This window comes from Rhizobium laguerreae, assembly GCF_019778565.1.
GTDB lineage: Bacteria > Pseudomonadota > Alphaproteobacteria > Rhizobiales > Rhizobiaceae > Rhizobium > Rhizobium laguerreae.
The window spans coordinates 479,835-535,300 of sequence record NZ_JAAXQT010000002.1; the positions used below are offsets into that span (position 1 = coordinate 479,835).

The 55,466-nt window shown below is 61.9% G+C and carries 56 protein-coding genes (2 of these 56 cut by a window edge); 33 read left to right on the forward strand and 23 right to left on the reverse strand.

Annotated elements, in window-relative coordinates; all coding sequences use genetic code 11:
* Window positions 1-277, forward strand: the end of a protein-coding gene (locus tag HFO71_RS09195) for a TIGR01459 family HAD-type hydrolase (RefSeq protein ID WP_077976626.1). The gene continues 572 nt to the left of window position 1, outside the view; the window shows 277 of its 849 coding nt (coding positions 573-849); its start codon lies beyond the left edge, outside the window; it ends in the stop codon at window positions 275-277.
* Between the two features lie 31 nt (window positions 278-308).
* A complete protein-coding gene (locus HFO71_RS09200; RefSeq protein ID WP_132613409.1) occupies window positions 309-1,301 on the forward strand; it encodes a bifunctional riboflavin kinase/FAD synthetase in 993 nt (330 codons plus the stop codon).
* Here the strand turns inward: HFO71_RS09200 and HFO71_RS09205 are convergent.
* The 4 genes from HFO71_RS09205 to HFO71_RS09220 all read right to left on the reverse strand — a co-directional run bounded on the left by HFO71_RS09205 (window position 1,290) and on the right by HFO71_RS09220 (window position 3,185).
* Window positions 1,290-1,724, reverse strand: a complete 435-nt coding sequence (locus HFO71_RS09205; protein ID WP_168286915.1) for an RES family NAD+ phosphorylase — start codon at window positions 1,722-1,724, stop codon at window positions 1,290-1,292. The two genes, HFO71_RS09200 and HFO71_RS09205, sit on opposite strands and share 12 nt — an antisense overlap.
* A gap of 126 nt (window positions 1,725-1,850) precedes the next feature.
* The gene (locus HFO71_RS09210; RefSeq protein ID WP_168286914.1) at window positions 1,851-2,261 is read right to left on the reverse strand and encodes an antitoxin Xre/MbcA/ParS toxin-binding domain-containing protein; all 411 of its coding nucleotides are present in this window, start codon (window positions 2,259-2,261) and stop codon (window positions 1,851-1,853) included.
* A gap of 211 nt (window positions 2,262-2,472) precedes the next feature.
* Complete coding sequence (locus HFO71_RS09215; protein WP_221987914.1) at window positions 2,473-2,931, reverse strand: type II toxin-antitoxin system VapC family toxin; 459 nt, start codon at window positions 2,929-2,931, stop codon at window positions 2,473-2,475.
* Entirely contained in the window at window positions 2,928-3,185 is a 258-nt protein-coding gene (locus HFO71_RS09220; protein WP_168286912.1) for a type II toxin-antitoxin system Phd/YefM family antitoxin, read from the reverse strand. The genes HFO71_RS09215 and HFO71_RS09220 overlap by 4 nt, the downstream gene beginning before the upstream one ends.
* A 352-nt stretch (window positions 3,186-3,537) precedes the next feature.
* Between HFO71_RS09220 and ileS the strand changes: the two genes are divergently transcribed.
* Complete coding sequence (gene ileS / locus HFO71_RS09225; RefSeq protein ID WP_221950697.1) at window positions 3,538-6,429, forward strand: isoleucine--tRNA ligase; 2,892 nt, start codon at window positions 3,538-3,540, stop codon at window positions 6,427-6,429.
* Between the two features lie 133 nt (window positions 6,430-6,562).
* Window positions 6,563-7,192 (forward strand): hypothetical protein, encoded by a 630-nt coding sequence (locus HFO71_RS09230; RefSeq protein ID WP_131642854.1) that lies wholly within the window; start codon window positions 6,563-6,565, stop codon window positions 7,190-7,192.
* A gap of 52 nt (window positions 7,193-7,244) precedes the next feature.
* Here the strand turns inward: HFO71_RS09230 and HFO71_RS09235 are convergent, their stop codons facing one another.
* Entirely contained in the window at window positions 7,245-7,682 is a 438-nt protein-coding gene (locus HFO71_RS09235; protein WP_032995618.1) for a nucleoside deaminase, read from the reverse strand.
* Window positions 7,683-7,772: 90 nt separating this feature from the next.
* On the opposite strand from HFO71_RS09235, the gene HFO71_RS09240 reads away from it, so the two are divergent.
* Genes HFO71_RS09240 through HFO71_RS09250 form a run of 3 tightly spaced genes read left to right on the forward strand, consistent with a single transcriptional unit; the run spans window position 7,773 to window position 11,313 of the window.
* Entirely contained in the window at window positions 7,773-9,878 is a 2,106-nt protein-coding gene (locus tag HFO71_RS09240; RefSeq protein ID WP_221987915.1) for a pseudouridine synthase, read from the forward strand.
* Complete coding sequence (rsmD, locus tag HFO71_RS09245; protein WP_011650636.1) at window positions 9,859-10,419, forward strand: 16S rRNA (guanine(966)-N(2))-methyltransferase RsmD; 561 nt, start codon at window positions 9,859-9,861, stop codon at window positions 10,417-10,419. The genes HFO71_RS09240 and rsmD overlap by 20 nt, the downstream gene beginning before the upstream one ends.
* 12 nt (window positions 10,420-10,431) lie before the next feature.
* Window positions 10,432-11,313, forward strand: coding sequence for a patatin-like phospholipase family protein (locus HFO71_RS09250; RefSeq protein WP_003556842.1), 882 nt, complete (start codon window positions 10,432-10,434; stop codon window positions 11,311-11,313).
* A 13-nt stretch (window positions 11,314-11,326) separates the two neighbouring features.
* Here HFO71_RS09250 and HFO71_RS09255 read toward each other — a convergent pair whose 3' ends face one another.
* The 4 genes from HFO71_RS09255 to HFO71_RS09270 all read right to left on the reverse strand — a co-directional run bounded on the left by HFO71_RS09255 (window position 11,327) and on the right by HFO71_RS09270 (window position 15,583).
* Entirely contained in the window at window positions 11,327-11,779 is a 453-nt protein-coding gene (locus HFO71_RS09255; RefSeq protein WP_131642856.1) for a copper uptake system-associated protein, read from the reverse strand.
* Window positions 11,780-11,809: 30 nt separating this feature from the next.
* Window positions 11,810-13,183, reverse strand: a complete 1,374-nt coding sequence (locus tag HFO71_RS09260) for a PepSY-associated TM helix domain-containing protein (RefSeq protein ID WP_206990117.1) — start codon at window positions 13,181-13,183, stop codon at window positions 11,810-11,812.
* A gap of 89 nt (window positions 13,184-13,272) precedes the next feature.
* Window positions 13,273-13,677, reverse strand: a complete 405-nt coding sequence (locus HFO71_RS09265) for a hypothetical protein (protein WP_077976701.1) — start codon at window positions 13,675-13,677, stop codon at window positions 13,273-13,275.
* Between the two features lie 91 nt (window positions 13,678-13,768).
* Window positions 13,769-15,583: a monovalent cation:proton antiporter-2 (CPA2) family protein gene (locus HFO71_RS09270; RefSeq protein WP_077976619.1), complete on the reverse strand. Its 1,815-nt coding sequence runs from the start codon at window positions 15,581-15,583 to the stop codon at window positions 13,769-13,771.
* Between the two features lie 119 nt (window positions 15,584-15,702).
* Between HFO71_RS09270 and HFO71_RS09275 the strand changes: the two genes are divergently transcribed.
* The 6 genes from HFO71_RS09275 to lpxK all read left to right on the forward strand — a co-directional run bounded on the left by HFO71_RS09275 (window position 15,703) and on the right by lpxK (window position 21,631).
* Window positions 15,703-17,049, forward strand: coding sequence for a TldD/PmbA family protein (locus HFO71_RS09275; protein ID WP_221987916.1), 1,347 nt, complete (start codon window positions 15,703-15,705; stop codon window positions 17,047-17,049).
* Between the two features lie 77 nt (window positions 17,050-17,126).
* On the forward strand, window positions 17,127-17,936 hold the full coding sequence (locus HFO71_RS09280; protein ID WP_077976617.1) for a 3'(2'),5'-bisphosphate nucleotidase CysQ: 810 nt from the start codon (window positions 17,127-17,129) through the stop codon (window positions 17,934-17,936).
* A 61-nt stretch (window positions 17,937-17,997) separates the two neighbouring features.
* Window positions 17,998-18,243, forward strand: a complete 246-nt coding sequence (locus HFO71_RS09285; RefSeq protein ID WP_017993077.1) for a DUF4170 domain-containing protein — start codon at window positions 17,998-18,000, stop codon at window positions 18,241-18,243.
* A gap of 172 nt (window positions 18,244-18,415) precedes the next feature.
* Window positions 18,416-19,735: a lipid IV(A) 3-deoxy-D-manno-octulosonic acid transferase gene (gene waaA / locus HFO71_RS09290; RefSeq protein ID WP_020048653.1), complete on the forward strand. Its 1,320-nt coding sequence runs from the start codon at window positions 18,416-18,418 to the stop codon at window positions 19,733-19,735.
* A gap of 9 nt (window positions 19,736-19,744) precedes the next feature.
* Window positions 19,745-20,467: an HAD family hydrolase gene (locus HFO71_RS09295; protein ID WP_170268250.1), complete on the forward strand. Its 723-nt coding sequence runs from the start codon at window positions 19,745-19,747 to the stop codon at window positions 20,465-20,467.
* Between the two features lie 90 nt (window positions 20,468-20,557).
* Entirely contained in the window at window positions 20,558-21,631 is a 1,074-nt protein-coding gene (gene lpxK, locus HFO71_RS09300) for a tetraacyldisaccharide 4'-kinase (protein ID WP_168286911.1), read from the forward strand.
* Window positions 21,632-21,686: 55 nt separating this feature from the next.
* Here lpxK and HFO71_RS09305 read toward each other — a convergent pair whose 3' ends face one another.
* On the reverse strand, window positions 21,687-22,571 hold the full coding sequence (locus HFO71_RS09305) for a GntR family transcriptional regulator (RefSeq protein ID WP_168340091.1): 885 nt from the start codon (window positions 22,569-22,571) through the stop codon (window positions 21,687-21,689).
* Between the two features lie 99 nt (window positions 22,572-22,670).
* Here HFO71_RS09305 and HFO71_RS09310 point away from each other — a divergent pair, with 99 nt between their 5' ends.
* From HFO71_RS09310 to HFO71_RS09320, 3 genes are all read left to right on the forward strand, one after another.
* The gene (locus HFO71_RS09310; protein ID WP_170268251.1) at window positions 22,671-23,729 is read left to right on the forward strand and encodes an ABC transporter permease; all 1,059 of its coding nucleotides are present in this window, start codon (window positions 22,671-22,673) and stop codon (window positions 23,727-23,729) included.
* Window positions 23,726-24,490, forward strand: coding sequence for an ATP-binding cassette domain-containing protein (locus tag HFO71_RS09315; RefSeq protein WP_221970044.1), 765 nt, complete (start codon window positions 23,726-23,728; stop codon window positions 24,488-24,490). Before HFO71_RS09310 ends, HFO71_RS09315 begins: the two co-directional genes overlap by 4 nt.
* 79 nt (window positions 24,491-24,569) lie before the next feature.
* A complete protein-coding gene (locus tag HFO71_RS09320; RefSeq protein ID WP_077976611.1) occupies window positions 24,570-25,487 on the forward strand; it encodes a sugar ABC transporter substrate-binding protein in 918 nt (305 codons plus the stop codon).
* Between the two features lie 134 nt (window positions 25,488-25,621).
* Here HFO71_RS09320 and HFO71_RS09325 read toward each other — a convergent pair whose 3' ends face one another.
* Together HFO71_RS09325 and mutL are read right to left on the reverse strand one after the other, a co-directional pair.
* Complete coding sequence (locus tag HFO71_RS09325) at window positions 25,622-25,852, reverse strand: DUF2093 domain-containing protein (protein WP_003545832.1); 231 nt, start codon at window positions 25,850-25,852, stop codon at window positions 25,622-25,624.
* A 172-nt stretch (window positions 25,853-26,024) separates the two neighbouring features.
* On the reverse strand, window positions 26,025-27,827 hold the full coding sequence (gene mutL, locus HFO71_RS09330) for a DNA mismatch repair endonuclease MutL (protein ID WP_168340090.1): 1,803 nt from the start codon (window positions 27,825-27,827) through the stop codon (window positions 26,025-26,027).
* Between the two features lie 183 nt (window positions 27,828-28,010).
* On the opposite strand from mutL, the gene HFO71_RS09335 reads away from it, so the two are divergent.
* Both HFO71_RS09335 and HFO71_RS09340 read left to right on the forward strand, forming a co-directional pair.
* Complete coding sequence (locus tag HFO71_RS09335) at window positions 28,011-29,729, forward strand: response regulator (RefSeq protein WP_221970041.1); 1,719 nt, start codon at window positions 28,011-28,013, stop codon at window positions 29,727-29,729.
* A gap of 155 nt (window positions 29,730-29,884) precedes the next feature.
* Window positions 29,885-31,249, forward strand: a complete 1,365-nt coding sequence (locus tag HFO71_RS09340) for a putative bifunctional diguanylate cyclase/phosphodiesterase (protein WP_072639516.1) — start codon at window positions 29,885-29,887, stop codon at window positions 31,247-31,249.
* Window positions 31,250-31,302: 53 nt separating this feature from the next.
* Here the strand turns inward: HFO71_RS09340 and HFO71_RS09345 are convergent, their stop codons facing one another.
* The 5 genes from HFO71_RS09345 to HFO71_RS09365 all read right to left on the reverse strand — a co-directional run bounded on the left by HFO71_RS09345 (window position 31,303) and on the right by HFO71_RS09365 (window position 35,355).
* A complete protein-coding gene (locus HFO71_RS09345) occupies window positions 31,303-31,914 on the reverse strand; it encodes a PRC-barrel domain-containing protein (protein ID WP_077976608.1) in 612 nt (203 codons plus the stop codon).
* Window positions 31,915-32,134: 220 nt separating this feature from the next.
* Window positions 32,135-33,022, reverse strand: coding sequence for an SMP-30/gluconolactonase/LRE family protein (locus HFO71_RS09350; protein WP_077976607.1), 888 nt, complete (start codon window positions 33,020-33,022; stop codon window positions 32,135-32,137).
* Window positions 33,019-33,660, reverse strand: a complete 642-nt coding sequence (locus HFO71_RS09355; RefSeq protein WP_221970039.1) for a 2-dehydro-3-deoxy-6-phosphogalactonate aldolase — start codon at window positions 33,658-33,660, stop codon at window positions 33,019-33,021. Before HFO71_RS09355 ends, HFO71_RS09350 begins: the two co-directional genes overlap by 4 nt.
* Window positions 33,661-33,673: 13 nt before the next feature.
* Complete coding sequence (locus HFO71_RS09360) at window positions 33,674-34,591, reverse strand: 2-dehydro-3-deoxygalactonokinase (RefSeq protein ID WP_221970037.1); 918 nt, start codon at window positions 34,589-34,591, stop codon at window positions 33,674-33,676.
* On the reverse strand, window positions 34,591-35,355 hold the full coding sequence (locus HFO71_RS09365) for an SDR family NAD(P)-dependent oxidoreductase (protein WP_376774265.1): 765 nt from the start codon (window positions 35,353-35,355) through the stop codon (window positions 34,591-34,593). Before HFO71_RS09365 ends, HFO71_RS09360 begins: the two co-directional genes overlap by 1 nt.
* A 106-nt stretch (window positions 35,356-35,461) precedes the next feature.
* On the opposite strand from HFO71_RS09365, the gene HFO71_RS09370 reads away from it, so the two are divergent.
* The 11 genes from HFO71_RS09370 to HFO71_RS09420 all read left to right on the forward strand — a co-directional run bounded on the left by HFO71_RS09370 (window position 35,462) and on the right by HFO71_RS09420 (window position 46,894).
* The gene (locus HFO71_RS09370; RefSeq protein ID WP_221954306.1) at window positions 35,462-36,259 is read left to right on the forward strand and encodes an IclR family transcriptional regulator; all 798 of its coding nucleotides are present in this window, start codon (window positions 35,462-35,464) and stop codon (window positions 36,257-36,259) included.
* A 254-nt stretch (window positions 36,260-36,513) separates the two neighbouring features.
* Window positions 36,514-37,248 (forward strand): helix-turn-helix transcriptional regulator, encoded by a 735-nt coding sequence (locus HFO71_RS09375; protein WP_221970035.1) that lies wholly within the window; start codon window positions 36,514-36,516, stop codon window positions 37,246-37,248.
* Between the two features lie 643 nt (window positions 37,249-37,891).
* Entirely contained in the window at window positions 37,892-39,070 is a 1,179-nt protein-coding gene (locus HFO71_RS09380; protein ID WP_077976603.1) for an Mrp/NBP35 family ATP-binding protein, read from the forward strand.
* A gap of 387 nt (window positions 39,071-39,457) precedes the next feature.
* A complete protein-coding gene (locus tag HFO71_RS09385; protein WP_077976602.1) occupies window positions 39,458-40,435 on the forward strand; it encodes a magnesium transporter CorA family protein in 978 nt (325 codons plus the stop codon).
* 18 nt (window positions 40,436-40,453) lie between these two features.
* The gene (locus HFO71_RS09390; protein WP_131642881.1) at window positions 40,454-42,352 is read left to right on the forward strand and encodes a potassium transporter Kup; all 1,899 of its coding nucleotides are present in this window, start codon (window positions 40,454-40,456) and stop codon (window positions 42,350-42,352) included.
* Window positions 42,353-42,784: 432 nt separating this feature from the next.
* On the forward strand, window positions 42,785-43,978 hold the full coding sequence (locus HFO71_RS09395; protein WP_221954307.1) for a cell wall hydrolase: 1,194 nt from the start codon (window positions 42,785-42,787) through the stop codon (window positions 43,976-43,978).
* 271 nt (window positions 43,979-44,249) lie between these two features.
* Window positions 44,250-44,588: an AtpZ/AtpI family protein gene (locus tag HFO71_RS09400; protein WP_077976599.1), complete on the forward strand. Its 339-nt coding sequence runs from the start codon at window positions 44,250-44,252 to the stop codon at window positions 44,586-44,588.
* Between the two features lie 62 nt (window positions 44,589-44,650).
* A complete protein-coding gene (locus HFO71_RS09405; protein WP_077976598.1) occupies window positions 44,651-45,403 on the forward strand; it encodes a F0F1 ATP synthase subunit A in 753 nt (250 codons plus the stop codon).
* Window positions 45,404-45,470: 67 nt separating this feature from the next.
* Entirely contained in the window at window positions 45,471-45,698 is a 228-nt protein-coding gene (locus HFO71_RS09410; protein WP_003545854.1) for a F0F1 ATP synthase subunit C, read from the forward strand.
* Window positions 45,699-45,775: 77 nt separating this feature from the next.
* Window positions 45,776-46,399, forward strand: coding sequence for a F0F1 ATP synthase subunit B (locus tag HFO71_RS09415; RefSeq protein ID WP_077976597.1), 624 nt, complete (start codon window positions 45,776-45,778; stop codon window positions 46,397-46,399).
* Window positions 46,400-46,402: 3 nt separating this feature from the next.
* Window positions 46,403-46,894: a F0F1 ATP synthase subunit B gene (locus HFO71_RS09420; protein ID WP_012756242.1), complete on the forward strand. Its 492-nt coding sequence runs from the start codon at window positions 46,403-46,405 to the stop codon at window positions 46,892-46,894.
* A gap of 85 nt (window positions 46,895-46,979) precedes the next feature.
* Here HFO71_RS09420 and HFO71_RS09425 read toward each other — a convergent pair whose 3' ends face one another.
* Window positions 46,980-47,669 (reverse strand): ribonuclease HII, encoded by a 690-nt coding sequence (locus HFO71_RS09425; protein WP_168284068.1) that lies wholly within the window; start codon window positions 47,667-47,669, stop codon window positions 46,980-46,982.
* 167 nt (window positions 47,670-47,836) lie between these two features.
* Complete coding sequence (locus HFO71_RS09430; protein ID WP_168271494.1) at window positions 47,837-48,994, reverse strand: PA0069 family radical SAM protein; 1,158 nt, start codon at window positions 48,992-48,994, stop codon at window positions 47,837-47,839.
* A 139-nt stretch (window positions 48,995-49,133) separates the two neighbouring features.
* Between HFO71_RS09430 and HFO71_RS09435 the strand changes: the two genes are divergently transcribed.
* Both HFO71_RS09435 and HFO71_RS09440 read left to right on the forward strand, forming a co-directional pair.
* The gene (locus HFO71_RS09435) at window positions 49,134-49,652 is read left to right on the forward strand and encodes a glycosyltransferase family 2 protein (protein ID WP_017959187.1); all 519 of its coding nucleotides are present in this window, start codon (window positions 49,134-49,136) and stop codon (window positions 49,650-49,652) included.
* Between the two features lie 181 nt (window positions 49,653-49,833).
* On the forward strand, window positions 49,834-50,169 hold the full coding sequence (locus HFO71_RS09440) for a hypothetical protein (RefSeq protein ID WP_077976594.1): 336 nt from the start codon (window positions 49,834-49,836) through the stop codon (window positions 50,167-50,169).
* Window positions 50,170-50,184: 15 nt separating this feature from the next.
* Here the strand turns inward: HFO71_RS09440 and moaB are convergent, their stop codons facing one another.
* The 4 genes from moaB to HFO71_RS09460 form a co-directional block, all read right to left on the reverse strand.
* The gene (gene moaB / locus HFO71_RS09445; RefSeq protein ID WP_131642884.1) at window positions 50,185-50,736 is read right to left on the reverse strand and encodes a molybdenum cofactor biosynthesis protein B; all 552 of its coding nucleotides are present in this window, start codon (window positions 50,734-50,736) and stop codon (window positions 50,185-50,187) included.
* Window positions 50,736-51,647, reverse strand: a complete 912-nt coding sequence (locus HFO71_RS09450; protein WP_168286904.1) for a 4-(cytidine 5'-diphospho)-2-C-methyl-D-erythritol kinase — start codon at window positions 51,645-51,647, stop codon at window positions 50,736-50,738. The genes moaB and HFO71_RS09450 overlap by 1 nt, the downstream gene beginning before the upstream one ends.
* 56 nt (window positions 51,648-51,703) lie before the next feature.
* Window positions 51,704-53,536 carry a tetratricopeptide repeat protein gene (locus HFO71_RS09455; protein ID WP_131642886.1) on the reverse strand — a complete coding sequence of 611 codons (1,833 nt, stop codon included), beginning with the start codon at window positions 53,534-53,536 and terminating at the stop codon, window positions 51,704-51,706.
* Window positions 53,537-53,670: 134 nt separating this feature from the next.
* Window positions 53,671-54,687: a polyprenyl synthetase family protein gene (locus tag HFO71_RS09460; RefSeq protein ID WP_221987917.1), complete on the reverse strand. Its 1,017-nt coding sequence runs from the start codon at window positions 54,685-54,687 to the stop codon at window positions 53,671-53,673.
* Window positions 54,688-54,795: 108 nt separating this feature from the next.
* Here HFO71_RS09460 and HFO71_RS09465 point away from each other — a divergent pair, with 108 nt between their 5' ends.
* Both HFO71_RS09465 and HFO71_RS09470 read left to right on the forward strand, forming a co-directional pair.
* Window positions 54,796-55,023, forward strand: coding sequence for a putative signal transducing protein (locus HFO71_RS09465; RefSeq protein ID WP_003545870.1), 228 nt, complete (start codon window positions 54,796-54,798; stop codon window positions 55,021-55,023).
* A gap of 6 nt (window positions 55,024-55,029) precedes the next feature.
* Window positions 55,030-55,466 carry the 5' portion of a tRNA1(Val) (adenine(37)-N6)-methyltransferase gene (locus tag HFO71_RS09470; RefSeq protein ID WP_168338021.1) on the forward strand. The gene runs 334 nt beyond the window's last position, so the window shows 437 of its 771 coding nt (coding positions 1-437); the start codon lies at window positions 55,030-55,032; the stop codon falls past the right edge of the window.

Sequence of the window (55,466 nt, forward strand, 5' to 3'; positions counted from 1 at the left end):
CGCCGGCAAGCCGCATCGGCCGATCTACGAGGCGACGCTAGCGGCTGCCCGCGAGCTTCGCGGTGATTTCCCGGTCGACCGCGTGCTGGCGATCGGCGACGGCATGCCGACCGATGTGCGGGGCGCCTTGAATTACGGCCTCGACCTCCTCTACATCAGCGGTGGTATCCACGCTAAGGAATATACTCTCAACGGCGAGACCGACGAGGCGATCCTCAACGCCTATCTTGAACGGGAAAACGCCGCGCCGAAGTGGTGGATGCCCCGCCTTGCATGAAGACATGTCTTGCATGAAGAGAAGCCAGCCGATGACCGTCTTCCACCGCAATGAAACCCGGGAACCCTTGCCCGCCCATCTGAAGGGCGGCGTCATTGCCATCGGCAATTTCGATGGCGTGCACCGCGGCCATCAATCGGTGCTGAGCCGGGCGCTGGAGATCTCCAAGGCGCGCGGTATCCCCGCTTTGGTGCTGACCTTCGAGCCGCATCCGCGCACGGTCTTCCGGCCGCAGGCGCCGGTCTTCCGCCTGACGCCGGCGCCGCTGAAGGCCCGCATTCTGGAAATGCTGGGTTTCAGCGCCGTCATCGAATATCCCTTCGATTACGAATTCTCGCAGCGCTCGGCCGATGATTTCATCCATTCGATCCTGAAGGGTTGGCTCGGCGCTTCCGAAGTCGTCACCGGCTTCGATTTCCATTTTGGCCGCGGCCGCGAGGGCGGTCCGGCCTTCCTGATGAATGCCGGCCAGACCTACGGCTTCGGCGTCACCCTGATCGATGCCTTTCGCGACGAAAACGCCGATGTCGTCTCTTCGAGCCATATCCGCGCGCTGCTGAAGGAGGGCAATGTCAGCGAAGTCGCCGGCATGCTCGGTTACCGCTATACGGTGGAAGCTGAGGTGATCGATGGCGAAAAACTCGGCCGGCAGCTGGGTTTCCCGACAGCCAACATGCGCCTGCCGCCGGAGGTCGATCTTGCCGCCGGCATCTACGCCGTCCGCTTCCGCCGCCAGGACGGCGCGCTCCACGATGCCGTCGCAAGCTATGGCCGCCGCCCGACGGTGACGGAAAACGGCGCACCGCTGCTCGAAACCTATCTTTTCGATTTCAGCGGCGATCTCTATGGCCAGCTCTGCTCCGTCTCCTTCTTCGGTTATCTCCGCCCTGAGCTGAAATTCGACGGCCTCGACCCGCTCGTCGCCCAGATCAAGCGCGATGAGGAAGAGGCGAGGGCGCTGCTTGCGGGTGTTAAGCCGCTCGGCGCTCTTGATCGGAGACTATGCTTTTCCTCAGCGCAATAGCCGGCTGTCGAAAGGATAGCGGATCGTTTTTTCGATTGTCAGACGCGACGCGTCTGGATGACGCGGATTGATAAGAATGTTCGCGGCCTCTGGCATGATTGCCGATGGGACGCGCAGGAGACAGAAATCATTGTCTTCCAGTAATTTGCTGCCACGGTCGCGCGTCCGGCTGGTCTGGTTGATCGCAGCAGGATCGATCCCGATATCGAAGGCTTCGATATTGTCCGGGCAATGGATTTTCAGGAGCTGAAAATCTCTCGGAATTTGATTCAGATCGACCTGTACCAGAATTTCGAGGAGCGCAGTCGACGGGTGATCACAGCAATAGACGACGGGAGTTCCCTGATGATGCCATCGTCCCGGTGCAAGCAGCCCGCCGCGTCCGGAAAGATCGGCATAATTCGAGATTCGCCATAAGATCATCGCTTAAAGCAATTCCAGGAAAAGTGCGAAGCGGTTTTCCCAGGCAAAGCGCGAAACGCTTGCCGGGAATTGCGTAAAAACAGAAGGTTAGAGCAGTTCTGCGTTTCCATGAAAAGTTGAACCGCTCTAGACGTAAATCCCGTGGTCGATCTGGTGCAGGGCTTGCTCGACAAGGCGGGCGCCGGTTTCCGATTCCAGCAGATCGATGGGCGTGATGCCGTCCATTCCGCGATTGGGCTTGCGCAGCCAATCGAACGCAACGGCTCTGTCGCCGAAAATGCGCTTAGCCATCTCCGCAATCCGCACGATACGCAATGCGCCGTCGTTTTCCTCGACCGTCAGCGGCTCGCCGTTCGCATTGCGTCTCGCCAGAGTTCGGCGCGGTGCGACGAAACGATATATTTCCTCCACGGAAAAGCCGAGCTCTGTCAATTTCAATGCCATCGCTCCGTCATAAACCTGGACGGAGCCGTGCGAAGCGATCTCGAGGCGCTCGCGTATGGTCATCGATTCGGAGGTCTGAAGAGAACTGAGCATTGAATGACCTTTCTGCCATTTGCCCCAATATATATGCGCATTTGGCGCGACCTTCAATTGCTTCGGTTGGGGTGAGCCAGTCTCGACGGGCTCGTCGCCTAGATCAAGCGCGATGAGGAGGAGGCGACGGCGCGCTGCTTGCGGGCGTTGCGGCGATCAGCGCTCTTGACGGGAGATTGTGCTTCCCTGAGTAGCTTCGAATGCGGGCGGGTCATCTCCGGCTCAGCGGAAACTGACCGGGATCGTTCGTCCATGGATCGAAGATCGCCGCGCCGGAGAAGCGTGTATCCCTGACGTTTCGCGTCACCAGATAGAGATTGTGCTCGATTGCGGCGGCAGCGAGCAACGTGTCGACAACCGACGGCGCATGCCCGGTCTTGAGTTTCACCCGCCCCGAAATGATGCCCCAGTGTCTGACGGCTGCGTCGCTCAGCGAAAGAACGCGTTGCGAAAACCTTTCCTCCAGCGCATCGCGGGAGGCGGCATAACGATAGCGGTTTTGATCGTCCTCCGGCAGGTTTTCGATGCCTTTGTCGTATTCCGCCAGTGTGAGGATGCTGATGAACATCTTCTTCTCGTCTTGAGCCGCAGCCCAGGATTTGACGAAGGGTGCGCCGTTCGGATTGATCAGCGCGGCAATGACGTTGGTATCGAGCAGCCAGCCGATCACAGCTCGGCATCCCGCCCGTAATCCGCCTCAAGATCGAGTTCCTTGAGATCGAGGCTTTCCATGAAATCGACGAAAGGCTTCTTCGGTTCGACTTTGGTCAGTTGGTCGAACTCTTCGGCGCTGATGACGACGACGCTGTCCCGGCCGCGAACGGTAACGCGCTGCGGTCCTTCGCTGTGTGCGCGGCGGACCACCTCGCTGAAGCGCGCTTTCGCGTCCTCGAGCTTCCAGCTTTGCTTGGTAATCTTTTTCATGCCTCTGGCTCTCGATCTAATCTGGTCAGATAGTCAGATATATACTGCAAGCCGCACAGAGTTTCCAGCCTTAGGCTTTCCGGAACGATGCGGCTACCGGCGATTCCAGCCGTTGAAGCCGATTGCCGACCGCGAATTCTTCTCTTCCTTTTCCCGGCAAAAACGCCTATGAACCGGCGCGATGAAGAAATATCGGCTGGCAATGATGATGCGAATTATCGGCCCGGCTTTCCGCGCGCGCTAAGCGGCCGGAAGGTCCGGGTTTTTGGCGCTTGGATACGAGCGCTTCCGTCACCAGCTATTTCACGCCCGTTGCGCCCCTTCCTGGGCCGCCAGAAAACGATTGTCAGACATGACCGACACAGCCGAAAAGATCGACTATTCGAAGACCCTCTATTTGCCCGAGACCGATTTCCCTATGCGCGCCGGCCTGCCGCAGAAGGAACCGGAACTCGTCAAGCGCTGGCAGGAGATGGGTCTCTACAAGAAACTGCGCGCTTCCGCCGCCGGCCGCGAGAAATTCGTCCTCCACGACGGTCCGCCCTATGCCAACGGCAACATCCATATCGGCCACGCGCTGAACAAGATCCTCAAGGACGTCATCAACCGTTCGTTCCAGATGCGCGGCTACGACGCCAATTACGTGCCCGGCTGGGATTGCCACGGCCTGCCGATCGAATGGAAGATCGAAGAAAAATACCGCGAGAAGGGCAAGAACAAGGATGAGGTCCCGGTCAACGAATTCCGCCGGGAATGCCGTGAATTCGCCGCCGGCTGGATCAAGGTCCAGGCGGAAGAGTTCAAGCGCCTCGGCATCGAGGGCGACTTCGACAATCCCTATACGACGATGAATTTTCACGCGGAATCGCGCATCGCCGGTGAACTCTTGAAGATCGCTGCGAGCGGCCAGCTTTATCGCGGCTCCAAGCCGATCATGTGGTCGGTCGTCGAGCGCACGGCGCTGGCCGAGGCCGAGGTCGAATACCAGGATTATGAGAGCGACACGATCTGGGTGAAATTCCCGGTCGTCGAAGGTCCGGTCGCGCTCAAGGATGCGTTCGTGGTCATCTGGACGACCACGCCCTGGACGATCCCCGGCAACCGCGCGGTCTCCTTTTCGCCGCGCATCTCCTGCGGCCTCTATGAAGTGACGGCCGCCGAGAACGATTTTGGTCCGCGTCCCGGCGAAAAGCTGATCTTTGCCGATAAGCTGGCCGAGGAATCCTTCGCCAAGGCCAAGCTTCAGTACAAGCGCTTGAGCGATGTCTCTGCGGCCGACTTCGCAGCGATGACCTGCGCGCATCCCTTCAAGGGTCTCGACGGCGGTTATGAATTCCGCGTGCCGATGCTGGATGGCGACCACGTCACCGATGATGCGGGCACCGGTTTCGTCCACACCGCGCCGAGCCACGGTCGCGAAGACTTCGACGCCTGGATGTCGGCTGCCCGCACGCTTGAGGCCCGCGGCATCGACACCAAAATCCCGTTCCCGGTCGACGACGGTGGCTTCTATACCGCCGACGCCCCCGGCTTCGAGGGCGCCCGCGTCATCGACGACAACGGCAAGAAGGGCGATGCCAACGACCGTGTCATCAGGGAACTGATCGCCCGCGGCGCGCTCTTTGCCCGCGGCCGTCTCAAGCACCAGTATCCGCATTCCTGGCGCTCGAAGAAGCCGGTCATCTTCCGCAACACGCCGCAATGGTTCGTCTATATGGACAAGACCCTTGCCGACGGCACGACGTTGCGTTCGCGCGCGCTCAGTGCGATCGATGATACCCGCTTCGTGCCCGCCGCCGGCCAGAACCGCCTGCGCGCCATGATCGAGGGTCGTCCGGACTGGGTGCTCTCGCGTCAGCGAGCCTGGGGCGTGCCGATCGCCGTCTTTGCCAACGATGAGGGCGAGGTCCTGGTCGACGAAGCCGTCAACGGCCGCATCCTCGAAGCCTTCGAACATGAGGGCGCCGACGCCTGGTTTGCCGAAGGCGCCAAGGAGCGCTTCCTCGGCAATGACCACGACCATTCCCGCTGGACCCAGGTCATGGATATCCTCGACGTCTGGTTCGACTCTGGCTCGACGCACACCTTCACGCTCGAAGACCGCCCGGACCTGAAGTGGCCGGCCGACCTTTATCTCGAAGGTTCCGACCAGCATCGCGGCTGGTTCCATTCGTCGCTGCTGGAATCGGCGGCCACCCGCGGCCGCGCGCCCTACAACGCCGTCCTCACCCATGGTTTCACCATGGACGAGAAGGGCGAGAAGATGTCGAAGTCGAAGGGCAACGTCACAGCACCTCAGGAAGTGATGAAGGATGCCGGCGCCGATATCCTGCGCCTCTGGGTGATGACCTCGGATTATGCCGACGACCTGCGCGTCGGCAAGACGATCATCCAGACCAATGTCGATGCCTATCGCAAGCTGCGCAACACCATCCGCTGGATGCTCGGCACGCTTGCCCACGACAAAGGCGAGGAGATCGCGTTTGCCGACCTGCCGGAGTTGGAGCAGTTGATGCTGCACCGGATGGCCGAACTCGACGAGCTGGTGCGCGAGAACTACGACGCCTTCGACTTCAAGAAGATCGCCCGCGCGCTGATCGATTTCGCCAATGTCGAGCTGTCGGCCTTCTATTTCGATGTCCGCAAGGATGCGCTCTATTGCGACGCGCCGTCGAGTCTGCGCCGGCGCGCCAGCCTACACGTCATCCGCCAGATCTTCGATTGCATGGTGACGTGGCTTGCCCCGATGCTGCCCTTCACCACCGAGGAGGCCTGGCTGTCGCGCAATCCGTCCGCCGTTTCCGTGCATCTGGAGCAGTTTGCCCCGGTCGCAAAAGAATGGCGCAACGATGCGCTGGCCGAGAAGTGGAAGAAGATCCGTACAGTGCGTTCGGTTGTGACCGGCGCCCTGGAAATCGAGCGCAAGGACAAGCGCATCGGCTCCTCGCTGGAGGCGGCTCCTGTCGTTCATATCGCCGATCCGGAACTGCTGAAGGCGCTGGAGGGCCAGGACTTCACCGAGGTCTGCATCACGTCGGCAATCGAGATCAAGGCCGGTGAAGGACCGATGGATGCCTTCCGCCTGGCGGAGGTCCCGGAGGTCAGCGTCGTGCCGAAGCTGGCAGAGGGCGAGAAATGCGCCCGCTCCTGGCGCATCACCAGGGATGTCGGCTCCGATCCGGAATATCCTGATGTTTCGGCCCGCGATGCCGCCGCCCTTCGCGAGCTTGCGGCGCTTAAGTGAAGAATATTGCCGGATGAATTGCGTTTTCGCGGTTCATCCGGTAAAAGCTGCCTGAAAATGGCCGGATTTTTGCGTCAGGGGGACGGTTGTCCGGTTGGGCGACGATTGCACCGGCAGGGCTGGAAGGGTTTTCATGTTAGCAACGCATTGGTTCCGTATGGGCGCCTGCCTGTCTGTTGTAGTGGCGGGATGTTCCCTGGTGTCCGGTTGCGCCAGCAGCCCGACCTACGGCACCGACAAGACCGCCATGGAACAGTTGACCGACGATCTCGGCCAGTCCGTGTCGTTGACCGGTCCGGACCCGAAGAACAAGGGCGTCAAGTACACGCCGCGCCCGACGCTGGTGCTGCCGGCCCAGGCGCAGAAGGAGACCCTGGTTGCGCCGCAGCCGACCGTCGCCAACAAGGACAATCCGCAATGGCTTGAATCGCCGGAGGAGACGCGTGCTCGTCTCGTTTCGGAAGCCGACGCGAATTCGGACAATCCGAATTACCGCTCGCCGCTCGCAAGCTCTGCGATCGAAGGCGGCCGGCGCACGACGGAAGCCCAGACCAAGGCCTACCGTGAAGCCCGTGCCCTGCAGAAGGGCTCCTATGTCGACCAGCGCCGCTATATCTCGGATCCGCCGCCCGGCTACCGCACCGTCGACGATCCGGCAAAGCTCGATGATGTCGGCGAGCCCGAACTCAAGAAGCAGAAAAAGCGCAAGAAGGAAGCAGCTGTCGCCAACACCGGCAAGCAGTGGTGGAACTTCCTGCAATAGTAGCGCTTTCCGCGCGCCGGCAAAATGATGGCGCCGCGCCCAGGCGCCGGGATTACGGCGCCTCTCTCCTTTGCGAAAAGAACCTTCGCAGCATATCGGCCGATTGGACCTCGTTGAAACCGGAATAGACCTCCGGGGCGTGGTGGCAGGTCGGTTGCGCATAGAATCTCACGCCATTGTCGACGGCGCCGCCCTTTGGGTCCTCGGCGCCATAATAGAGCCTGCGGATACGCGCAAACGAGATGGCTGCCGCGCACATGGTGCAAGGCTCGAGCGTCACGTAGAGATCGGCACCGGCAAGACGTTCCTGTCCGAGCGCTTCGCAGGCGAGCCGGATCGCGGCGATTTCGGCATGCGCGGTCACGTCTTTGAGCTCGCGCGTGCGGTTTCCCGAGCGTGAAACGGCAATATCGTCGACAACGACGACGGCGCCGATCGGCACCTCGCCGCGTTCTCCGGCGGCACGCGCTTCTTCGAGCGCCATCTCCATGAAACGATTTGTCTTCACGATCGCAAGAATTTCCACTTAACCGCAGATGCGTGACCTGATAGACAGGCCCAAAAGGCAGGCAAACAACAAATGACACCCAAAGACAAGCCAAAACGCCCGGGCGCAAAGCCCTTTTCACGGGGCACCGGGCAGAAGCCGGGCGATGCGAAGCCGGCAAAGGCTGCAGCCGCGCGTCCGATCGCCGCCGAAACCGAAGGCGAGGCCAAGGCCGAACGCATTTCCAAGGTGATGGCGCGCGCCGGCGTCGCCTCCCGCCGCGACATCGAACGCATGATCATGGAAGGCCGTGTGACGCTGAACGGCAGGGTTCTCGAAACCCCCGTCGTCAACGTCACGCTCGCCGACCGCATCGAGGTCGACGGCGTGCCGATCCGCGGCATCGAACGCACCAGGCTGTGGCTTTATCATAAGCCGACCGGTCTGGTGACCACCAATGCCGATCCGGAAGGCCGGCCGACTGTCTTCGACAACCTGCCGGAAGAACTGCCGCGCGTCATGTCGATCGGCCGCCTCGACATCAACACCGAAGGCCTGCTGCTCTTGACCAATGACGGCGGTCTCGCCCGCGCACTCGAGCTGCCGGCGACCGGCTGGCTGCGGCGCTACCGCGTCCGCGCCCATGGCGAAATCGATCAGGACGCGCTCGACAAGCTGAAGGACGGCATCGCCGTCGACGGCGTGCTCTATGGCTCGATCGAGGCGACGCTCGACCGCACGCAAGGCTCGAACGTCTGGATCACCATGGGTCTTCGCGAAGGCAAGAACCGCGAAATCAAGAACGTGCTCGGCGCGCTCGGCCTCGACGTCAATCGCCTGATCCGCATTTCCTATGGCCCGTTCCAGCTCGGCGACCTGCCGGAAGGCCATGTCGTCGAAGTGCGCGGCCGCACGCTGCGCGACCAGCTCGGCCCGCGCCTCATCGAGGAAGCCAAGGCGAATTTCGACGCGCCGATCTACAATGCGGCGGCGGTCGCTGCCGAGGAAGAGGCAGAACCCGCAGCACCTGAAAAGCGCGAGCGTCCGCGCCGTGACGAGGACAAGCGCGAACGGGCGTTGAGCCGCCTCGACACCAAGCGCGACGATCGCCACGGTGGGGCGCGCAGAGATGATGATCGCCGTGACGGCGGCCGCAGGGACGACGAGAAGCCGAAGCGTCCCCAGCCGCTCGGCCAGCGCCGCAGCGCCAATGTCTGGATGGCGCCGGGCGCCCGGCCGCTCGGCGAAAAGGCTGCGGCGAAAGCTGCCAAGAATGCGCAGACCGCACGCAAGCGCGGCGAGCAGTCGCCGGCAAAAGGCCCTGGTTTCGATCGCATCGAAGATCGCCCGCGCACCCAGGTGAACCGCGTGCGCGAAGAGGATGGCGAGTGGATCCGCTCGAGCGAAGAGCCCCGCAAGGATGAGGGCGAGGGCTTCGGCCGCAAGCGCGGCTTTGGTGATCGCCCCGCCCGCGAAGACCGCGGTTCTGGCGACCGCCCGGCGCGCGGCGAACGGCCGTTCAGTGATCGTCCCTCGCGTGGGGATCGGCCCTTCGGCGACAAGCCGCGCGGTGATCGCAAGCCGCGTACGGACGGTGACGAGCGTCCTCGGGCTGCGAGAAGCTCTGCCGGCGAGGGCCGTTCGGAGCGTCCGCGCGGCGACCGGCCGTTCGGTGATCGCCCCCCGCGCGGGGATCGTCCCTTCGGTGACAAGCCGCGTGGTGATCGCAAGCCACGTACGGACGGTGACGAGCGTCCTCGGGCTGCGAGAAGCTCTGCCGGCGAGGGCCGTTCGGAGCGTCCGCGCGGCGACCGTCCGTTCGGTGATCGTCCTTCACGTGGAGACCGGCCCTTCGGCGACAAGCCGCGTGGTGATCGCAGGCCGCGCGAGGACGGTGACGAACGTCCACGGGCAGCCAGAAGCTTTGCCGGCGAGGGCCGCTCCGAGCGTCCGCGCGGCGAAAGATCGTTCGGCGACAAGCCTTCCGGTGGCAAGCCTTCTGGTGACAGGCCGCGTGGCAAGGGCTTTGCGGCCAAGCCCGGTGGGGCCAAGCCTGGTGGGGCCAAGAGTTTTTCCGGCAAGCCGAAAGGCGCCAAGCCGGGCGGTGACAGGCCGGGCGGCGACAAGCCTGCGGGCGGGCCGTCCAGAGGTGGTGCTAAAGGAAGAGGAATGACGCGCGGTGCGGATCGTCGGCGGTGAGTTTCGCGGACGGCCTCTCGCCGTGCCAAAATCCAACGAGATCCGGCCGACTGCCGACCGGACGCGCGAGAGCCTGTTCAATATATTGAGCCATGCCTATCCGGAATGCGTCGATGGCACCCGGATTCTCGACCTCTTTGCCGGCACCGGCGCCGTCGGGCTCGAAGCGGTTTCACGCGGCTGTCGCCATGCGCTCTTCGTCGAAAACAGCGTCGAGGGCAGGGCGCTGCTCTGGGAGAACATCGATGCGCTCGGCCTGCATGGCCGCACGCGCATCCTGCGCCGGGATGCGACCGATCTCGGCAGCGTCGGCAATCTCGACCCCTTCGACGTGCTCTTTGCCGACCCGCCCTATGGCAAGGGTCTCGGTGAGAAGGCGATGGCGGCGGCGGCCGAGGGCGGCTGGCTGCGGCCAGGCGCAATCGCGGTGCTCGAAGAACGCGCCGATATTGTCGTTTCCGTGCACCCTTCCTATGTTTTCCTCGAAAGCCGCATCTTCGGCGATACGAGGGTGCATTTCTTCCGATATCAGCCGCAATAAGCGGGGGCGGGCGTGCAGCAGGCAGAGATCATCAGCCCGAAATTGCCTGCGATCAGCGATGTGCCGACGGTCGCCGTCGCTTTTGGCGGCGGCGGTGCGCGCGGACTTGCCCATATCCATGTCATCGAGACGCTCGATGAACTCGGCATCCGCCCGGTGGCGGTATCAGGCTCGTCGATCGGTGCGATCATGGCAGCCGGCATGGCGGCTGGCATGTCCGGCGCCGAAATCCGCGAACATGCGCTGACGACCGTCGGCAACAAGACGGCGGTCGTTGCCCGCATCTGGGGCCTGAGGCCGGCGACGGTGCGCGATGCGGTGGCCAAGGGTATCCGCATCGGCCAGTTCAATCTGGAGCGGATCCTGAAAGCCTTCCTGCCGTCCGAGCTGCCGGCCCGCTTCGAGGATCTGCTGGTCCCGATGAAGGTGATCACCACGGACTATTACGGGCAGTGCGAAGTCATCATCGAGCAGGGCGAACTGTTTCCCGCACTCGCCGCCTCTTCCGCCATCCCCGCCGTCTTCATGCCGGTGCGCCTGCGCGATCGCGTGATGATCGACGGCGGCATCAGCAATCCGGTGCCCTATGAATGCCTGATGGATCTTGCCGACATCGTCGTCGGTATCGATGTCGTCGGAGCGCCGGAAGGTGACGGCACCCATATTCCGAACCGTATGGAGAGCATTTTCGGTTCCGGTCAGCTGATGATGCAGACGGCGATCTCGCTGAAGCTGAAGCTTCGCCCGCCGCATATCTTCCTGCGCCCGACGGTCGGCCGCACCGGCGTCATGGATTTCCTCAAGGCCCGCGAAGTCCTCGCTATGTCCGTCGGCGTCAAGGACGACCTGAAATTCGCCCTTGACCGGGAAATTGAGGCTCGGCTGAAGCGCTAGCTGTTTCTTTGCTTCATTGGGCATGGCCCTCATGGCCGGCATGACCCGCGCCGTTTGAAGCCTCGTTCATCATCACCGTGCCCTCGAAGCTTGAGAAGAGCGCAAGCGCGGAAGAATCGAGGCCGGTCTCGGCATGCTTCAGTTTCGCAGCTAGCCCGGCGGCGTCACCTGCGGAGAGCCCGATCGTCTCCAGTGTCGCGGCATCCTTCAGGCTGTCGCCGCTGCAGAGATAGATGCTCCAGCCGTGATGCGTCTTCTTCATCAGGGCCCGTCCGCCGCGTCCGTCCTGCCTCCAGCCGACGATCGCCCAGTCGGCCTGAACTACGACCGGCGCGATATCGAGCGGCTTGTCTGGCCTTTCGAACATCACCTTCAGCCTTGCCGGGATCGCCTGTTGCGGATCGTCGGTCGCAGATGCCATGGATGCAAGCAGGACGCCTGCAACGATCGCGATGATCTTCTTCATCTGATGGCCTCCCTCAGGTGATGGCCTCCCTCAGGCGAGAACGCGTTTCAGCAACGGTACGAACCGCACGACGATCTGGTCGAAGGCGATCATGGCGAGAATCGCGAGCCCGCTCATCGGGAAGGTGACCGCGAAGATCCCGACAATCACCCACAGGCCGTAATAGATCGAAGGCTTTGGCGGCATGGGTGGCACGCCGAGGCGGCCGATCGGGCGCCGTTTCCACCACATGACGACGGCGGTCACGCAGCTGAGCACAATTGCGAGGCATGTTGCGAGCATCAGCAGCTGGTTGAAACGCCCCCATTCCTGTCCTTGGTGGACATTGATGCCCCACTCGATCGCTTTGCCGAGGAATGGATATTGATCGAAGCCGATATCGATCAGTGGTTTGCCGGAGTATTGATCGATATGGAGGGTGCGTTCGTCGGCAAGGGCGTCCGGAAAGAGAGAGGCGGTATAAACGCCCGTCTCGTCGGAGGGGATCGCCACGTCGAAGCCCGACGCCATGCCCAGCCTCCTGGCGATCTCCACGGCTTTGTCAAGGCCGATTGGCCTGGCTGATTGCGCTGCGGCGATATCGGAAAGCGGAACGGGCGCCTTCTCGACGATCCAGCCGCTGTTCGCAAGGATATCCTCGGTGACTTTTCGCGACTTCGGCACATCGTCCCAGAGCTGCACCGGATAGCCGAGGCCGTGTTCGGTCAGCCAGGCATTGGCGTTCGCCCCCCAATAGCCCGACCATGGCATGCCTGACATCGCGAGGAAGAAGATCAGGACACCGGCGAAGGCGCCAGTCACGGCATGCAGGTCGCGCCAGAAAACGCGGCGGCCGGGCGTCCCCCGTACGCTGACAACGCCGCCCGTCTGGCGTCGCGGCCACCAGAGATAGATGCCGGTGACGACGAGTACCATGGCAAAGCCGCCGGCAATTTCGATCAGCCGGTTCGTTATGCTGCCGAAATAGGCGAGGCTGTGGATGCGCTTGACGACATAATTGAACTCGTCGGTCGATCCGACCACATCGAGCACCTTGCCGTCATAGGGGTTGACGAAGACCAGCATCGAGCCGGCATCGCTGGAGAGGGTGACGATGGCCGATCGCTCGGGCAGGACCGGGTCTTTGTAGGATGTTGCGGTTGAGCCCGGCACGGCGGAGGCGGCGATCTCTGCGATCCGCTCCGGCGACAGCGCTTTGCCGATAGGCTGGACACTGTAGCGGTAGCCGAAGAAGGTGCTGTTGATCTCGTCCTTGAAAAGATAGAGCGATCCGGTAACGGCCAGATTGAGCAGGAAGGGTATGACGAGAAGCCCGGCAAAGAAATGCCAGCGCCAGATGGCACGGTAGAGCGAAACGCCGTTTGCGACGTCCTCTGCCGGTTCGGCAGCAGTAATGGTCGACATGAGAATGAATCCGTATCCACGACCGACAGCACGCTTGCAGGTCGGCCGGCGTTGAAAGGCGCGTCACGGCGCCTGCCGCAACGCGAAGTTCAGGCAGGGATCGGATCGGAAGGAGGAGCCCGGGGACCGGTATTGGGCGGGAAAAGCTGGCGATGGAAGGCCTCGGTCCGGATCGGCAGTTCAACCGCAGGCGCAAAGGGTATGACAGCACCGGCGATGTCCGCCGCCGGCAGGAGGATGGCGGCGCTGATCCGGCAGGCTTCGCAACCATGCGAATGCGCCTTGTCGTGTTGGTCCTGACCGGATTTGTCCGTTGTGGTGACGCAAAGCGTCGGCAGCGTCCCGTCCGGAAGCACATATTGAGCGAGTTCGGCCGGATCGAATTCGCCAGCCGCTGCGGCAGGCAGCTGATGGGCGAAGCCGACGAACACCAATGCGACCGCGCAGAGGATGCGCAGCGCCCATTGTTCGATCTGTGTCGCCCGTTTGATCAAGTTTCCCTCTTGGATCGCTCCGATCGCGCGTTTGATAAACGCCGCCCCCTTGATATTCAATGCGTCAATTTCGCAAGCCGGTCAGGGGCGATCAGGCATCCGCCGTCGCATCCGCGGTTCCGGCCAGCGGATCGTCCTCGAAGGGATCGGCAGCGCGCTTCGGCTTGACCAGCGGTTCGGGGCGGACAGGGTGGGAAAACAGCATGTCGCGCCCGGCCTGCAGCCCTTCGGACACCTGCAGCACCAGGCGCGCCTCGTCGCGCTTGCGGATATCCTCGCCGATTTCGTAAGCGTCGACCTCGGAAACGCCGAGCGCCTCCAGCGTTCGCCGTCCGAAGAGCAGGCCCGATTCCAGCGTTTCGCGCAGCTCGTAGTCGACGCCCTTGTTGCGCAGCTCGATCGAATGGACGCGGTCGTAGGAACGCACGTAGAGCCTTGTGTGCGGATAGTCGGCCTGCACCAGTTCCACCACCTTGTCGGTGATTTCCTTCTTCTGCGTGCAGACCAGCACGATCTTCGCCCTGTCGATGCCGGCCGAGCGCAGCACATCCTTGCGGGCGCCGTCGCCGAAATAGATACGGAAGCCGAAGGAGGAAGCCTGGCGGATGCGGTCGGCCGAAAAATCGATGACGGTGACGCTGCGCCCGCCGGCAAGCAGGATCTGGGCGGCGATCTGGCCGAAACGCGAAAAGCCGACCATCAGCACGTCGGCGCCGGCTCCTTCGAAATCCTCGTCCAGCTCCTCCTGCTTATCGCCGTTGAGCAGCCGCTTCGAAAGGGCCGACCCGATCGGCGTCAGCGCCATGGACAGCGTGACGATCGCGACCAGCAGCGAGGCTGTGCTCGTCGACATCAGCCCGGCCGCCCCCGCGGTGGTGAACAGCACGAAGCCGAATTCACCGCCCTGCGGCAGCAGGAAGGCGATGCGGATCGCATCGTTGTGCGGAGAGCCGGAGATCCGGCAGAGCCCATAGATGACGATCGCCTTGACGGCCATGACGATCGGCACGGCGACGATGACGAAGAGCGCATTGTCGGCAAGAACGTCGAGCTCCAGCGACAGGCCGACGGCGATGAAGAAGATAGCGAGCAGCACGCCGCGGAAGGGCTCGATATCAGCCTCCAGCTCGTGCCGGTAGGAGGATTCGGCAAGCATCACGCCGGATAGGAAGGCGCCCATCGCCATCGAAAGCCCGGCCAACTGCATCAGGATCGCCGACCCCATGACGACGAAGAGGGCAGCCGCGATCATTGCTTCGCGCGCGCCGGTCCGGGCGATAATCTGGAAGAGTGGCGTCAGCAGGTAGCGTCCCATGACGATCATCGCCGCAACCGCGCCGATGGCGATGGCGAAATCCAACAGCGGCGCGTTGCTGCCCTTGTCGCCGCCGTCGAGGATGGTGATCAGCGCCAGCAGCGGCACGATCGCCAGGTCCTGGAACAGCAGCATCGAAAAGGAGCGCTGCCCGTATCGCGTATTGACGTCTCCGTCGCCCTCGAGGATCTGCATGGCGAAGGCGGTCGAAGATAGCGCCAGGCCAAATCCGGCAACGATGCTGCCGCGCCAGTCGAGAGCCTCGGAAAACCAGGCAAGCGCGGTCAGCGCCAGGCCCGTCAGCACCACCTGCGCCGTGCCGAGGCCGAAGATGTCGCGCCGCATCTGCCAGAGGCGGGTGGGTTTCAACTCCAGTCCGATGATGAACAGCAGGAAGACGACGCCGAGTTCGGCGACGGCGAGGATCTGTTCGCCATCGGTGATGCCGTGGAAGACTGGGCCGATGACGATGCCGGCAGCAAGATAGCCGAGCACCGTGCCGAGCCCGAGTTTCTTGAAGATCGGAGCGGCGACCACCGCCCCGCCAAGCAGCAGGATCGTTTCGGAAAAAAAGGCATTGGACGCTGACATGCTGACAATTTCTTTCGACGGCGGGGAGCAAGCAGGCAGCCCCGATAAAGAATCGGTGACGGCGGCCTTGATGCTTGGGAGAGTGCACAATAAATGGAAGCCGAAGGAAAGGCCAAATCATGTCCTCTGAAATTGATTCCTCGACACTTCTTTCCCGCGCAAGTCAATTGATCGATCTGGCAAGGAAGGCAGGGGCCGATGCCGCCGATGCCGTCGTCGTCCGGTCGCGCTCGCAATCGGTCAGCGTCCGCCTCGGCAAGGTCGAGGGAACGGAATCCTCCGAAAACGACGATTTTTCCCTGCGCGTCTTCATCGGCCAGCGTGTCGCCAGCGTTTCAGCCAATCCGGGCTTCGATCTTCAGGCGCTGGCCGAACGCGCCGTCGCGATGGCCAAGGTTTCCCCGGAAGACCCCTTCGCCTGCCTGGCGGATGAGGCGAGCCTTTCGAGAGCCTATCCCGACCTGCAATTGCTCGATACCACCGAGGTCTCCTCCGAGATGCTGCGCGAGGCCGCTCTTGCCGCAGAAGCTGCCGCGCTTGCGGTCAAGGGTGTCACCAATTCCTCCGGCGCCGGCGCCTCCGCCGGCATGGGCGGCCTCGTTCTTGCCACCTCGCACGGTTTCGAAGGCAGTTACATGGCCTCGCGTTTCGGCCATTCCGTCAGCGTCATATCAGGCGAAGGCACAGGCATGGAGCGCGACTATGATTTCGACAGCCGCCTCTATTATACCGAGCTCGACGATCCCGCTGAAATCGGCCGTCGCGCAGGCGAACGGGTGATCAAGCGCGTCAATCCGCGCCAGGTACCGACCGGCAAGGACGTCACGGTCATTTTCGACCCGCGTGTCGCCCGTGGCTTCGTCGGCCATATCGCCGGTGCGATCAATGGTGCTGCCGTCGCTCGCAAGTCCAGCTTCCTGCGTGACAAGATGGGCCAGCAGATCCTGAAGTCAGGCCTGTCGATCACCGATGATCCGCTGATCGTACGCGGCCCTTCCTCGCGGCCCTTCGATGGCGAAGGCGTCTCCGGCGAGCGGCTGGTGATGATCGAGGATGGTATTTTGAAGCACTGGTTCCTCTCGACCTCGACGGCGCGCGAGCTCGGCCTCGAAACCAACGGCCGCGGCGTGCGCGGCGGCACCGCCGTCTCGCCTTCCTCCACCAACCTTGCCCTGGAACCCGGCGATATCTCGCCGGAGGATTTGATCCGCAGCGTCGGCAACGGTTTTTATGTCACCGAATTGATCGGCCACGGCGTCAACATGATCACCGGCGAATACAGCCGCGGCGCCACCGGCTTCTGGATCGAGAATGGTGAACTCACCTTCCCGGTCTCCGAGGTGACGATCGCCTCGAACCTCAAGGAGATGTTCATGCGCCTGACGCCGGCAAACGACATCGACCGCAAGTTCGGCGTCGCGGCCCCGACCTTCGCCATCGAAGGCATGACGCTCGCAGGGCGCTAGAGCATGATGCTGAAAAGTGTGAGCGGTTTTCGGACGACATCATGCTCACACTGTTGAATCGAGAAACGGATGACGGGATGAACGATAAGGAAAAGGCCCGCTGGCAGAGCGATCTCACGCTGATCGCCGATGCTGCGAGAGAGGCGGGCGCCGTCGCTTTCGGCTTCTTCAACCAGTCTCCCGAGGTCTGGTGGAAGAACGAGGACCGGTCTCCCGTCAGCGCCGCCGATTTCGCCGCAAACAAGACGCTCGAGACCATCCTGCGCAAGGCCCGGCCGGATTATGGCTGGCTGTCGGAAGAGACCGACGACGATGCCGACCGTCTCTCACGCGAGACGCTGTTCATCATCGATCCGATCGACGGCACGCGCGCCTTCCTCGGCGGGCAGAAGGTCTGGTGCGTCAGCGTCGCGGTGGTTCATCGCGGCCGGCCGGTCGCCGGCGTGCTCTATGCCCCGGCGCTCGAAGAGCTCTATGAGGCGGTCGAGGGCGGCGTGGCGCTGAAGAACGGCGTCCCCTTCACCGTCTCGGCCGCCGGACCGGAAGAGATGAGCCGCCTTGCGATCGGCGAAGACCTGCTGAAGACCTTTCCGCCGGCGTTCCGTGACCGGGTGACGCGCGAGAAATACATTCCCTCGCTCGCCTATCGCATCGCGATGGTGGCGGACGGTCGTCTCGAAGGCACCTTCGTCAAGGGCAATTCACATGATTGGGACCTTGCCGCTGCCGATCTGATCCTTGTCTGCGCCGGCGGCGGCCTCGTCGACATCGAAGGCGAACCGATCGTCTACAACCGCACTGAGGTCACCCACAAGGTCCTCTGTGCGGCCCCAACACCCCGCATCAGTGAATTCCTCGCGGCCTTTGCGGGGCGACGAGACAGTTGACGTTTCCGTCAAAATCCCGCAGATGGGTGGCGGAGGAGAATAGGCAGAAAGAGAAGAAAAAATGACTGACTCCGGTGACAAGAAGCAGCTTCTGCATCTCGTTTTTGGCGGCGAACTGGAAAGCCTCGATGACGTCCAGTTCCGTGACCTGCAGGGTCTCGATATCGTCGGCATTTTCCCGGATTATGCTGCGGCGCTGACGGCCTGGAAGGCGAAGGCGCAGCAGACGGTCGACAATGCGCATATGCGCTACTTCATCGTCCACATGCATCGTTTGCTCGATCCGCAGGAAAAGCCCAAGGGCTGAACTTAGCAAGTGCCGCCGGCCGGCCGCTCCTCGGTCGGCCTTTGCTGCATCGGGCGCGCCCATCGATCCGGATTGTTTGACGCATTCTGAACAAATTAATCGGCCATTGCGGCCGCAACGATAATTAGGGAATGGGTTTGATGTCGATCGGTTTTGATCGGAGGCTGGCGCGATGAGTTCCCGGATGGCGCGGTTCGGTCTGAGCGCATACCGTCTGGCGGGAACCGTGGCCTCTCCTGTCGTCGGCCTCTATATCACCTACCGCACGGCCAAGGGCAAGGAAGACCGGGCCCGCCGCCTGGAGCGCTTCGGTTATCCGAGCGCCAACCGGCCGCAGGGCCCGCTTATCTGGTTCCATGCCGCAAGCGTCGGTGAAACCAACGCCGTCATCCCGCTGATCCGCGAAATCCGCCGCCGTGACATCCATGTCATCCTGACGACCGGCACCATCACGTCGGCCAAGCTCGCCGCCGAGCGCCTCGGCCAGGAAGCGATCCATCAATATGTGCCGCTCGACCTGAAGCCCTCCGTCAGCCGCTTCCTCGATTATTGGCAGCCCGATTGCGCCATCATCGCCGAATCCGAGATCTGGCCGGCAACGGTGCTGGAGCTCGGCCGCCGCCGCATTCCGCAGATCCTAATCAATGCCCGCATGTCGGACCGCTCCTTTGCCCGCTGGCGCCGCCGCCCGGCGATCGCCGAAGCCTTGTTCGAGAATCTTGCCCTCGTCATCGCCCAGTCGGATGTCGATGCCGAACGATTCCGCGATCTCGGCGCCGTCCCCGTCATCACTTCGGGCAATCTGAAGGTCGATACTGACGCGCCGCCTTATGACAGCGCTGTCTTCGCCCGCTACAAGAAGCAGATCGGCGAGCGCAAGACCTGGGCGGCGATTTCGACCTTCGACGGCGAGGAGAATGCCGCCGCCATCGTTCACCGGGCGCTCAGGGAGCGCGACCATCAATTGACCATCATCGTGCCGCGCCATCCCGAGCGCAGCGACGAGATCGAGGCAGCGCTCGTCAAGCAGGGGCTGAAGGTCGCCCGCCGCACCCGCGACGATGTCCTGTCCGCCGATGTCGATATCTTCCTCGGTGATACGATCGGCGAAATGGGCCTCTATCTCCGCCTGACGGAAATCGCCTTCGTCGGCCGTTCGCTCTTTGCCGAAGGCGGCCAGAACCCGCTGGAGCCCGCCATGCTCGGCTGCGCCATTCTCTCCGGCGGCCATGTGCAGAATTTCCGCGATGCCTATCAGAAGCTTGCCCGCAGCGGCAGCGCCCGCATGGTGCGCGATACTGAAATGCTGGCCAAGGGCGTGCATTATCTGCTGATCAACGACGACGCCCGCCGCAACATGATCGAGGCCGGCATCACCGCCGTGCACGAGATGCGCGGCGCGCTGACGGCGACGGTAAAGGGGCTGGAACCCTATATCAATCCGCTGACGGTCAAGGCGCGGCTGCTGCCCAAGGCCGTGGCCCAGGTCTGAGGAGCGAAGATGTCGGCAGCGTCCCCTATCAAAGGCATCCTCTTCGACAAGGACGGCACGCTGCTCGATTATGACGAGAGCTGGCTGCCGGTAAACCGCGAGCTTGCCCGCATCGCCGCCAGAGGGGATGAGCTTCTCGCCAACCGGCTGCTTTCGGCCTGCGGCATGGATCCGCTGACCGGCCACATCGTTCCCGACAGCCTGCTTGCCGCCGGCAATACCCGCCAGATCGCCGAGGGTCTGGTCGCGGCGGGCTCGATGGTCGATGTCGGCGAACTGACGATCCGCCTCGACGCCCTTTTTTCCAACGCCGCCGAATTTTCCGTGCCGGTGACCGACCTCGCCGGCTTCTTCGCTCGGCTGCATCGACGCGGCTTCAAGCTCGGTGTCGCCTCCAGCGACAATGAGCGGTCGATCCGCCAGACGGCGGAACGTTTCGGTTTCGCCCGCTATATCGATTACATCGCCGGCTATGACAGCGGTTTCGGCGTCAAGCCAGAGCCGGGCATGGTGCTCGGCTTCTGCGCTGCGACCGGTCTCTCGCCTGAAGAGGTCGCCATGGTCGGCGACAACAATCACGATCTGCACATGGGTTTGAATGCCGGCACCGGCCTGAGGATCGCGGTGCTGACCGGCACCGGTTCGCGGGAGACGCTTGCCGCCGCGGCCGATCATGTGCTCGACGATATCACTGCCATCGAGACCCTGCTGCCGGATCTGCAGCCGGCCTGACGGGTAAGGGCTTGCATTTTTTCAGGTTTGGCTTCTCAATCCGGCCGGGAAACGAAAATTCTGTGGCCGGGCAGGGAGCGGGACGGCAAGATGATATCCGAAGCGCCACCGTTCTGGTGGAGGAAAGCCGATTGGCGGGCCTGGCTGCTGCTGCCGCTTTCTTTTCTCTATGGCCGTATCGCTGGCCACCGCATGGCCCATGCGCGCCGCGCCTCGGTTGCGGTTCCGGTTATCTGTGTCGGCAATTTCACCGTCGGCGGCGCCGGCAAGACGCCGACGGCGCTGACGATTGCCCGCGCCGCCAAGGCGAAGGGGCTGAAGCCCGGCTTTCTCAGCAGGGGTTACGGCGGCTCGCTCGATGTGACGACCGTGGTCGACCCCGATCATCACCGGGCGATTGCCGTCGGTGACGAGCCGTTGCTGCTTGCCCAGGAAGCGCTGACGGTGATTTCGCGCCGGCGCGTCGAAGGGGCTCAGCGCCTGGTGGCGGAGGGCGCCGATCTCATCATCATGGATGACGGTTTCCAAAGTGCCCGGCTGGCGATCGACTATGCCTTGCTCGTCATCGACGCGACGCGCGGCCTCGGCAACGGCCATATCGTGCCGGGTGGCCCGGTCCGCGCGCCGATCCGCCAGCAGCTGCGGTCCGCAACCGCTTTGCTGAAGGTCGGTGGCGGCAATGCCGCCGACAGGATCGTCCGCATGGCGGCGCGCGCGGCAAAGCCCTATTTCACCGCATCGCTGAAAGTCCGCGGCGACAATACGCTGGCCGGCACCAAGGTGCTAGCCTTTGCCGGCATTGCCGATCCCGCCAAATTCTTTCGCACGGTTGAATCCCGCGGCGCCGAGATCGTTGTCGCCAAATCTTTCGGCGATCACGAGCACCTGACGGAGGAGGAGATCGACGACATCCTGACGACCGCCGAGCGTCAAGGTCTCCTGATCGTCACCACCTCCAAGGATTTCGTCCGCCTTTCCGGCCATCACGGCAAGGCGGCGCGGCTCGTCGAAAAGAGCCGGGTGATCGAGGTCGACATGGTCTTCGAGGATCACCTCGCCCCCAGCCTCATCATCGACCGGGCGATCGTCGCTTGCCGCGAGCGGCGGCTGCGGGAGATGAAGGCCGGGGTTAAAGCGATTCCAGCAAAGGCTGAACCGCTCTAGCTAGCAGGCTGCTGCAAAACGTCTCGTCCTGCGTACATCTCCACATGCAACGCTATCACGCGATCGAGTGAAGCAAAGTTTCGCGGGCGGAAGTCAGATGCAACCGGCATGCGCGATCGATCAAGACGATATTGCGGCTTTCGAGGGCTTCGATCAGGGCGAGATGTTCCCTGATGGCGACCTCATTCCGCGCGCGTTCATCACGCTTGTTCCACTGATAGTGATAGTGGAAGACCATGGTTATCACGTCTTGGAAGCTTTCGATAAAGCGGTTTGGCGCGACTGTGGTAATCAGCCGGTGGAAACGGCTGTCCAGCTCCGAGAAATCCTGAAACCGAGCGTCGATATCCGCGAGCAGTTCCAAATGTGCCGCCCGCATAGATTGGATCTGTTTCCAGACGGGCGACCTGTCGGGCAGGGCAGCGAAAAGCCGCGCGGAGCGCATTTCGAACATCTCTCTGATCTCAAACAGTTCGAGTGCGAAACTGGCTGTGAACCCTTTAAAAACCCAGCCTGCATTCTGACGCTTCTCGATCAGCCCATATTTCTGAAATCGATTGAGAAACTCACGGATAATCGTTGTCGCGACGCCGAATTTCCGAGCTAATTCCGTCTCATTGATTTCTGTGCCCGGACAGGCATCACCGCGCATCATCCATTCCATGAAACTCGTCTCGACCTGTTCCGAAATTGCTAGGGTCTGTTCCTTCGGATAGCGCTCTTGCTGCCGCGGCCGCTCACCTATGATCCGCTTGTGCGCTTCAGATATGATGATCCCACGTGCGGACATCCCCGCCAGCACCTTCCGCACCGTTGTTCTGCTCACGCCAAGCTGGGTGCGCAATGCATTTTCGGACGGCAATTCCGCCCCAAGATCGAAAGTCCGAATGATATCGATCATATCATTGAATGCCCGCTTGAAAGTCGTATCCGTTCTCATGGCGCAACTCCAGGTATGATTAGATATCCATAAAAAACAGTTTGACGCACGTGTATCATATGTTTCTTATGTATAAAAAACGGGGGAGGCTAGGGGAATTTGGAAGACTCCGGGATTCTGCCTCAGAACTCGTCCCGGCCTGGTGGTTCGCAAGATGCAACCTTCCAGCCGAGACAATCTGGCATCACATTCGGGCTGAAGCTATTGAGCCTCGGCCCTCTATTGATCCTGATTATGCTCATCGCCGTCGTCAGTTTGATCACGCCGGCTTTTCTAAAGCCCGTTAACCTGGGGAACATCCTGGCACAGACAGCAGTGATTGCTGTTGTGGCAATGGGGCAGCAACTCGTTATCCTGACGCGCGGCATCGACCTGTCTGTAGGCTCGAATCTTGCGCTAGCAACAGTCATCGGCGGACTTGTCTATCAGCAGATTGATTCCTCAGTCGTCGTCATAATGGCCATGCTGCTTGCCGGTGCTGCTATCGGTGCGGTCAACGGCTTGGTCTTTGTCTACGGTCGGCTGCCACACCCCTTTATCATTACACTTGCGACCTTGAGTATCTGCCGCGGCCTGGCACTTGCATTGGCGCCCGGCCACACCACCATGCGCGGGATGCCCGATGCAGTGACCGCGATCGGCGGCGGTGCGACGCTTGGTGTGCCCAATTCCTTCTTTGCCGTTGCGATGTTCGGGCTTCTTTTTCTGATCCTCACGAAGTCGATGGTCTTTGGCCGATGGATCTATGCCGTCGGTGGGGCGCCGAATGCCGCCAGAAGCATGGGTATCCCAGTAAAGGGCGTTCTGCTCGCAACCTACATTATTTGCGGCTTTTGTGCAGGTGTCGGCGCGGTGCTGCTCGCAGGACGGACCGCCGCCGCCTCGCCAATCTACGGCAATCTTTTGGAACTCGACACGATTGCTGCGGTGATTATCGGTGGCGCCAGCTTCCTTGGCGGACGCGGCCATCTCGGACACGCCCTGATCGGCGCCGTGCTGATCGGCGTCATCCGCAACGCCCTTAACCTTCTCGGGGTCGACGTGTTCTTTCAAATGATCGCGATTGGGCTCGTCATCGTCATCGCCGTAGAGGCCGACGTGCTTCGTAACCATCTCGAGGCGCGCGCACGCGTGCTTCAATCGGCGAGAGTGCAATGAACCCAGCATCTACCACACCGGCACTTTCGGTTCGAAATGCCCAGAAGCGCTTTGGCGCCATCCATGCCCTGAAAAAAGTAAGCTTTGATGCGTACTCGGGTGAGGTAACCGCTCTCTTGGGTGACAACGGCGCCGGCAAGTCGACGCTCGTCAAATGCATCAGCGGGCTTCATAGTCTCGACGAAGGAGAGATCCTCGTGGATGGTGCGCCCGTATCCCTCCATTCAACGGCGGCCGCCCGCCGCGCCGGTATTGAAACCGTCTACCAGGATCTGGCGCTTTTCGACAACCTGACCCCGGTACAGAATTTCTATTGCGGACGAGAAATCTCTTTCCCCTCTTGGCTGCCGCGTCCGCTCCGCTTCCTCAACACGGGCGTGATGAAGCGGGAGGCAGCAAGTGTCATCGATCGCCTGACGGTTAAGCTGCCGAGATTCGATGCGCCGGTCGCGCTGATGTCCGGGGGACAGCGACAGGCGATCGCGGTCGCGCGCGCCATTGTTTTTGCGCGCAAGCTGGTGATTCTTGACGAACCAACGGCCGCCCTCGGTCTTCGCGAGTCTCGCCAGGTTCTTGACCTTATCCATCAGCTCAAAGCCGACGGCAATGCCGTGATCATCATCACGCACAATATGGAACATGTCGTCGAAATCGCCGATCGGGCGGTTGTGCTGCGCCAGGGGCGCAAGGTGGGTGAACTGAAGCCAACGCAAGCCAACAAGCAGGACCTTGTTGCGATGATTGTCGGCGCCGAGGCTTAAGGGAGATCGCTGCTTCTTTGGGGCAGCGGACAACGAGATCGCTCTAGAGGAGGGCGGTCGAAACATGGGAGATGTAATCATGAAACCGCAATCCCTGCTGGGAGCCCTTGCGCTCCTCGCCGTCGCTGTAGTCCCGTCCTTGGCGCAGGAGCCGGTGAAGCTCGGCTTTATAACCAAATTCCCAGTACCTTTCTTCGCAACAATGGAGAACGCAGCCAAAGATTATGCAAAGAGAAATCCCGGCGTCGAGATCATCTACGGGCAGGGTACGTCCGCAACCGACATAGAAGGCCAGATTGCACAGATCGAGTCCATGGTGACACGAGGCGTGCAGGGTATTGCCATCACACCCGTCGATCCCACCGTGTCCACTGCCCTGGACAAGGCGGTGGCGGCCGGTATCAAGGTCGTGCTGATGGATAACAATATTCCGGATTGGAAAGGCAGGACGGCGCTTGCCACAACCGATAACTTCGCCGCGGGCAAAATCGCCGGCGAATATCTCAAAACTGTTCTTAAAGCCGGCGATACGCTTGGGATTCTTGAGGGCGTGCCCGGGGTGCCAGCGCTCGATGACCGTGTGACGGGAATGCTTGAAGGGCTGAAGGGACTTGACGTCAAGATCGTCGGGAAAGGCGCGACAAACTGCACCGAGGAGCTCGGGATCAGTGTCGCCGAGGATCTGCTGACGAAGAACCCAGACCTCAAGGCCATTTATGCCGCTTGCGGCCCGCCCGCTGCTGGCGCGGCGCGCGCAATCAAGAACGCTGGCACTGCCAATGACAAGATTGTGCTGGTCGGTTTCGACTTCTGTTGCGGCGAAGAGGAGGCGCTGAAGAGTGGAGTCGAGGATGCGTCGGTGGCGCAGTTCCCCACCAAGATGGCTGAACTCGGTGTGGATGCGCTGGTAAAATCGATTCGCGGAGAGAAGGTTGAGTCTTTGATTGACTCCGGCGCTGCGCTCGTGACGCCAGAGAATATGGCGAAATTCAAGTGAACCGTTGCCCCTGTGGGGATCGGATCACGCAAACGGCCCGTCCTTCGTGGGGCGGGTCGGACGTGTCACCTCTCGTTGCGCCCAGATTTGAATCTTCTGTCAGGACGGCCGACCCGGCCTAAAATCATCCTGTTCTAGCGCCGCTGGTTAGGCAGCACGCCGGCGCGTTTGTCGGCATCGATGGCCGAGATCACGTCGGCATAGGGCTCCTGCCGGGCGACGCTCCAATAGCGCAATTCGTCGAGCGGGATCTGTTTCCCCGTCATCGCGCAGACGACATAGGAGCCGGGCGAGAGAATCTGGAAATCGCCATCGAGATACCGGATCTTCGCCTCGCGGTTTCCGTGCCCTTCGAACAAATTCATGCGCTCCGTTCCCTGCAGTCTGTCATTAGAGCGTGTCGCGCAAAACTGTGCCGCGGTTTTGCGATCACGACATGCGGACGCCAAAGCCCTAAAGCGTGGGCCAAGCGAATCTGAAAGATCGCGACACGCTTTAGTCTGCCATACTCCCGCAAGGGCTGCTTTTCCAGCTTTTTTAGCTTCTGCCGAAAAGCCGTTCGATATCGCTGAGCTTCAATTCGATATAGGTCGGCCGGCCGTGATTGCATTGGCCGGAGCCGGGCGTCACTTCCATCTCCCGGAGCAGCGCGTTCATTTCCTCCGGCCGTAGCCGTCGTCCGGAGCGCACTGACCCGTGGCAGGCCATGGTCGCCGCCACATATTCGAGCTTAGCCGAAAGGCCTGACGCCGTGTCCCATTCGGCAATCTCGTCGGCAAGCTGGCGGATCAGCCCATGCGCATCGACCTCGCCGAGCATCGCCGGCGTCTCGCGCACGGCAATCGCCCCGGGGCCGAAACGCTCGATCGCCAGGCCGAGTTCGGAAAGCTCGGTGGCGTGCTGCATCAGCCGGTCGCAGTCCTCTTCCGGAATATCGATGATCTCAGGGATGAGCAGCACCTGCGAGGCCAGCCGCTTCGAATGTAGCGCCTTGCGCATCGCTTCGAAGACCAGCCGCTCATGTGCGGCATGCTGGTCGACGATGACGAGCCCGTCCTCGGTCTGGGCGACGATGTAGTTTGCGTGGATCTGCGCCCGTGCCGCGCCGAGCGGATAGCGCGCAATTGGTTCGGGCGCTGCCGGCTGCGGCGAAAACTGCGGCTCGGCTCGCGCCGTCGGCATCGAAAGTCCGTCGAAGGATGCCTGGGGCCGCTCGCCGAAACCCGTTATTGGCTGATAGGGCCGGGAGGGCGAGGTTTCGGCCGACCATGCCGTTTGCGGTCGCTGGCTATTCGGCTGGAAGCCCGGGCGGAAGGAACGTAGCATGTCGCTCGCGCCGGTCGTTGCCGCCCGGCTACCGTCGCGCGCCAAGGCCTCGCGGATGGCGCCGACGATCAGGCCGCGCACCAGGCCCGGGTCGCGGAACCGCACGTCGGATTTTGCCGGATGCACGTTGACGTCGACGAGAGCGGGATCGAGCGTGATCGACAGCACCGCCACCGGATGGCGTCCGGATGGGATCGTCTCGGCATAGGCGCCGCGGATCGCCGAGAGGATCAGCTTGTCCTGCACCGGCCGGCCGTTGACGAAGGCGTATTGATGGGCAGAGTTGCCGCGATTGAAGGTCGGCACGCCGGCAAAGCCGGTCAGCGCGATCTCTTCGCGCACCGCGTCGAGCGAAATGGCGTTGTCGCGGAACTCCTTGCCGAGCACCTGCGCCATGCGCGCCAGATGGTCGTCGCCGGTCGCCGGAAATTCGAGTGTGGTGCGGTCTGAGCCCGACAGCACGAAGCGTACCGCAGGAAAGGCGATCGCCATGCGCTTGACGATCTCGGTAATGGCACCGGCCTCGGCCTTCTCCGTCTTCAGGAATTTGAGCCGGGCGGGTGTGGCGAAGAACAGGTCGCGCACTTCGACGATCGTCCCGGGATTGGCGGCGGCTGGGCGCAGATGCGCGATCTTGCCTCCGGCAACGGCGATCTCGTGGCCGCCGGCGCTGTCGCGTCTGCGGCTTGCGATGCTGAGCCTCGCGACCGAGCCGATCGAGGGCAGCGCCTCGCCGCGGAAGCCGAGCGTGCGGATATCCTCGAGCGTCTCTGAGATCTTCGAGGTGCAGTGGCGCCTGACCGCCAGTTCCAGATCGGCCGCGTCCATTCCGGAGCCGTTGTCGCTGACGCGCAGTAGCGCCTTGCCGCCGCCTGACGTGGCGATTTCGATGCGCGTCGCGCCCGCGTCGAGCGCGTTTTCGATCAGTTCCTTGGCAGCGCTCGCCGGCCGTTCGATGACTTCGCCGGCGGCGATCTGGTTGATGAGCGTTTCGGAAAGCTGTCTGATGGCCATGGGCTATTTTCGGGGATTCGCGGGCCGGAGGGAAGAGGTTTCGACAGGCTTTCCCGAAACGTGATCCGGGGCTCCCCCAAATTTGGGAATAGGTAATGTTAAGCCGGTTTTAACATAAAAATGGCATTTCTAATCACATACCTCCGGAAGCTGCGAAATCGAACAGATGTGGGACGCAACAGAATGAGTGCCGGCTTCGAAAAGGCGGACACATCATCAGAAATCGATGGGGCTCCCGCTGAGACCGATCTGCAGACGGCGCTTTTCGATGTGGTGTGCGACAGCCTTTCGGCAGCTTTCATCATCTACGACAAGAACGATCATCTGATCTTTGCAAGCCGCCAGACTCTCGAGTTCTTTCCGCTGCCCGCCGAGATGCTGAAGCCGGGCACGCGGCTTCGCGATTTCCTCGGCGCGATGTACGACACCGGCATTCGCCAGCAGTATGATGTCAGGCAGGGTGGCTCGCTGAGCCGCGAAGACTGGCTGTCGCAGAAAATCGCCTCGCATTGGCGCGAGCGCTTCGACGCCGTCGAGCGCCGCGGTGCCGATAGCTGGGTCCGCTTCGTCAAGCGCAGGCTGCCCGGCGGTTACGGCGTCACCATCATCTCCGACATTTCCGAGAACAAGAAGCGCGAAGAGCAATGGCGCTCCGACCTAGAGCGGGTGCAGCTCACCGAGGACATTCTCGACAATCTGCCGTTCCCGCTCTTCGTCAAGGATCGCAACCTCACCTATGTCGCGGTCAACCTCGCCTTCTGCGAGAAATATCAGACAAGCGCCGACGAGGTGCTTGGGCGCAAGAGCGGCGATCTTTTTTCAGAAGAGATCGCCAAGCGCTTCGAAGAAAGCGACCGCCATGTGCTGGAGACCGGCGAGATGTCCGTCTCCCGCCAGCGGCAGATCTCCCGCGACGGCATCGAGCGCGATATCGTCAGCCGCAAGCACCGCATCGGCAAGCCCGGCCGCTATTTCCTGGTGTCGACCATGCAGGATCTGCCGCGCGACGGCGCCGATCTCGACGAGTTCGGCCAAGCGTCCGCGATTACCGCCTCCAGCAATCAAAGCTATCGACGGGCCTATGTGCCGGTACCAACCGGCATCGCACGGCGCGAACCGGCGGCGATGGAAGCGATCGTTCCGGAGAATTTCTCCGGCCGCAAGGTCCTCGTCGTCACGGCCGACCTCGCCGCCGAGACCGCCGCGCTGCGGACGCTGACGAAATACGGCTTCGAATCCTGCTCAGTCCGCGGCGAGGACGAAGAGGAGCGGTTCCTGGAAATCGCCACCTCCTCCGGCATCTCGCTCGATCTTCTGATCATCGACAACCAGATGGGCATGCGCTGCCTCGAGCTTGCCGAGCAATACGGCATCCCGGCGCTCGTCATGGACGGTTTCCAGATCGCCAACGAACTCACCTTCCAGATTGCCCGCCATTTCAATCGCAGCAGCCGCAGCGCCGCCGGTTCGGATGCTGATTGGGAAATCACCATTTCCGACGATCCGGTCGGTCTGCAGGTTCTCGTCGCCGAAGACAATGATATCAACCAGATCGTCTTTTCACAGATCCTCGAAGGTCTCGGCTATCGCCACATGCTTGCGGCGACCGGCGACGAGGCCGTGCGCCTCTGGGCCGAGCACCGGCCGCAGATCGTGCTGATGGATATTTCCCTGCCGGGCTTCAACGGCTTCGAGGCCGCGCGGCTCATCCGGCAGATGGAGGAAACCGGCGGCACCCGTACCCCGATCATCGGCGTGCTCACCCAGGCATTCGAGCGTGATCGCGCCGAATGCGTCAAATCAGGCATGGACGACGTCATCATGAAACCCGTCAGCCCTGACATGCTGGAAACCGTATTTCAGAAATATCTAATGAACGAGGCCATGCACGCCCGAAACTGAACCATGTTCTCGGTAAAAGTGTGCAGGCGCCAAAATACCCGTCAACTCCCCAGATTTTGGGCGGGTTCAAGTGGTTATGCCGCTGATTTACTATCGAATTGTTAAGACCTGCCGGTCATTCTTCTGCATGGCTCCGGAGGAAAGCTCGGGTTTGGATGATGAAATCGGCGGACATAGCTTTCTTGACCGTCGGTCAGAATGAGCTTCAGGCGATGGCCTATACCGATCCGCTGACCGGATTGGGCAACCGCAATCGCATGCGGGACAAGGTCTTGCAGATCTCCGCTGAGCGCGCCAGCGATCCGGCCCCCTTCACCATCGGCATCGTCAACCTCGACAGTTTCAAGCCGATCAACGATCTGTTCGGCTCGACAGCCGGCGATGAAATCCTCTGCCAGGTCGCCCATCGTCTCAGAGCCTGCATTCCTGATGGCGCGCTGGTCACCCGCCACGATGGCGATGAATTCGCCTTCGTGCTGCCGTTGATCTTCGAGCGGGCGAGTGCCGAGAAATTCGGCCAGATGATCCGCGAGGTGTTGTCGGCGCCTTATGACCTCGGCGACCGCAACGTCCGTCTTTCCGCCTCCCTCGGCTTTTCCATCTATCCCTTTGCCGGAGAGGATTGCGAGGAGCTGCTGAAGAGCGCCGAAACCGCCCTCTACCGTTCCAAGCGCCGCGGCCGCGGCCAGATCACCGTCTATTCGCGCGAGATCGCCCAGGAGATGAAGCGCGCGACACAGCTGGAGCAGGCGCTCAGAAACGCCATCATCTCCGACGCGATCGACGTGCATTTCCAGCCGATCGTCTCGCTGTCCAACAATCAGGTCGTCGGCTTCGAGGCGCTCGCCCGCTGGAACGATCCCGATCTCGGCTTCGTCTCGCCCGGCGTCTTCGTGCCGCTCGCCGAGGAGCGCGGCTTCATCGACGCGCTGTCGGAGGCGCTGCTGCGCAAAGCCGCCGAGGCAGCGCTCTCTTGGCCCCGCGAACTCTTCCTGTCGTTCAATCTTTCCTCGGCTCAGCTGATGGATCCGGGCACGAGCAGCAGCGTCCTGTCGATCCTCGGGCGCGTCGGCTTCGATCCGCATCGCCTGGAGCTGGAGATCACCGAGACGGCGGTGATGAGTTCGGCCGATACCGCTCACCGCATCATCGCCGATCTGCGCGCCGCCGGTGTACGCATCTCGCTCGACGATTTCGGCACCGGCCAATCGAGCCTCGGGCGCCTGCGCGACTTCATCTTCGACAAGATCAAGATCGACCGCGCCTTCGTCTCGCGGATCAATTCCGATCGCGCCTCCGAACACATCATCAAGGCGATCCTGACCATGTGCGAGGGCCTGGAGCTGGAAGTCGTAGCGGAAGGCATCGAGGATTATGCCGAGGCGGTGAAATTGCGCGCACTCGGCTGCGGCATGGGCCAGGGCTATCACTTCGGCCGTCCGGCCGACGGTATCGCCACGCTGCGCTTCCTGCACGAAAACTATTACGATCCAACCATGGCGGAGCGTGTCAGCGCATAAAACGATGGCGCCCCTGGGAGCGCCATCGCCTACGCTATACTACCGCGCACGGATTATTTAGGCGTGGTCGAGCCAGTCGCCGTGGTATCGGTACCGGTCGCAGCCGGAGCCGGAGCCTTTTCGGCCGCCAGCATTGCCAGCGTCTTGAACTCAGGTGCGGCCTTCAGCGATTCAGCCGTTTCGCTGGTCGTCAGCTTGACGCTGCCGTCCTGGGTATTCTGCGCGACGGTGATCTTTTCCATCGGCACGGCGACGTTCTTTTCGCCGATCCCGAGGAATCCGCCGACGCCAACGATTGCGGCAACCATGCCGCCATCCTTCTTGAGGATCAGGTCGTTGACGCTGCCGATGCTTTCATTGTTGCCGTTATAGACCGACTGGCCGATATAGGTGTTGGCGCTGATCTGGTCCGGAGCCTGCTCCGTCAGATAGGCGGCCTGAGCCGTATCTGCCGTCGGTGCCGGGGCCGGAGCCTGTGCGGCATCGCCTGCGGGTTTGGTGACATCAGGCGTCATCGGCTTCGGTGCTGCCGGATCGGCGGGAGCCGTCTGGGCCGGAGCGGCGGGATCCGCCGGCTGCGGCGCCGTCTGCGAAAATGCCGCCGGTGCGAAAGCCGTGGCAAACAGTGCGCCAGCGGCAACGGTCGTCAAGAGTTTGCGTGTCATTTCGAACCTACTTTCATTTCCTGGAGTAATCGCTGACCCGGCAACGCCTGTTTGATTGCCGCGCCGGTTCGAAAGGAAAATGAGTGGTGGGCCGATTGGTTCCGGTTGAAAACACGGAAAATTTCTCGATTCTCACGGAACATTTATCAAAGAGCTGCCACCAAAACCAGAAAAGGCGCCCGGTCGGGGAGCGCCTCAGATGGCCTCGGACATCCCGTGTTCAGATCACATAGACCGGATCGAACACGCCCTTGACGTCGATACCGAGTTCCAGCAGCGCGCCGGCGCTCGGCTGCGCCGAACGGGCATCCTCGTCGAGCCCTTCCCAGGCGGTCGTTACCGCCAGGCGGTCGGCATTGACGCCGATGAAGGCGGGGCAGGAGGGCTGGACGGCAGGAACCATATAGCGCGAGATGCGCAGACCGTCCGGACTATAGCGGTCGACGACGCCGGCGCCCCAGCGCGCGTTCCACAGATAGCCGTCGGCATCGACCACAGAGCCGTCGATGCTGCCGGGCTCGTCCATGCTGTCGACCAGCACGATCGGCTCGCCCGAGGGGAGGCCGGTCAACGGATCGACCATGACGCGCATCAGCCGGTTGATGCGGGAATCCGTATAATAGCCGACCGTGCCGTCAGGCGAAAAGCAGATCGAATTCGGAATGCTGATGCCATTGAAGATCTTCGTCACCTTGCCGCTGGCGACATGATAGATAGCGCCGGCCTGGTTTTCCGCCCGTTTGCTCATCGTGCCGATCCAGAGCGCACCGGAAGGATGGGTGCGGCCGTCGTTCGAACGGTTTTCGGGCCTGTCGTTTTCAAGCGCGGCGTAGAAGGTGAGGTTGCCGTTTGCCACATCGCGCACGAAGAGTCCCTCCTCCGTCGCGATCAGCTGACGTCCGGCGTCGATGCGGGCCAGCACGCTCGCCATCACAGGCAGCGGGTGCACCTTTTTCTCGCTCGTCGAAAGATTGAGCTCGTGCAGTTCCTTGCCGAGAATGTTGAACCACCAGACGGTGTTGCTGTCCGGATCATAGGTCGGACCTTCGCCGAGGACGGAATTGGTATTGCAAAGTGTTTTGCCCTCGAACTCATAAATATCGGTCATACGTTCGCGCTCCCAATGGCTGCATCATAGGCGTAAATGGTCGCCTTGGCGCGCTCGGCAACCTCTGATGCGGTCATTCCCGGCTTGTAAATGCTGGTGCCGAGGCCGAAGGCGAAGATGCCGGCTTTGGTGTAATCGCCGAAATTCTTGTCCGACACACCGCCGACGGCGGCAATCGTCAGCTCCGGCGGCAGGATTGCCCGGATCGCCGTAATGCCGGAAGGGCCAAGCACGCTGGCCGGAAAGAATTTGAGACCGGTGGCGCCGGCGCGCGCAGCCGCCAGCGCCTCGGTCGGCGTAAAGACGCCCGGCATCGTCACCATGCCGTATTCGCGCGCCCGGATGATCACCTCGGGTTCGACATTCGGGGTGACCAGCAGCTTGCCGCCGGCCGCATGCAGGCCGTCGACTGCCTCGACGGTCAGCACCGTGCCGGCGCCGATCAGCACTTCGGCCGGCGCCATCTTCGCGGCGAGCTCGATGGATTTGAACGGTTCCGGCGAGTTGAGCGGGATCTCGATCGCCGTCAGGCCATTTTCGATCAGAGCACCGACGACGCTTTCGGTCTCGTCGGGCCGGATGCCGCGAAGGATGGCGATCAGCGGGCGCTTCATGTCGGGGAAGGGAATGCGGTTCATCGTGTCAGCTTTCTCAGTTCGGCCAGATGGCTTCGGCGGCAGCCGAAAGCCCGCGGCGCACGGCAGCGTCGGCGTCGATGGCGGTGAAGGCAAGGGAGAGGGTTCTGAAGGCCTGTTCGTAAAGCGCCTGCAGGCGCCCGGAGGCGACGAGGGTGATGGTGGTGCCGTTTGCCGTATCCTGCAGCGCCCCGGCGATTTCGAGGCCGATCAGCGTACCGGAAAGCCGGGCTTGTGCGGCAGCGGCAGAAATCCCGTGCAGGAGCTGGCCGGAACGGGCGGCAAAGAGCAGGTTGGAGGCAAGGGCCGGGCGTGCGAAAGCGGCCGAGACCGCGGCCGCGAAAGCCGCCGCATCCGCCGGCTGCTCTTCCGCACCGGCCACGGCATGCGAAAGGATCGTGTGTTTGCTGATGACGTCGAAAAGCTCGCCGGTCATGAAGGTCGAAAAGCCGGTCACCTTGCTCTCCGTCACATGCACCCATTTCGAATGCGTGCCGGGCATGCAGACCGCCTGCGCGCCTGAGCTTGCGCGGCCGAGCGCACCGAGAAGCTGGGTTTCCTCGCCACGCATGACGTCGGGCCTCGCCATGTCCCGCTGGGCAAGGCCCGGCAGGATGCGGATGTCGCGGCTTTCGCCGGGCACGGAGACCGCCCCGGTCAGGATCGAGGCGAGCGGCGCCGGCACATCGATATAACCGGCCTCGACCCAGCCCTGTCTGGCGCCGGCCATGCCGCAGACGATCACCGGCAGGTTTTCCGGCGTCTCGATGGCGGCGAGATGGCCGGCAAGCACCGCGGAAAAGCCGGTCTTTGCCGCGCTCGTCATGCCTTCGCCGCTGCGGCGTTCGGCAAGCACGGTGCCGTCCCTGCCGATCAGCCAGAGCCGGAAACTGCTGGTGCCCCAGTCCACCGCGACATAAGCGGGATTTGTCATTACAGAACGCCTCCATCGACAATCAGGGACTGGGCGGTCATCGCCGCCGCACAGTCGGATGCAAGAAACAGGCAGGGACCGACGATCGCATCGGGTTTGAGCGCAACCTTCAGGCACTGATCCTCGACCGAGCGCGCAATGCTTTCCTCGGTGAGCCAGTGCTGCATCTGCCGCTCGGTGACCACCATGCCGGGCAGGATGCAGTTGACCCGGATGTTCTCCGGCCCGAGCCTGCCCGCCATACTCTTCGTCAGCCCGACGACCGCCGCCTTGGCCGCCGCGTAGGCGGGAAAACCGCCCATGTTCAGCTTGAAGGCGATCGACGACATATTGATGATCGCCCCGCCGCCAGCCGTCCGCATCGACGGCACGGCTGCCTGCGACGTGAAGAACACGTGCTTGAGGTTGACCGCCTGGTTGTTGTCCCAATAGGCCTCGGTCACCGCGTCGAATTCATGGCGGTCGTCCCAGGCGGCATTGTTGACCAGCACGCGGATCGGCCCTGAATCGGCAATGACGGTATCGACCGTGCGCCGGATCGCCTCGATGTCGCGCAGGTCGGCATGGTGAAAGGAGACCGGATGCGCAGTCTCCCGCGACAGCCTTTCGGCAAGCTCGCGGCCCGCGATCTCGGCGATATCGATGAACGAGACCTTGGCGCCCTGGCGCGCGAAACCTTCGACGATCGCAGCACCGATGCCCGATCCGCCGCCGGTCACCAGCACGGCTCGGTCTTTGAATTCGGGAAATTGTGCTGCCATCATGGTCACCGTCGCCTCCCCACGTCTGCTGTTCTATTATTTGGAACTTAATTTGACTATATGGAATTATCGAATTACACTGCCCTTTCTGTCAAGGGCGGACAAGGTGATGAATTCAAACGGCGGAAGCACGGCACAGGCACGCGAGACCGGCACGCTCGGTAAACTGATGGTTCTGCTCGATCTCGTCACCCATGCCGATGCGCCGCTGCGTTTCACCGATATCCTGGCCCTTGCCGGCCAGCCGCGCGGCACGCTGCATCGCCAGCTCACCCATCTGGTCGAGGAGGGGCTGCTCGAACTCGATGGCGATGGCCGTTATGCGCCTGGCCTGCGCCTGCTCGATTTCGCCGCGCGCAGTTGGGCGCGCAATGAATTCCGCCTGATTGCCGAACCGCACCTTAGAGATCTGCAGCGGGCGACCGGCGAGACGGTGCATCTCGGCGTTCTGAGAGGGCAGTCGATCATCTATCTCGATAAGGTCGAAGGCCGCCAGCCGGTACGTATGTATTCGCAGATCGGCAATGCCTCGCCCTGTTATTGCACCGGCGTCGGCAAGGCCGCCCTTTCGCTGCTGCCGGCCGAAAGCCTCGTCGATCTGCTTGCCGGCCTGAGCTTCACCAGCTTTACCGCCTCGACCCATGTCTCTGCCGAAACGCTGCTTGCCGAAATCCGCGAGATTGCCGATCAGGGCTATGCCTTCGACCGCGAAGAGCATGAGGCCGGCATCCGCTGCGTTGCCGCACCGGTCTGGTCGGAGGATCGGACCTTTATGGGTGGCATTTCGATTACCGGCCCGGCCTATCGCTTGTCGATGGAACTTCTGCACCAATGGTCCGTTCCGGTGCAACTGGCGGCTGCGAGCATCATGGAAGGCATGCGCGTCCGTCTCGGTCCGCGCCGCTGACGGAAAAATTGCAATCGGCCCCCTGCTGGACGCAATCGCAGAGCATGCTTATGATGAGTGCGATATTGAGATTTGCCGACGAATCACCACAACTAGAACGGTCCGCGAAATCTACAACCGTTCACCGGCAGAACGCTCAACGCTGAAGCCGATTCCAACCAGCGATCGTCGTTTCCCGATGCAATCGAGCCGGCCGCGGCGGGCAGGTTTCGCAAACGGTTTGCCGGCCGCTGTGCCGAAGATGAAGAAATGTGATGGCACCCTTGTCGCAAACATCCACGGACGAAGACGATTATGTTCAGGAAATAGCGGGCCTGAAGACCCAGTTCGATATTTTCCGTTTCATGAAACGGGTGACGGAAGTCTATCGCAGCCGTGCCTTCATGGTTCTCAACCTGCCGCCGATCACTTCCTTCGATCTTCAGGGCAGCACTGTCATCACCAGCTGGCCGGCCGAGCTTCTGGCCCTCTACGACCAGGAGGGCCTGATGGTGAACAGCCCGGTCCTCAGGCGGCTCAGAACATCCGCGCGGCCCTTCTTCTACGATATGTCGCGGCAGAATTGGTCGCGGGACGACGGCAAGTCCATTCTCGTTGCCTCCCTGTTCGAACGTTTTAAGATGATGCGCTGCGCCTACTTCCCGACACATGACCCCTCCGGCCTGCGCGGCGCCGTCTCTTTTGCCGGCGACCGCGAACCCTTCAGCCCGGCAGAGATGCGCGAACTCTCCTACATCGCCATCCACGTCTTCGACAGGCTTGCCGAGATCCGCAACCTCGATACGCGCATGACGGACACGCTGAGCGACCGCGAGATCGATTGCCTCAACTGGACGGCGGCCGGCAAGACCAGTGCTGAAATCGCCGAAATCCTCACCCTGTCCGAGCACACGGTCAATCACTACCTCAACCGCGCCACCAAGAAGCTCGATACGGTCAACCGCACCCAGGCGGTCGCCAAGGCGCTGCGCATCGGCCTGATCAAATAAGTTGCAGAAAACAACCGACTGCTTTTGAAGCCGCCCAGCCCGTAGGCAAGTCTTTCCCGTCGAGGTACTGCCGCAAGCGCTTTTGCGGTCTTTTCCCTGATTTTCTATCTGGCACGCTTTCTGCATCTCTTGATGCGAGAGGTCCAGAGGGGCTTTGAGACCAGCGCCAGGAAATGGCGCGGCCGACACACCGCTGTCCGACGCCGATGCCGCTTTTCTCCCGGCTCTTCGGTGTTGGCGGCGGTTGTTGCGTTTTGGCACCGCTTCTTACCCGGCTGTCTGCGATTTCATCTTCCCTGTTCACTTTTCGCTGGTCTTTTCTTCGGCTTGCTCTAGTTCGCCCCGGATTGCGCCGGTTCTCGGGGAGACCGTTGCGGCCATCAGGGCGAAAGCCTGGCGGACTTGATGGCCGCAACGGATCGCCAATTCTCCCCGGCGCCTTTTTGAGCGCCGGCAATCGATTTCCTCCCGATGATTTTGTTTGGCGAAGGCTTCCGTCTCCACTATTTCTACTGCATGATTTTAGCCTGATCGGAGTCGATCAGGCTAAAATCATGCAGCAATTCAAAGTGCTACAGCGTCCTTTGCGCGTCTTGAGAGACGCGCGGCGCTGCAGTCTGCAAGAAGAAGCAGTGAGGGTGGAATGGCCGACGTCACCAAGGAACAGGTTCTCGAAACGCTGAAGACCGTGCGTGGGCCCGATCTCGAGCACGATATCGTCGAGCTCGGCATGGTCTCCGACGTCTTCATCTCCGACGGCAAGGTTTATTTCTCCATCACCGTCCCGGCCGATCGCGCCAGGGAGCTGGAGCCGATGCGGCTTGCCGCCGAGCGCGTCATCAAGGAAATGCCAGGCGTCAAAGGTGCCCTCGTCACATTGACCGCCGACAAGAAGGCGGCCGCCGCCGCTCCGGCTGCCCGCCCTGCGCCGAACCCGCCTCACGGCCATGCCGGCCACGATCACCAACATGATCATGCGGGCCGCGCCCACGCTCCTCAACAGCCGCCGCGCGCCGGCAAGATCGGTGTGCCCGGCATCGGCGCCATCATCGCCGTCGCCTCGGGCAAGGGTGGGGTCGGCAAGTCGACCACCGCCGTCAATCTCGCACTCGGCCTGCTCGCCAACGGTCTTCGGGTCGGCATTCTCGACGCCGATATTTATGGCCCCTCGATGCCGCGACTGCTGAAGATATCCGGCCGCCCGACGCAGATCGACGGCCGCATCATCAATCCGATGGAGAATTATGGCCTCAAGGTCATGTCGATGGGCTTCCTCGTCGACGAGGAGACGGCGATGATCTGGCGCGGGCCGATGGTCCAGTCGGCGCTGCTGCAGATGCTGCGCGAAGTCGCCTGGGGCGAACTTGACGTCCTCGTTGTCGACATGCCGCCCGGCACCGGCGACGCCCAATTGACCATGGCCCAGCAGGTGCCGCTTGCCGGCGCCGTCATCGTCTCGACGCCGCAGGATCTCGCTCTGATCGATGCCCGCAAGGGCCTCAACATGTTCCGCAAGGTCGAGGTGCCTGTGCTCGGCATTGTCGAGAATATGAGCTATTTCATCGCCCCGGATACCGGCACCCGCTACGACATCTTCGGCCATGGCGGCGCCCGCAAGGAGGCCGAGCGCCTCGGCGTGCCCTTCCTCGGCGAAGTGCCGCTGACGATGAACATCCGCGAAACCTCCGACGCCGGCACGCCGCTCGTCGCCTCCGAGCCGAACGGCGTCGTCGCCGGCATCTATCGCGGCATCGCCGCCAAGGTCTGGGAGCAGGTCGCCGGTCAGTCCCAGCGCCCGGCGCCGGCGATCGTCTTCGAATAATCCATGCCGCCCGGAAGTGTGAAGCGGTTCCGGGATAACGGCATGATTGGAACAAAGGGCTAAGCCCGCCGTATGAATCACGTACGCTGCCAGGCGCTAACAGGCCCGAATCACCGCAGCGGATACCCCAAATTGTGGGGGAAACGTGGTGAAAAGCCGCGCTTCACGGAAGATGTCTTGATTATTTCACGGCTTTGCTTCATATGCCGCGGCGCCATGATGGCGTTTTGCTGCAGATGCTCAGTGACGGCGGTCTTCGTTTCGAAGAGGCCGGCCCGCCTGCAAGTTCGGAGTTGTCTTGTCGATCGAAGGATTGGGAACTGCGATGCGGTTGAGCACAACGCGCATGCCGGCCTTTAAGGTTGGATGCAGGCGGAGAGACGACCGGTGATTACCGCTTACTGTTCCAATTGCAGGTCGGTCGAGATTCGCGATCTGTCGCATGCCGCGTCCTTTCCCGAGGATGTCGTCTGGATCGACATGGTCGAGCCGACCCGCGATGAGGAACTCTATGTCGAGAAGATTCTCGGCATAGAGGTCCCGACCCGCGACGACCTCAAAGATATAGAGCCTTCCGCCCGTCTCTATGTCGAAAACGACGCCGTTTTCATGACCGCCTCGCTGCTCTGGAAGGCTGACACCGACGTGCCGACGCTGACCGATGTCGCCTTCATCCTGGCTGGAAACCGCCTGGTCACCATTCGCTACGCCCATCCCAAGTCCTTTGCACTGTTTATCGCCGCCCTCCACCGTTTGCCGGAAAACTGGCGCAGCGGCGCTGCCCTTCTCGCCAAGCTCTTGGAGACGATCGTCGACCGCACCGCCGAGATCCTCGAGATCTCCGTCTCGCGCATCGACATCTTGTCGACGCATGTCTTCGGCGACCGGGCAAAGAAGGTGCGCAAGCCCTCGAACTATCTTGAGGAGAAGCTGCGCGATATTGCCGGCCACCACCGGATGATCAGCAAGGTGCGTGACAGTCTCGGTTCGCTTGCCCGCCTGCTGACGTTCTTTCACACGATCCCGGCGATCCAGCAGGACCGCGAGGCGAAGGAGCTCTGCCGCACCGTTTCGCGCGATATCCAGTCGCTGTCGGAGCATGCTTCCTTCGTCGCCGCCAACATCACTTTCCTGCTCGATGCTTCGCTCGGGCTGATCAACATCGAGCAGAACTCGATCATCAAGATTTTCTCGATTGCCTCGGTGGTGTTCTTGCCGCCGACATTGGTCGCTTCCGTCTATGGTATGAACTTTCAGGTCATGCCGGAGCTGACCTGGGCCGCGGGTTATCCCTATTCGCTGGCCCTGATGGTGATCTCCGCCGTCATCCCCTTTTTCTTTTTCCGCTGGAAAGGCTGGCTCTGAGGAGCCTGTTAAACCTTCATGTCCGAAGATAGCCATCCGAACGAACGCCATATGACGCCGAAAAAGCTGTTCTATCTCGGGCTGGGTTCCGTCGGTGTCGTCTACGGCGATATCGGTACCAGCCCGCTCTACGCCTTTCGCGAAGCGCTGAAACCGGTGGCCCATGACGGCCTCACCCGTTTCGAAGTCATCAGCCTGATCTCGCTGATGATCTGGGCGCTGACGATTATCGTCACCATTAAATATGTGCTCTTCCTGCTGCGCGCCGACAACGACGGCGAGGGCGGCACGCTGTCGCTGCTTGCCCTTCTGATGAAGACCGCTAACGGCCATACCGCCATGCTGATGTTGCTTGGCCTGATGGGTGCGGCCCTCTTCCTCGGCGATGCGATGATCACGCCGGCTCTATCCGTGTTGTCGGCCGTCGAGGGCCTGAAGCTCGTCACACCCCGCCTCGCGGATTACATAGTGCCGATCTCGGTGGTGATCTTGGCGCTGCTCTTTGTGGTGCAGTCGCGCGGCACCGGCGCCGTCGCGAGGTTTTTCGGCCCGATCACCGCCGTCTGGTTCCTCGTCATGGCGGCCGCCGGCATTTCCCATATCTCCGACGATTACGGCATCCTCGCCGCATTCAATCCCTATTACGCCGTCAGTTTCCTGCTGCATGAGGGCTTTTACGGCGTCGTCGTGCTCGGCGCCGTCTTCCTGACGGTGACGGGCGCTGAGGCGCTCTATGCCGATCTCGGCCATTTCGGCCGCCGCCCGATCCAGTGGGCCTGGTTCCTGTTGGTTTTCCCGGCGCTGACGCTGAACTATCTCGGGCAGGGCGCTCTCGTTCTCGGCAATCCGGCGACGATGTCCGATCCCTTCTATCTGATGTATCCGAAATGGGCGCTGCTGCCGGTCGTCATCCTGGCGACCGCAGCGACGATCATCGCCAGCCAGGCGGTCATCACCGGCGCCTTCTCGATGGTGCGCCAGGGCATCAACCTCGGCTTCCTGCCGCGCATGGAAATCCTTTTCACCTCGGAAACCAATACCGGGCAGATCTTCGTGCCTTCGGTCAATGCCGTGCTGTTCATCGGCGTCATCTTCCTGGTTCTGAGTTTCAAGACATCGGACGCACTGGCGACCGCCTATGGCATCTCCGTCACCGGCGCCATGGTCGTCACCTCGATCATGGCCTTCGAATTCGTCCGCGCCCGCTGGAACTGGTCGCTGCCGGTTGCGGTGATCGCGCTCGTGCCGCTGGTCGTGCTCGAATTGATCTTCCTCGGCGCCAACCTTTTGAAGATCCACGACGGCGGCTATATCCCGATTCTGATCGCTACGGCCTTTACCGTCGTTATGTGGACCTGGCGTCGCGGCACCGCGATCCTGATGGAAAAGACCCGCCATACCGATATTCCGCTCGCCTCCTTCGTCAGCTCGATCGAGCGCAAGAGCGAACATTCGCCGGCCCAGGTTCCGGGCACCGCGATCTTCCTGACCAGCGATCCGGAATCCGCCCCCGCCGCCTTGCTGCACAATCTCAAGCATAACCACGTGCTTCACGACCGCAACGTCATCCTGACGATCCGCACGGTCAACAAACCGCGCGTTCCAAGCCATGACCGTTACAGGGTCGAGCAGATTTCCGAGCGTTTCTCCCGCGTCGAACTGCTGTTCGGCTTCATGGAATCGCAAAACGTCTCGCAGGCCTTGGCGACACTGCGCAAGACCGGACTGAAGTTCGACATCATGTCGACCTCCTTCTATCTCGGTCGACGCAAGCTGGTGCCGGACGCCAAGTCGGGCATGCCCTACTGGCAGGACCGGCTTTACATCGCTCTCGCCAACGCCGCCGCCAACCCCTCGGATTACTTCCGCTTGCCGGCAAACCGTGTGGTTGAACTGGGCTCGCACGTTATTATTTGAGCTCCCTCTTCTCCCCAGCGGGGAGAAGGTGGCCCGCAGGGTCGGATGAGGGGCCACACGGTATACCATTCATTGCCCTTCGCTTGCGCTCAGCGCATTCGCGGCTTTGCCGCTCACCCCCTCATCGCCTCGCTATCGCTCCGGCACTTCTCCCCGCTGGGGAGAAGAGGACGGTCGTGGCGCCTTGGTCCCCTTTCTCCGTAGCCGGAGCAAGAGAGATTGGACCAAGTTGCTGTTGCTTCATCATTGACATCCCTTGGGATCGAGGCCGGAGGTGCTGCACCGCTGTTCCCAAACACACGAGATTACCCCTCACATTAGAACATCCAAAACTTCTCACGGTCACATTTCGGCACGGCCTGTTAACCGGACATCAAGGTTAATGCGAGACTTTCAACGGAATGTTCCCGCGTTCCATGCCCGGAGTCCGTGTTGCGTCGAAAGAGCCCTTCCCGTAGCAAGCTGCGTCTCATTCCCGAGAATTGGGTGTCGCCCGTAATCTTCGGTCTCGCCGGCTGGCTGATTTTCCCCAGCGCCGCATCTCATGCCGATCTCGCCGCCATGCTCGCCGGCCTCGATCATGAGGGGGAGAACTGGCGCATGGTGCTGACCAATTCGCCAGCCGGCTCCATCCACCAGGCCGAACTCGCCTTCGCCGAGCCGATGGTGACCGGTTCGATCTCCGCCGGTGCCGGCATGGTGCTGCCCGATGGCCGCAAGGTCGCCTTCAATACCAAGGACAAGGGCACTGCCAAGGATAGGGGCCACGAGGACACGCCGGACGAGGATCGCGTCAACCGTGGCAGCAAGAAAGGCCGCGTCGTCGCCGTGGAGAAGATGCAGCCGCCGAAGGATTTTTCCGCCGGCTCGATCCTCGAGCGCACCAAGATGCTCTTCACCCCGAGCTTCGATCTCAAGGACCGGTCGGCTTTCGTCAAGCCGAAGATCCAGGGCAAGGAAATCGAGATCGCCACATCTTTCTATAAGACGCAGCCTGCGGTGACCGATAATGGCGTGCCGGCAATGCTCGCAGGCCTCGTCACCAGCAACAAGGCCGATGTTCTGGCCACCGCCTATGCACCGGCCACACCCGACTATGCCCGCCAATCGCCCTTCGATTCCATCCTGACCGAACAGGACAGCGGCCGCTTCGTTCCGGAGATCGGCCCGCGCGATCACGCCTGGGCCGCAAGCGTGCTGGCGCCGAGCGTCTTTTCCGCCCGAGAACAGCAGTGCCTTGCCTCCGGCATCTATTTCGAGGCGCGTGGAGAATCGGTGAAGGGACAGGCGGCCGTCGCCCAGGTCATCCTCAACCGCGTCCGCAACCCTTCCTATCCGAAGACCATCTGCGGCGTCGTCTATCAGAACGAGGATTGGCGCAACCGCTGCCAGTTTTCCTTCGCCTGCGACAGCATCAAGGACAGGGTGAACTCGGAATATCACTGGCGAGTCGCCCGCGACGTAGCGATGGCTGTGACATCAGGCAAGATCTGGCTGCCGCAGGTGGGTTCGGCGACGCATTACCATGCCGTCTATGTCAGACCAAAATGGGCAAGGACCATGGAAAAGGTCGGCCGCATCGGTCTTCACGTCTTCTATCGCACCTATGGCGGCGGCTGGAGCTGAGATAAATCGCTGGGGCAAGCCGATTTCCGGCCCGCAAAAGCGGATTCTTTCCGTCGAATTTGCGCGATCGACCCGGAGTCGATTTATCTCTTTGATTTGATGGAATTATTTTCTCGCTGGACAGAAGCTGTCTACGCCTTGACTATGCTAATCCCTAAAACTATGTTGCGCGCGACTTCAGAACGGGCCGGAAGGGTCTCAACCTTCGCGTCCGGGGTCCGAATGACCGGGGTAGCGGGAGTGCGGGCGACGGACAGGTGAGGAGAGATCCATGGCGGATGACCGCGAGGAAAGTCTTGAAAAGCGCCGTGCGCAATTGGGAGCGAAACTCGCGACCAAGCGTGTCGAGACGGGACAGGACGAGGCTAGGGAAGCCCGCGCCGAGGTAAGCCGCAAAGGTTATGCCCAGGCGATGAAGCTTTCCAGCGAGTTCATTTCCGCAATCGTCGTCGGTGCTCTCCTTGGCTATCTCCTCGACCGTTTTGTTGGCACGGCGCCTTGGGGTTTGATTGTTCTTCTGCTTCTCGGATTTTGTGCCGGCGTTCTGAACGTGCTGCGTTCTGCGGGGGTGGTGGCCCATCCCCTGGACGACAAGGACGACAAGAAATAAGGACCGGTTCCGGTCCAGTGCAATGACCCCGCGTCCTGCGGGCCAAAGAGAGAGAACAAGCGGTGTCTAACGATCCGACTCATCAGTTCCTGATCCAGAAGATTGTGCCGATTGAAATCGGCGGAGTTGATTTTTCGTTTACCAATGCATCGCTCTTCATGGCCGTTTCGGCTGCCGCTGCCGCAGGCTTCCTCTATTTCTCGACCTCGAACCGCGCCATCGTGCCGGGCCGTTCGCAGTCGGTCGCCGAAATGTCCTATGAGTTCATCGCCAATATGCTGAAGGAAGGCGCCGGCAAGCAGGGAATGAAGTTCTTCCCGCTGGTCTTTTCGCTCTTCATGTTCGTCCTGACGGCCAACCTGCTTGGCATGTTCCCGTATTTCTTCACGGTGACGAGCCAGATCATCGTCACCTTCGCGCTCGCGATTCTGGTTATCGGTACGGTTCTCGTCTACGGTTTCTATAAGCACGGCTTCCACTTCCTGAATGTCTTCGTGCCTTCGGGCGTGCCGGGCATTCTGCTGCCGCTGGTCGTCACGATCGAAATCATCTCCTTCCTGTCGCGACCGATTTCGCTCTCGGTTCGTCTTTTCGCCAACATGCTCGCCGGTCACATCACGCTCAAAGTGTTCGCAGGCTTCGTCGCCTCGCTCGGAACCATGGGTGCTCTGGGTATCGGCGGCGCCGTTCTTCCCCTCATCATGACCGTCGCCCTGACCGGTCTCGAGTTCCTCGTCGCCTTCCTTCAGGCTTACGTCTTTGCGGTGCTGACTTGCATGTACCTCAACGATGCAATCCATCCGGGCGGGCACTAAGGATAACGACATCGACGTCAAAGGGCGTCAGTCATTCGCCGCAACAACCATTTCAAAGGAGTTCAACATGGAAGCGGAAGCAGCAAAGTACATCGGTGCAGGCCTGGCTTGCTTTGGTATGGCCGGTACGGCTCTCGGCCTCGGCAATATTTTCGGCAGCTACCTCTCCGGCGCACTGCGCAATCCGTCTGCCGCTGACAGCCAGTTCGGCCGTCTGGTATTCGGCTTCGCCGTTACGGAAGCTCTGGGCATCTTCTCGCTGCTCGTCGCTCTCCTCCTCCTCTTCGCCGTCTGATATCGGCGAATAGATGGATCACGGCCTGCGACCGCAAGCCGTGATCCTTTGCATTTGCAGTCCACCTGGAGGTGAGCATGTTTTTTGTGACCCCGGCTTACGCTGAGGAAGCACCGGCGGCAGCGACGGGTACGGATGCGCATGCCGCTCCGGCCGCAGGCGAGGTCCATACCGAGACTGGTGTTGCCGAAGGCGAACACGCCCGCGGCCCTTTCCCGCCTTTCGATTCGACGACCTACGCGTCCCAGCTGCTTTGGCTGGTGATCACGTTCGGCGTCTTCTATTTGCTCATGCAAAAGGTCATCGCGCCGCGCATCGGGGCCATCCTCGATCAGCGTCACACGCGCATTTCCCAGGATCTGGAAGAGGCCGGCCGCCTGAAGGCCGAAGCCGACGCCGCCGTCCAGACCTATGAAGGTGAACTGGCCGCCGCCCGCGCCAAATCCAACGCGATCGGCTCCGCCGCCCGCGACGCCGCCAAGGCCAAGGCCGAAGAGGAACGCCGCGCTGTCGAGGCGAGCCTTTCGGAAAAGATCAAGGCTGCCGAGCTCCGTATCGGCGAGATCAAGGCCAAGGCCTTCGCCGACGTCGGCACCATTGCCGAGGAAACGGCGGCTGCCGTGGTCGATCAGCTGATCGGCGGTACCGTCGCCAAGGCCGATGTCGCTGCCGCCGTCGCGGCTGCCAAGAAGGAGGCTTGATCGATGGAATTTGCCTTTGACGCGACTTTCTTCGCCTTTGTCGGCCTCGTCCTGTTCCTGGCGCTGGTCGTTTACCTGAAGGTTCCGGGCATGATGGCACGGTCGCTCGACGACCGCGCCGACCAGATCCGCAACGAGTTGGCTGAAGCCAAGCGTCTGCGCGAGGAGGCCCAACACCTGCTCGCCGAATACCAGCGCAAGCGCAAGGAAGCAGAAGCCGAAGCGGCCCACATCGTTGCCGCCGCTGAGCGCGAAGCCGAAATGCTGACCGCCGAAGCGAAGAAGAAGACGGAAGAATTCGTCGCCAACCGCACGGCGCTGTCCGAGCAGAAGATCAAGCAGGCCGAGGTTGAGGCGATGAAGGCGGTGCGTTCCGCTGCTGTCGATCTCGCAATCGCGGCCGCTGAAACCGTGCTTGCCAAGCGGGCCGACACCAAAATCCAGTCCGAGCTCTTCGGCAATGCCGTCGGCCAGGTCAAGACGCGGCTGAACTGAGCAGCTTCGAAAAAGAGAAAAGGCCGGGCATGTCCCGGCCTTTTCTTTTGGCAGTCTTTTTTGCCCGGCTTTTCTGTTGAATGACCTACTCGGAAAGCAGCTCGTCCGTCTCGGGACCGCCCTCGGTCTTGCGCAGCGGCCTGAAGCTCATCCGGTGCAGCGAACAGGGGCCGTGCCTCTCGATGCCGGCGCGGTGTTGCGCCGTGCCATAGCCCACATGCGCGGCAAAACCGTAATCCGGAAACACATGATGTGCCCGCGCCATCATCCGGTCACGCGTCACCTTCGCGACGATCGAGGCGGCGGCGATCGAGACCGAGCGGGCATCGCCCTTGACCACAGCCTGTCCGGGGCAGTCGAGGCCGGGCGGCACGTCGAGCCCGTCGGTCAGCACGTAGCTGGCCGGAATGGCGAGGCTGCAGATGGCCCGGCGCATGGCGTCGAGGCTTGCCTTGCGGATATCCGTCTCGTCGATGCGCGTCGAACTGGAGGAGGCGATGGAGACGGTCGCAGTCGCCAGAATCTGCACGAACAGTTCCTCGCGCCGTTGCGCCGAAAGCTGCTTGGAATCGTTCAGCCCCTCAGGGATGCGCTTCGGATCGAGAATGACGGCGGCCGCCACGACGGGTCCCGCCAGCGGCCCGCGGCCTGCCTCATCGGCGCCGGCGACCGGCCAGTGGCCGGCCTTGCGGGCTTTGAGTTCCAGTCGGAAATCCGGCACGAGCGGAGCCGTGTCGAAAAGCAGGGGAGAATCGGGTGGCGTGCGAGGTTTCATGCGGCTGAACCTCGCACGCCAACCCGATTTCCCGCAAGTCCCCGGATCAGGGCGGCGGCCGGGGACCGGTCCGGCGGATGGTGGCGGTCAGGGCCATCCGCGGGAATTGCGCTCGGTGCTCGAAAACAGGGCGGTTTTGTCGAGATGCCGAAACGCAAGCTTAAAAATCAAAGAAGCGACAATTGTACGCCGCTGCCATCAGGCGGTACGAACAGGTCATCGCGCAGCGGCACACTACGTCGCGTCAGCTCGAAACGTCTGGCGGCCATTTCAAAGCGCCGGGCGATCTGCCAGGCATAGGGACCGGCGCCCTTCATGCGCTTGCCGAATTCGGCATCGTAATCCTTGCCGCCGCGCATCGAGCGTACCAGCGACATCACATGCCGGTAGCGATCGGGATAATGCTGCAGCAGCCAGTCTCGAAACAGCGGGCTGACCTCGAGCGGCAGTCTGAGGATGACATAACTCGCCTCGGCAGCGCCCGCAGCCTTTGCCGATTCGAGGATGCGCTCCAGCTCGTGGTCGTTCAGCGCCGGGATGAGCGGGGCGGCCATGACTGCCGTCTGGATGCCTGCTTCGGCAAGGGTGCGGATCGTCTCCAGCCGCCGCGGCGGTGTGGCGGCACGCGGCTCCATCGTCCGGGCAAGCTTGCGATCCAGCGTGGTCACCGAGATGCCGACGCGCACCAGGTTCTTAGCTGCCATCTCCTGCAGAATGTCGAGATCACGCAGGATCATCGCCGACTTGGTGACGATCGATACCGGATGGTTCGCCTTGTTCAACACCTCCAGAATGCCGCGCATGATGCGCCATTCCTTCTCGATCGGCTGATAGGGATCGGTATTGGTGCCGATTGCGATCACCCGCACCTTGTAGCCCGGCTTGGCGAGCTCCCGCTCCAGCAGTTTTGCCGCATCGGGCTTGGCAAAGAGCTTCGTCTCGAAATCGAGCCCTGCGGAAAGCCCCATATAGGCGTGTGTCGGCCGGGCGAAACAATAGATGCATCCGTGCTCGCAGCCGCGATAGGGATTGATCGAGCGGTCGAAGGAAAGGTCCGGCGATTCGTTGCGGGTGATGGCCGTGCGCGGCTTCTCGACCTGCACTTCCGTCTTGAATGGCGGCAGCTCTTCCCAGGTCTGCCAGCCATCGTCGACGGTCTCCCGCTGCAGTGGCTCGAACCGACCCGTCGGGTTCAGTCCCGCCCCACGTCCACGCCGCCGGTCGACCTCGACTCTCAGGCCGGAGGACACGATCATCGCATCGGCAATATCTGCCGTATTGGCAGGCGCGAATGCGGCCTGCCCTGCCAGGGACTGCTCTCTCATCGGATTCTCCCGCGGCGGAAAGCCATCGCCTCCGCCCGTTTTGCTGATTAAATTCCTATCCGCAAAATGAGAACAATGCAAGAACAAAATGAGGAAAACGGCGCTGGCAAAAATTTGTGCGGCGCATTATAAATAGTCAATGTTGACGGTTGTTCTCGAATGTCAGGATCAGGAATCTGAACTGGCACAGACTTTATCGGTACTGGTGGCAGGCGCGGTGGAGGGGCTGGTGAGCGATGTGGTCGTGCTCGATCACGGCTCGCGCGACGGCACCTCGCGGGTGGCCGACGCCGCCGGCTGCCGCTTCCATTCGCAATGGGATATCAAGGACATCGTCCGCGCAGCGCGCGGCGAATGGCTGCTCTTCGTCGAGCCGGGCGCCAGACCCCAGGCCGGCTGGATCGATGAGATCGCCGAATATGTCGCGCTGAACAAGCTGCCGGCGCGCTTCACCGCGTCGCGCGGCTACCGGCGCCCGTTTTTCCAGCGTGTCGGCCGAGCCGTGCCGCCGCTGGAACTGGGCTTTCTCCTGCCGAAGAAGCAGGCACTCGCCATTGCCAAAAGCGGCATGCGGCTGACCGAATTCGTCAAGGGGCAGAAGCCGCGCAAGCTCGCGAGCGAACTGATTCCGTCCTGGGTCGCCCGCGCTGCGCGATAGGGCCGCAACGCTCTCCATGAGCAAAAGATGGCGCCCAATAGGATTTCGCGCTATAATTTAAACATGGCGCCGTCGAAGCGCCTCGCTTCGCAACGGAATGGCCATGGAATGCCGGTGAACGGCAGAACAGGTCAGCGACAATCTCCTCTTCTGCCGGGTTCCCGGCGAAAGGAGGTGCGTCATGGCGCGCGGTAGGATCTACGGCGTACGCGGTATGATCTACGGCCTCATGGCCGTCATATTGCCGACATTGGTGATCGCGCATCCGCATTCGGCAGCATCGCAGATGATGCGCAGTTGCGCAGGCCGACCCGAAATCGTCAATTTCCTGGACAAGAATTTCGCCGAAAAGCTCACGGCAGTCGGACTGATCAACCAGAACGCCGTTCTTGAGGTCTATGCCGCCGAAAGCGGCACCTGGACACTCATCGTCACGGATGTTCACGGCATAAGCTGCGTCCTGCTGTCGGGTGACAGCTGGGACACGATGCCCGTCCTGCCAGGCCTTGCGACATAGCGCAGGCACATCGGTCTATTTGGTCGCGCCGCGTTTCAGGTGCTCGTCCAGACGCGGCATGATCTCGACGAAATTGCACGGCACGCTGCGATAGTCGAGCTGTCCTTTCAAAATGCCGTCCCAGGCATCCCGGCAGGCGCCGGGCGAACCCGGCAGCACGAAGATGAAGGTGGCGTTGGCAACACCTGCCGTGGCGCGCGACTGGATCGTCGCCGTGCCGATCTTCTCGTAAGAGATCCGGTGGAAGATGGCGGAAAAGCCGTCCATCCGCTTTTCGAACAAAGGTTCCAACGCTTCGGGCGTCACATCGCGACCGGTAAAGCCGGTGCCGCCCGTGGTGATGACGACGTCTATGTCTTCTCTCTCAGTCCAGGCCTTCACCCGTGCGGCAATCTTTTGGCGATCATCGGGCACGATCCCCCGGTCGACCAGCCTGTGACCTGCCTCGGTGATCCGCGCCGCCAGCGTGTCGCCTGACTTGTCCGTCTCCGGCGTGCGGGTATCCGAGATCGTGAGAACCGCAATGCCGACCGCGATGAAGGGCCGCTTTTCGTCCAGACCTGCCATCATGCGCCTCCCGAACCCGTTTCCGTCGCCTGGAAATACCAGCCAGGGCGCTCGTCGTGAAGAGCTGCCGCCGCATCTTCGGCAACAGTCATGCTCGCAAAGATGCCGAAACAGGTGGCGCCGGAACCGGACATGCGGGTCAAAAGGGCGCCGTGAGCTTGCAGCATCGCCGAGATCTCCGAAATCTCGGGCACGAGTTCGCGCGCCGGCGGCTCCAGGTCGTTGCGGGCAGCAGCAATCGCCGCGAGCCAGTCGGCAGTCTGAGGCGGGCTCGGTGCCAGGCTCAGGGCCGGATTGTTCTTTGTCGCCAGCCGGCGGAAAACCTCAGGCGTCGAGACGCCCTTCAGCGGATTGGCGAGCACCATGGCAAAGGCCGGCAGATCAGGCACAGCTTCGATCTTTTCGCCGATGCCGCGGGCAATCAGCGGCCGGCTCTCCAGGCACATCGGCACGTCGGCGCCGAGCTTCAGCGCCAGCGCGGCAAGCGTCTCCGCCGATAATGTCGTGCCCCAGAGCCGCATCAGCCCGCGCAGCGTCGCGGCGGCATCGGCCGAGCCGCCGCCGATGCCGGAGGCAACCGGCAGGTTCTTTTCGAGATGAATGCGGACGGGAAAGGCGAGGGGACCGATCGCCTCGCGCAGGAGGTCGCGGGCCTTCAGCACCAGGTTGGTGCCGCTGTCGCCGGCAAGTATCTCGCCGAAACGGCCCGACAGGGTGAATGCATCGGCCGGCGACCGCATGAAGTCCAGCCGGTCGCCATGATCTGCGAAGGTCACCAGCATATCGAGCAGATGATAGCCGTCCGGCCGCTGGCCCGTCACATGCAGGGCCAGGTTGATTTTCGCGCGCGCCTCCTCGGAAACGCTAGTGCATGATGCCGAAAAGTGTGAGCGGTTTTCGGACGACATCATGCTCTATTTCTTTGACCTGTATCCGGCCAAGTCCTTTCAGGCATGCCTCCTGCCCGTCAGGATTTTTTGTCGACCGGCGGCGGGATGACGGGCGCCGGATCCGGCTGCTTCTTGTCGGCTGCCTTAGCATCGTCGCTGACGGGAGGCAGGCCGTTGGCGACCTTGTCCTTGATCTTCGGGATCTCGGCAGCTTCGGGCTCGGAGGCGAGCGCCCGGTTCCACTGGTAGACGGCCTCGAGCTTACGCCCGACGCGCCAGTAGGCATCGCCGAGATGGTCGTTGATCGTTGCGTCGCCGGCCTTGATCTGTGCCGCCCGCTCCAACTCGTCGACGGCATCTTCGAAGCGGTTGAGGCGGAAATAGGCCCAGCCAAGCGAATCGATGATGTAGCCGTCGTCAGGGCGAAGATCGACGGCCTTCTTGATCATGCCGAGACCTTCGTCTAGGTTCCGGTTCATGTCGATCCAGGAATAGCCGAGATAGTTCAACACCTGCGGCTGGTCGGGATTGAGCTCCAGCGCCTTGCGGAAGTTCGGTTCCGCCTGGTCCCACTTCTTCAGCCGCTCATAGGCAATGCCGCGCTGGAAGAAGACGCTCCAGTTGGCCCGGCCGGGGATGGGGCCGATGACTTCGACGGCCTTGTCATAATTGGCGGCCATCGCCTGGTAGTCCTTGGCGTCGGAGAGCACGCTGCCATAGGCCAGGTAACTGCGGATGTCCTTCGGATCGGAGGCGATCAGCGCCTGCAGGTGCTTGCGGGCCTCGTCGACCTTACCGCCTTGGGCAAGGGCCAGGCCGAGCTGCAGCTCGGAGATACGCCGCATCGGCGAATTCTCCGGCACTTTCTTGTAGAGCGTGATGGCGCGGTCCATCTGGTTCTGCTTCTCGGCAATGCCGCCGAGCAGCACCAGCGTATCGGCGCTGTTCGGGTCGAGGGCCTTGGCCGTCTGCAGGTAAAGCGAGACGATGTCCTCGGCGCCGTCGCGGTTTAGCGCGCCGCCGACCGAGAAGAGCACGCCGGCGGCACCTTCTTCGGCCGTCTTGACCTGCTGCTCCTGCTTCTCGTTCTTTTCGATACTGTCGCGCAGCGCGTTCAGCGGCGCATAGTTCGGCAATAGGTTGTCGCCGACGGAAACGGCGTCGAGCGCCTTCTGTTTATTGCCTTGTGTTGCTTCGAGGCGTGCAAGCGCCATCACGGCGCGCATGAAGGTGTCGGGCGCCGTTGCGCCTCCCTCCTTGTCGAGCACGGCATCGTTCAGATGCTTTCGGGCGGATTTCACGTCGCCGATGGCGATGGCGATCGCGCCGGCATTGTAATTCTGGAAGATGCGGAACCAGTCCGGCCCCTTCATCTTCTCGACCATCGTGAGCGCTTCCTTGCCGCGGCCGGCGCCGACGCGGGCCCATGCGAGCAGCAGGTCGTTCATCATCCGGTCGAGATCGTTTGGCCCCTTATATTTCAGGATGGCCTCGGCGGACTTGTAGTCGTCGCGGCGCACGGCATCCATGCCGCGCACGATCGTGGTGATACGCTCGACGGAAGGATCGCCCTTCAGGTCATTGGCATATTTGACGCCGTCCTTGATATCGCCATTGAGGAGCAGCGAGATCATCAGCCGCTGGCGAATCTCTGGATTGCCGGGCTCGATCTGCAGCGCCTTCTTGTAAAGTTCGATCGCCGTTTCATAGTCATGATCGACATCGGCGGTGCGCGCGGCGAGAAAGGCGCCGGAGAAAGTGGTGACGCTGTCCGCATCGAAGTGAACGGCCGTGCCGGAATCGTCTGTCTTGGCCGCATCCTCGGCGTTCGCGCCGCCGACACCGCTGAGCGAAAGGACAGCGGCCAGCGCTGCGCTCGTAAGAAGACGGATGGCAATTCTCTGCCGCATTAGGAAACCTTTCTTCGACAGCGTCCCGACAAATGCCGCCGGCCGCAAAACCAGTTGCGATCACTGATTCATAACAGGATGGCTTTTTTGAAGCGGCGCTGCAAGAAAATCAGCCTGCGATCAAGGACGTTTGATCAATTGACGCGCTCGATGCAGAAGTCGATCACTTCCATCAGGGCGGATTTCCAGACCGTATCGGGAAGGGGCGCAAGCGCATCGCGCGCGATCGTGCCGTAATGGATCGCGCGGCCGATCGTGTCGCCGAGCGTGCCGTATTTGGTGATCAGTCCCAGCGCTTTTTCGAGGTTGGCGTCGGTGCTGTTGCCGGCCTCGATTGCATCGCGCCAGAAGGCGCGCTCATCCTCAGTGCCGCGGCGATAGGCGAGAATGACCGGCAGGGTGATCTTGCCCTCGCGGAAATCGTCGCCGACATTCTTGCCAAGATCGGCGGCCTTGCCGCCGTAGTCGAGCGCGTCGTCGACCAGCTGGAAGGCGAGCCCGAGATTCATGCCGTAGGATTTCAGCGCATTGCGGCCGGACCGGCCGGCCTTGGCGACGATCGGCCCGACTTCGGCGGCGGCGGCAAAGAGAGCCGCCGTCTTGGCGCGGATGACCGAGAGATAATCGTCCTCCGTCGTCTCCATGTTCTTGGCGACGGAAAGCTGCAGCACTTCGCCTTCGGCGATCACGCAGGCGGCTGAAGACAAGACGTCCAGCGCATCGAGCGAGCCGACATCGACCATCATGCGGAAGGCCTGGCCGAGCAGGAAATCGCCGACCAGCACGCTTGCCTGGTTGCCCCAGATCATCCGCGCCGTCGATGTGCCGCGGCGCAGATCGCTTTCGTCGACGACATCGTCATGCAGTAGCGTTGCCGTGTGCATGAACTCGACCGATGTGGCGAGCTTGACGTGATTTTCGCCCCGGTAGTCGAACAGCGATGCGGAAGCCAGCGTCAGCATCGGCCGCAGCCGCTTGCCGCCGGACGAGATCAGATGGTTCGCCACTTCGGGGATCATCTGCACGTCGGAGCCGGCCTTGGAGAGAATGAGCTGGTTTACTCGCTCCATATCCGCCCTGGTGAGATCGACCAGCGGCTTTATGGATGCCAGTTTGTTTTTGCTTTCTTCAAGCGGTATGACCACGCCCAACGACCCGGACTCCTATTCATTCATTGCACCTGACAATAGAAAGGGGCGATGGACGCGGCAAGGGGTGAATTGTCGCGCTGAGCGAAATTGAAAGGAAAACGACGGCAAATGCATGAGCTTATCCGCGCCAACGACCCCGTTCTTCTCTCTTATGCCGAGAGTTTGATGAAGGATGCCGGGATTCACTGCTTCATCGCCGATCAGGGCATGAGCGTGCTGGAAGGCTCGCTTGGCATGCTGTCGCGCCGCCTGCTGGTGGATGAGGAGATGGCCGATCAGGCGCGCCGCATCCTCACCGATGCCGGTCTCGGCGGCGAGCTGCGCGAGCGGAAGTGAGCTCCGATGACCGCCACTGACACTGTCGATGCCTTTCATCGCGGCGGCTTCCATGTGGTGCAGCCGAAGGGCAGGGGCCATCGCTCCGGCATGGATGCGATGCTGCTTGCGGCTCTTGTCGCCGACGATCGTCCGGTCAGGGTTGCCGATCTCGGCGCCGGCGCGGGCGCTGCCGGCCTTGCCGTCGCCTCGCGCCTTGCCGATGCAGAGGTGGTGCTTTTCGAACGCTCGGCCGAGATGGCCGATTATGCCCGCCGCAGCATCCTTTTGCCCGGCAATGCCCATGTCGCCGGCCGCGTCAGCGTCATCGAGGCCGATGTGACGCTGACCGCCAAGGCGCGCAACGATGCGGGGCTCACCGATGAGAGCTTCCATCACGTCATCATGAACCCGCCGTTCAACGACGCCGGCGACCGGCGCACGCCGGATGCGCTGAAGGCCGA

What these genes read in the sequence shown, in the direction of transcription:
- HFO71_RS09200 (WP_132613409.1), top strand. Translation starts at nt 309, where the DNA reads ATGACCGTCTTCCACCGCAATGAAACCCGGGAACCCTTGCCCGCCCAT.
- waaA (WP_020048653.1), top strand. Translation starts at nt 18,416, where the DNA reads ATGAGTTCCCGGATGGCGCGGTTCGGTCTGAGCGCATACCGTCTGGCG.
- HFO71_RS09430 (WP_168271494.1), bottom strand. Translation starts at nt 48,994, where the DNA reads ATGAGAGAGCAGTCCCTGGCAGGGCAGGCCGCATTCGCGCCTGCCAAT.
- HFO71_RS09365 (WP_376774265.1), bottom strand. Translation starts at nt 35,355, where the DNA reads ATGATGGCAGCACAATTTCCCGAATTCAAAGACCGAGCCGTGCTGGTG.
- HFO71_RS09315 (WP_221970044.1), top strand. Translation starts at nt 23,726, where the DNA reads ATGAACCCAGCATCTACCACACCGGCACTTTCGGTTCGAAATGCCCAG.
- HFO71_RS09255 (WP_131642856.1), bottom strand. Translation starts at nt 11,779, where the DNA reads ATGAAGAAGATCATCGCGATCGTTGCAGGCGTCCTGCTTGCATCCATG.
- HFO71_RS09285 (WP_017993077.1), top strand. Translation starts at nt 17,998, where the DNA reads ATGACTGACTCCGGTGACAAGAAGCAGCTTCTGCATCTCGTTTTTGGC.
- HFO71_RS09345 (WP_077976608.1), bottom strand. Translation starts at nt 31,914, where the DNA reads ATGACACGCAAACTCTTGACGACCGTTGCCGCTGGCGCACTGTTTGCC.
- HFO71_RS09450 (WP_168286904.1), bottom strand. Translation starts at nt 51,647, where the DNA reads ATGATGTCGTCCGAAAACCGCTCACACTTTTCGGCATCATGCACTAGC.
- HFO71_RS09240 (WP_221987915.1), top strand. Translation starts at nt 7,773, where the DNA reads ATGACACCCAAAGACAAGCCAAAACGCCCGGGCGCAAAGCCCTTTTCA.
- HFO71_RS09320 (WP_077976611.1), top strand. Translation starts at nt 24,570, where the DNA reads ATGAAACCGCAATCCCTGCTGGGAGCCCTTGCGCTCCTCGCCGTCGCT.
- HFO71_RS09400 (WP_077976599.1), top strand. Translation starts at nt 44,250, where the DNA reads ATGGCGGATGACCGCGAGGAAAGTCTTGAAAAGCGCCGTGCGCAATTG.
- HFO71_RS09375 (WP_221970035.1), top strand. Translation starts at nt 36,514, where the DNA reads ATGGCACCCTTGTCGCAAACATCCACGGACGAAGACGATTATGTTCAG.
- HFO71_RS09335 (WP_221970041.1), top strand. Translation starts at nt 28,011, where the DNA reads ATGAGTGCCGGCTTCGAAAAGGCGGACACATCATCAGAAATCGATGGG.
- HFO71_RS09425 (WP_168284068.1), bottom strand. Translation starts at nt 47,669, where the DNA reads ATGAAACCTCGCACGCCACCCGATTCTCCCCTGCTTTTCGACACGGCT.
- HFO71_RS09280 (WP_077976617.1), top strand. Translation starts at nt 17,127, where the DNA reads ATGAACGATAAGGAAAAGGCCCGCTGGCAGAGCGATCTCACGCTGATC.
- HFO71_RS09410 (WP_003545854.1), top strand. Translation starts at nt 45,471, where the DNA reads ATGGAAGCGGAAGCAGCAAAGTACATCGGTGCAGGCCTGGCTTGCTTT.
- HFO71_RS09415 (WP_077976597.1), top strand. Translation starts at nt 45,776, where the DNA reads ATGTTTTTTGTGACCCCGGCTTACGCTGAGGAAGCACCGGCGGCAGCG.
- HFO71_RS09435 (WP_017959187.1), top strand. Translation starts at nt 49,134, where the DNA reads ATGTTGACGGTTGTTCTCGAATGTCAGGATCAGGAATCTGAACTGGCA.
- HFO71_RS09295 (WP_170268250.1), top strand. Translation starts at nt 19,745, where the DNA reads ATGTCGGCAGCGTCCCCTATCAAAGGCATCCTCTTCGACAAGGACGGC.
- HFO71_RS09230 (WP_131642854.1), top strand. Translation starts at nt 6,563, where the DNA reads ATGTTAGCAACGCATTGGTTCCGTATGGGCGCCTGCCTGTCTGTTGTA.
- moaB (WP_131642884.1), bottom strand. Translation starts at nt 50,736, where the DNA reads ATGGCAGGTCTGGACGAAAAGCGGCCCTTCATCGCGGTCGGCATTGCG.
- HFO71_RS09390 (WP_131642881.1), top strand. Translation starts at nt 40,454, where the DNA reads ATGTCCGAAGATAGCCATCCGAACGAACGCCATATGACGCCGAAAAAG.
- HFO71_RS09275 (WP_221987916.1), top strand. Translation starts at nt 15,703, where the DNA reads ATGTCCTCTGAAATTGATTCCTCGACACTTCTTTCCCGCGCAAGTCAA.
- HFO71_RS09420 (WP_012756242.1), top strand. Translation starts at nt 46,403, where the DNA reads ATGGAATTTGCCTTTGACGCGACTTTCTTCGCCTTTGTCGGCCTCGTC.
- ileS (WP_221950697.1), top strand. Translation starts at nt 3,538, where the DNA reads ATGACCGACACAGCCGAAAAGATCGACTATTCGAAGACCCTCTATTTG.
- HFO71_RS09440 (WP_077976594.1), top strand. Translation starts at nt 49,834, where the DNA reads ATGGCGCGCGGTAGGATCTACGGCGTACGCGGTATGATCTACGGCCTC.
- HFO71_RS09355 (WP_221970039.1), bottom strand. Translation starts at nt 33,660, where the DNA reads ATGAACCGCATTCCCTTCCCCGACATGAAGCGCCCGCTGATCGCCATC.
- mutL (WP_168340090.1), bottom strand. Translation starts at nt 27,827, where the DNA reads ATGGCCATCAGACAGCTTTCCGAAACGCTCATCAACCAGATCGCCGCC.
- HFO71_RS09260 (WP_206990117.1), bottom strand. Translation starts at nt 13,183, where the DNA reads ATGTCGACCATTACTGCTGCCGAACCGGCAGAGGACGTCGCAAACGGC.
- HFO71_RS09465 (WP_003545870.1), top strand. Translation starts at nt 54,796, where the DNA reads ATGCATGAGCTTATCCGCGCCAACGACCCCGTTCTTCTCTCTTATGCC.
- HFO71_RS09370 (WP_221954306.1), top strand. Translation starts at nt 35,462, where the DNA reads ATGAATTCAAACGGCGGAAGCACGGCACAGGCACGCGAGACCGGCACG.
- HFO71_RS09205 (WP_168286915.1), bottom strand. Translation starts at nt 1,724, where the DNA reads ATGATCTTATGGCGAATCTCGAATTATGCCGATCTTTCCGGACGCGGC.
- HFO71_RS09220 (WP_168286912.1), bottom strand. Translation starts at nt 3,185, where the DNA reads ATGAAAAAGATTACCAAGCAAAGCTGGAAGCTCGAGGACGCGAAAGCG.
- HFO71_RS09305 (WP_168340091.1), bottom strand. Translation starts at nt 22,571, where the DNA reads ATGAGAACGGATACGACTTTCAAGCGGGCATTCAATGATATGATCGAT.
- HFO71_RS09350 (WP_077976607.1), bottom strand. Translation starts at nt 33,022, where the DNA reads ATGACCGATATTTATGAGTTCGAGGGCAAAACACTTTGCAATACCAAT.
- HFO71_RS09455 (WP_131642886.1), bottom strand. Translation starts at nt 53,536, where the DNA reads ATGCGGCAGAGAATTGCCATCCGTCTTCTTACGAGCGCAGCGCTGGCC.
- HFO71_RS09210 (WP_168286914.1), bottom strand. Translation starts at nt 2,261, where the DNA reads ATGCTCAGTTCTCTTCAGACCTCCGAATCGATGACCATACGCGAGCGC.
- HFO71_RS09235 (WP_032995618.1), bottom strand. Translation starts at nt 7,682, where the DNA reads ATGGAGATGGCGCTCGAAGAAGCGCGTGCCGCCGGAGAACGCGGCGAG.
- HFO71_RS09380 (WP_077976603.1), top strand. Translation starts at nt 37,892, where the DNA reads ATGGCCGACGTCACCAAGGAACAGGTTCTCGAAACGCTGAAGACCGTG.
- HFO71_RS09270 (WP_077976619.1), bottom strand. Translation starts at nt 15,583, where the DNA reads ATGTCAGCGTCCAATGCCTTTTTTTCCGAAACGATCCTGCTGCTTGGC.
- HFO71_RS09325 (WP_003545832.1), bottom strand. Translation starts at nt 25,852, where the DNA reads ATGAATTTGTTCGAAGGGCACGGAAACCGCGAGGCGAAGATCCGGTAT.
- HFO71_RS09360 (WP_221970037.1), bottom strand. Translation starts at nt 34,591, where the DNA reads ATGACAAATCCCGCTTATGTCGCGGTGGACTGGGGCACCAGCAGTTTC.
- lpxK (WP_168286911.1), top strand. Translation starts at nt 20,558, where the DNA reads ATGATATCCGAAGCGCCACCGTTCTGGTGGAGGAAAGCCGATTGGCGG.
- HFO71_RS09340 (WP_072639516.1), top strand. Translation starts at nt 29,885, where the DNA reads ATGATGAAATCGGCGGACATAGCTTTCTTGACCGTCGGTCAGAATGAG.